Below are 57,671 nucleotides of genomic sequence, written 5' to 3'. Positions count from 1 at the left end.
TCTGGCTGAGATTGTTGCTGTTGTTCTTTAAGCTGAGTCTGGGTTTGACTGTCGCTATGGAGTCCGGTTTGATGTAACTCTACTTGCTTTGTGATCTCTCGCAGTCGTTGATTTAAACTGTCATTTTGCTGCTCACGATGTTTCATCGATTGCTCAAGCTTGGCAATATGTGTTTTGGACAAGTAAAAGGCTTCAACTTGCTCATGCTCGCGGCTGTCCAACTCACTTAATTGCAAGCTTAACTCAGTCAAACTCAATTCAAGCGTCTGTTTCTCTGCTAATAGACTGGCTTGCTGCACTTCCAACTTACCAATCTGAAGGTTAAAACCCTCTATTTGCTGATTAAGCTCATGGTAACGAGATACCACCAGCTCAGATTCGCATTGACGTTCAGATTGCTTTAACTCTCTATATTGCTTCGCCGTTTGAGCTTGCTCAGCGAGCCTCTCTAATTGCTTACCCAGTTCAGAGCGAATATCGCCCAGCCGTGATAGGTTTTCTCGAGTATGTCGGATCCGGTTTTCAGTTTCACGTCGACGCTCTTTATAGCGAGAGATCCCCGCAGCTTCTTCAATGAATACCCTAAGCTCTTGCGGCTTGGACTCAATTAGACGAGAAATCGTTCCCTGCTCGATAATGGCGTAACTTCGAGGGCCAAGCCCGGTCCCCATAAAGAGATCGGTAATATCTTTACGACGACACTTTTGATTATTTAGAAAATAATTAGAGTCGCCATCTCGGCTCACTTGCCTTTTTATCGCTATCTCTTGATAACTGGCATATTCCCCAGCAAGTCGATTATCTTGATTATCAAATAATAGCTCTACACTGGCGACTGATACTGGTCTTCTCGCTGTTGAACCGTTAAAAATAACGTCAACCATAGAGTCGCCACGAAGATGTTTAGCTGAGCTTTCACCCAGCACCCAGCGCACAGCGTCAATAATATTTGATTTTCCACAACCATTTGGACCAATAATGGCGCTCAAAGGGTTTGGTAAGGGAATTTTGGTTGGATCGACGAATGACTTGAATCCGGCAAGTTTTATCTGTTTAAGTCTCATGATGCCGTTTTGGTCACTTCCACGCTAATTTATTTAGCGACTAAGTTTGATGGGGTTATTCCGATGCTAACTTTACCAAAGCTAACAGCATTTTGTAACGTTTTTTATCAGTGATTAACGGCTTTTCACTTGCGGATAAAATCCGACTGACTCACAATCGTGCTAATGCGCAATTTTAGCTAAAAAGAATTCTATGAATAAAACCAATCCAGTAACAAAAAAAAGCGGTGTTAATTACTTCTTAGAAGGCTTTAGTTTAATTAAACGACCCGGACTAAGGCGCTTTGTGTTTATCCCGCTTGCTATCAACTTAGTGATCTTTGCAGGCTTGATCTATTTTGCTTTCGGGCAATTGGAGCAAGTATTCGCTTGGCTAACGGGCCAACTCCCTGAATACTTAACGTGGTTGAATTTTCTTTTATGGCCACTAGCAGTGCTGACATTATTAGTGGTGTTGTCTTTTGTGTTTAGCTCAGTGATGAACTGGCTAGCGGCTCCGTTTAACGGTTTGCTGGCGGAAAAGGTAGAACAGCTCTTAACGGGCAAGCCGCTCAATACTGGGGGGGGAATCGATTTAATCAAAGATTTACCGCGGATTTTTGGTCGAGAATGGATAAAACTTAAATATTATCTGCCGCGCGCCATTGTTTTTTTGCTGCTGTTTTTACTGCCTTTTGTCGGTCAAACAGTCGCGCCCGTTTTATGGTTTCTCTTTAGTGCATGGATGATGGCAATTCAATACTGTGACTATCCTTTTGATAACCATAAAGTGCCTTTCCCTGAGATGAAATTTGCCCTTAATCAAACAAAAGGCACTAGCTTCAGCTTTGGTGCTGCAGTCACTCTGTTTTCGATGATCCCAATCCTCAACTTCGTTGTGATGCCAGTAGCGATTTGTGGTGCGACTTCAATGTGGGTTGATAAATATCGTGAAGCATACAAAAACAGCGCTATCGCACCAGAGTAACTCGCTGTAAATACCCGATTAACGCCGTTAAACCAGGTTGATTCATGGCTTAACGGTTGTTTACTCTAATGTTAGCAACTGCCTACCCTCAGACAATATTTGTAACAAATAGCCTACCTTTTTAACACGCACTTCCTTTACAATTCACCCACCTAAACGCCTAGCTTTCAATAATAAAAACAAATGAATAAAGCCACTATTTTCGCGACGTCACTGCTTGTCGCTATTTCGATCTGCTCCTTGAAGGCAAACGCCGGACAAGAAAGTCAATTCAATATTCAAATTCCATCGCTCACTGGTAACATTGAGGTAGATGGTGAATTTAATGAGCCACAGTGGAAAAATGCGGTGTCGACTCAAATAACAATCGAAACCAGCCCTGGGGAAAACATTACCGCCCCCGTAAAAACGGAGGTTAAGCTCTACTCAACCGATACCAGCCTATTTCTAGCATTTACTGCCTATGACTCCAACCCCTCTCAGATCAGAGCCAATCTGAGTGATCGTGACAATGTTTGGGGTGATGATTTAGTCGGTATAAAGCTCGATACTTTTAATGATGCTCGATTGGCTTATCAGTTCTTTGTTAACGCCTACGGTGTGCAAATCGACTCGATTGAGAATGAACTCACCGGAGATGAAAGTGATGCTTGGGATGGCATTTGGTATTCTGCTGCAACACGAACAGCAACCGGCTATCAAGTTGAAATTGAACTGCCCTTTAGAGTTCTCAATTTTGATAATACTGACCAGAAAAAGTGGGGCATCGAACTGGTTAGATTTTACCCACGAAATGAGCAGCATCGAATATCAAGCCACAAAATTGACCGAAACAACAGTTGTCAGCTGTGTCAATTTGGGGTGATGAGCGGCATGACGAATCTAGAGCAAGGCAACGATTTACAGATCACTCCATCCGTCGTTTTTAATCGAAATAGCCAGCGTCCACATGCATTAAATAGTGATTGGGACAGTGAAAATAACGTTGAACCTAGTCTAGATATTCGCTGGGGGATCACCCCAAGTACCTTATTAAGTGCAACCATAAACCCTGATTTTTCCCAAGTAGAAGCAGATGCTGGTCAGCTCGATATTAACAGCACTTTTGCACTATTTTATCCAGAGAAGCGTGCCTTTTTCCTCGATAATAAAGATTACTTTGATACGCAATTAAACCTGCTGCATACCCGCAATATTGTCTCCCCCGATTATGGACTCAAACTCACGAGTAGAGTCGGTGACCATACCTTTGCCACACTGGCGACCAACGACAGCACCACTAATTTTCTGGTACCAGGCAACTTAAGCTCTGATATCGCCACTATTGATGAAAAAAGTCAGAACTTTGCTGGCCGTTACCGTTATGACGTCGGTAAGGAGCTGTCAATGGGCGCCTTAGTCACTGCCAAAACCAGTGATAGCTATCATAACTATGTCACCAGTGTTGACGTTAAGTACCAGCCCACAGATCAAGATACATTTACCGGACAATATGTAGTTTCTGATACTCAGTATCCACTGGGGTTGTCACAAACCTTATGCAGTAACAGCGACTGTTTACCGGAAACCGATTGTGATTTAAATGACTGCGGTATTAATGAGCGAGTTTTGCGCACAAATAGTGCCGATGCCATTAATGGTGATATGTATTTAGCAAAGTATGAGCATGAAACCCGCAATTGGAACACTGTAGCGCAGTATCAGTCAGTGGCTGAGGACTTTAGAGCTGACTTAGGCTTTATTGAAAAAGTCGATTTTAGTAAATTAGTCATTGGGGGGGGCTACACCTGGTATCCACAAGACAGCAGCTTCAACAAAATTAGACTCAGTGGAGATTGGGACATTAGCCATAATCAAGCGGGTGAGAAACTAGAACAAGAAGCCGAAGGAAAGCTTGAATTTGAGGGGTTATGGCAAAGCTACACTGCGTTTGGGTTAACGAATCGTCAACGTGTGGGGAGACGCCATGATAGCGCCAGTCTAGCGGTCAATAATAACAGCCAGATGTTTGACGAAACAATGGGCTGGTTCTACGCCAATATGAAACCCACTCGCACATTGTTTCTAGAAGTGGACATTGATTACGGTGATAGTATCGATTTTGCTAATGACCAATTGGGGACTAAGTTCCTGCTTAATCCAGGCGTTAGTTGGAATGTAACCGATTCGATAGAACTCGATGTGTCGCATGTCTACCGCACCATGGATGTGGATGACGCACGCTTGTTCACCGCCAATTTAAGTGACCTAAGATTGAGCTGGTATATCGATATTCACAACTTTATTCGACTATCTAGCGTTTACACCCATATTGAAAGAGATCCGAGCCTTTACCTATACAGCTCACCGAATAAGGTGCAGCAAGACTTGGGTAACGAGATCCTTTATGGCTACAAGCTTAACCCACAGAGCGTATTTTATGTAGGCTACTCTGATGGCTTAAAATCTAACGATTCTATTGACTCATTAATGAAAACTGAAGAAACCTATTTCATGAAAATGAGTTACGCCTGGATCCTCTAGAAATTTAAATAATAACATTAAAAATCAGTATATTGAAAATATAAAACAGCCAACAAAAAGGGCTTAAACAAAATCGTTAAGCCCTTAATCATTTTAATCACGTGGTTAATATTACGCTATACACACCAAATTACGTCCACTCGATTTTGCTTCATATAATGCGACATCAGCGCGTTGTAGCATGTCGTCAACGCTCTCACCCACAATAAAACTTGCGACTCCAGTGCTGACAGTAATCGTCAAGTCTCCTTTGCTGGTCGTTACAGGTTTGCTCTCCAGCTGCATTCTAAATCGGTCTAACAATGCAAATGTTTTCTCGACACTAAGTCCTTTAAAACCAATAACGAACTCTTCACCGCCGAATCTAGCTACGGTAAAGTGCTGTGAAAAAGACTGCTTTAATCGCGCCGCGAATTCTATAAGAACTTCATCACCGACATCATGGCCATAGGTATCATTCACTTTTTTGAAAAAGTCGATATCCATTAACCCTAAAGACAGCATCCTTTGATTTCGAACGATTACAGGTAACTTGTCTTCATATAAACTAAAGAAATAACGTCGATTAAATACATTGGTAAGATAATCTAAATTGGCTTGTTCCCAAAGTTTTGCCATCATGTCTAAGGCATCAAGCGTGTTGAGCACCCGACAATGGAACTCTTCATGAACAAAGGGCTTTTGTAAGAAGTCATTCGCGCCATTTTTAATAAATCGAGCCGACAGACTTTCATCACTGTCACTCGACAAACCAATAATCGCCATATCTTCTCGACTGAACTGCTCTCTAACTTTAATGATCAGTCCAAAACCATCTAATCGTGGCATGTTGTAATCGGTAATAAGCAGTTTAATATCGGCGTTACCTTTGAGAATATCGAGCGCGGCTAAGCCGTCATCGGCTTCGATAACCTGAAACAGATGCTGCTCTAATAAACTGCGAATAAACTTACGACTCACTAATGAATCGTCTGCTACCAGTACTTTAACGCTTTGGTTACGCTGTAAACGCTTTACCAACTTGGCCGTATATTCATAGCTAAAGCGGTTCTCTTTTAGCACATAATCGACGATACCCAATTGCAAAAGTCGTGAACGTTCTTGAGGGTTCCAGCTCCCCGTTAATACGATACAAGGGAGTTGCTGCGCAAGCACCAGCTTTACTATCTCTCCGTCTTGCGCGTCTGGAAGATTGAGATCCGTTACCGCGACAAAGTAATCATTTTCTAATAATAGCTTTTTCGCACTCGCCATATCGGGAGCGACATCGACCACACAATCTAATTCTTGGGTTATTAAATGACGCATTACCCTTGATACAACTTGGCTATCTTCAACCACTAAGATCCGCAACTTCACTCTCCTTAAATCCCTTACAGCTTCTCTACGTCCCTTAATCGGCCTTTATAAAAGACTCTTTAATGATTAAGTTTCCATATCGAAAGGGAAAACTACATCTGTAATACCAATTCCATTAAATAGTTGATCATACAAAACATATTGTCTCTTTTCGTATTCAGCTTAACGTTTACTTGCCTGAAACGGTATACATAATACTACTTAGCTGCAACTTTTGTATGAGTGGGTGCATTTAGCGTGTTAACCGTTATTTTGTCCTCTGGATGTTCAAGTGGGATCTTTCTTAAATCAATAACAACGGTGGCAGAAATCTTATCTTGTATCGCTTGTCTGTTAGCGTCCCAAAATATTTGGATGAAACCTAATAAGCCAGTAGTAAAACCAGCGGCATAACCGCCATATCGCCCAAAGGCCGCCCATAAGGTAATTTTGGAACCATCGAGCTGAATAACACTGATCCCCAACAGCTTCTTACCCAGTGTTTGTCCATCAAACCAAGCCGTAAACACCGTGAAGTAAAAAGCAGCCCAACCAAAGCCTAATCCCAGATCATTGAGTGAACCGATTAACCAAGCTAATGGGCTTGATTTGGGGTCTTCAGCGCTGTTCGAATCTGAGTCACTAACATCAGCCTCTGCCTGCCAATCGTCTTGATCAACCTTCGCTGGTGCATCTGTTACGCTGTCTCCGATGAAGGCTTCAGCGGCGATAGACTCATCATTGCTCTTTATCGGCAATTCTTTGATGCCTGTTTCTATTAACTGAGCATTCAATGCATTATTTTCTTGCTCAGATAAAGGCAGATCATTGATAAGTTCTTGTAATATTCGGGTTTGCTCAATTGCCGATAGGTTGGAATGTGATAACGCATCTTTAACAGAAACTAAACGTTGTTGAGCGCATTCATAGTCTTGGCACTGACTAGCAAAAATTATCTCAGGCAAGTAATTGCTTAATTCTGTCAATGTTTGCAACGTTTCAGAACCAGAACCTCCTTGAGGGTTTATCGTTTGGACTTCTCCGCTCTGTTGTATGCTATCGCGGTTTTCCTCTTGGTAATTTACCAGCGCAAATATCATTCCAACCAACATCAAAGCGTAAAGTGCCCACTTTACAGCCTTCCCCATAGTGCGGCTTCTTTTTTGGACCACCACAGTGATAGCGACCATTAATACAAAGACCCAACCCGCATTTTCGGCCAAAGCAGCAACAAGCAAACCGTCGACAATAATTGCTAATATACGTTTTAAAGGGCTAGCTAACGGTTTGTAAAGTACATTTGGGGCTATTTTAAAGGCATAAGGAGTGACTAATGATTTAGGATCTATCGCATTATCGGTGTGTGATTTATTCATCTATACTTTCCAGTCACTAGGGCGGATTGTTTACTCAAAAGCGTATACTACCACCGCGTTAACGTTAGGTTAACAATTGAATCCAATAGAAATACTATTGAATACATATAACAGTAATACCTTTAATAACCAAAAAGCATAACGAAGAACAAACAATCACTTCTATTGCCGCGAAAGACGATTATGCTTTACCCATGCATATTAAGGAGCAAGCAGCCCATGAGCAAAATTTTTGAAGATAATTCATACACAATCGGTAACACCCCACTGGTCCGTTTAAACCGTGTTAGCAATGGTAATGTTCTTGCCAAGATTGAAGCGCGCAACCCAAGTTTTAGCATTAAGTGCCGTATTGGCGCGAATATGATTTGGGACGCAGAGAAAAAAGGCATATTGACCCAAGACAAAGAGCTTATCGAACCCACATCAGGTAACACAGGTATCGCGCTTGCTTACGTTGCAGCAGCAAGAGGTTATAAGCTGACATTAACCATGCCTAACACCATGAGTTTAGAACGCCGTAAATTGCTTAAAGCATTAGGTGCAAATGTTGTGCTGACTGAGGGCGCTAAGGGAATGAAGGGCGCCATCGACAAAGCAGAAGAAATTCGTCAGTCGGCACCTGAAAAATTCGTGCTATTGCAGCAGTTTAATAACCCTGCAAACCCCGAAATTCACGAGAAAACGACCGGCCCTGAAATTTGGAATGATACTGACGGCGAAGTTGATGTCATTGTCGCTGGCGTAGGTACTGGTGGCACAATCACCGGTATTAGCCGCTATATAAAGAACACCCAAGGCAAAGCGATTACCTCAGTCGCGGTTGAGCCGATTGATTCACCGGTCATCGCGCAAACGCTCGCGGGTCAAACGATTCAACCTGGACCACATAAAATTCAAGGTATCGGCGCCGGATTCATTCCTGGTAACTTAGATCTTGACCTTATTGATCGTGTTGAAGCGGTTTCTAATGAAGATTCGATTGAGATGGCGCATCGTCTTATGCAAGAAGAAGGGATTTTAGTTGGGATCTCATCGGGAGCTGCTGTAGTTGCTGCTAACCGCATTGCCGCATTACCAGAATTTGAAGGTAAGAATATTGTGGTTATATTACCATCAGCTGCAGAGCGCTACCTTTCTTCAGCTCTGTTCCAAGGCGAATTTAGTGATGCTGAAAACCTTCAGTAAACAATAAGCCTATAGACTAAAACCCAAGCATCAGAGCTGATCATTTATCGTTCAGCCTACTGCTCTTCTAGATGCTTCAGAATCCGAGTCCTATTTCTAGGTCTCGGGTTTTTTATTCCAGCTTTCAAGCTATTGAGGCTATCAACAACGCAAATCTCATCAAATTAAGACCTAACTAACTGACGCCCTCTTATAATCGAAAAAACAAAAGTATTCAGACTCCAACCACCCCGCTGATAAAAATAGATATTACGATTATAGTTAACAACTTGACCTCTAGCGTAACAATTTAATATATAAGGATAAATTGGCGTTTAATGTTGTTACTATAATCTACATAGACGATAGAGAAAACGAACGATTTGTTGCTCCAAGCACATTAAGTTAATGACAAAAAACCGCTAGAAGTGGCAGTTAACGCGCTAAAGGGACTATCTACCGTATCCGTTGAGTTTTAGCTCATATTATGAGGCTGTAAGTCGGTTTGCCCTTATTTACACCTTAAATCATTCTTAAACATGGCTCGGAGCTGGCTCCTAGAACCTCGACGAACTCGGTCTTTCCTCCGACAATCAGGCGTAACCCTTTGAGAAAAGTGAATATGCTTAATCTATCGGCATTAGCGTACTTGGATCCTTTTTATTATTACATTTGTTAAACTTTAACCCTCGAAAATCTCGTATATTCCATTCCGACATATCTTAATACTTTTTATTCAGACTGCATTTCTAGTTACATTCAATCTAGACAACATCAAATAAACAGCCTTTCCCATTCCCCCTGAATAACTGCCATTCACTTTACTGGACGGCGGCTACTGATTGTTTTTAACAATGCATTTTATCAAACGCTTATATTTCATCAACAAATAGCCATTGCATAATCACTCCATTTTTACGCATAAAAACAAATACAAAGGAATACAATATATTGCATGCAAAATACAATATGTGCTACTAATGTTGCAGCCATGTTCTTTAGTTGTGTTTTTTTGGTCTTTACCATCAAAGTTGACTGAACATTGGACTTATAAAAAATATATTATTGGAGATGGAAGTATGAAATTTAATAAAGTGGCTAAGCTAGTTAGCTTGGTATGTGGTGGTGTTGTAGCCCTGTCTACACCTGTTTATGCTGCAGAAAGTGATGATACTGTAGAACGCATTGAAGTTACTGGTTCACGCCTAAAGCGTGTTGATATGGAAGGCGCAAGCCCTATAACAACCATTACCGCTGAAGATATGGCCGTTGCGGGTTTCTCTACTGTAGGTGATGCACTTAGAGCATCAACGCTGAACTCATTTGGTTCATACGGCGGCACATCAAACAACAGTTGGTCATCTCAAGCGACAATTCAGCTTAAAGGTGCATCTGCTAGCCACACTCTTACTTTGCTTGATGGCAAGCGTATGGCTAAGTCTCCAGTCTTAGGTGGCGGTGCCACTAACATCAATACCATTCCAACTGCAGCCGTTGAACGTATTGAGATTTTATCTGATGGTGCCTCTGCGATTTATGGTACTGATGCTATCGCAGGTGTGATCAACATCATCTTGAAAAAAGATTTTGAAGGTGTCGAAGTTAAGCTTCGCGCAGAAGAACCTTCTGCCGACGGTGGTGGTGATAATCACTCAGCATCATTTACCGGTGGTCTGAGCTCAGAGAAAGGCAACTTGATGTTCACTATTGAGCATTTCAAGAAAACAGGTATTACCTTTGCTGATCGCCCATATACAGCTGCTCATGTAAAAGATGGAGAAGATCCAAGCGACTACAGAAGCTGGATTGGCCTAAGCCAAACAGGCCGTACAATTGACATGGGGCCTAATGGCGGCTGGGAATACCAAACTCCATTTACTAATACAGATTTAAACTGTGCAGATGTGTATGGTGATAACTTCACAGGCCCACTAACAGATAGTAAATATGCAGGTGAAACCTCTTGCGCCTACGATTATACTAAGGCTGCGTATAACGATGTTGATCAAGAGCGTACTTCAACGCTGCTAAATTACTCATACAACATCAGTGATGATATTGAGCTAACAGCGCGTGCCTATTGGGCGTCAAATACCACAACAGACGTGTCTGCTCCTATTCCTGGTTATGTTAGCTTCCCACAAGCAATGCCTGCGTATACAACGGCTGAAGGGCTAGATCTTCGTGCAGTACCTGAAGGCGGTGCAATGTTATACCGTTTTGATACTGCGGGTAATCGTGTTCGTGAAAGTACCGATAATATCTATGATTTCTTAGTGGGTCTTGATGGCACAACAGACAGTTTCGATTGGAACGCGTCCGTGTCATACAACAAGTATGATGTATTTAAGTGGGGAACGGGTTATCAATTGATTGGTGCAACAACCGATCTTGTCGGTGCTTGGGATGATACTAGTAACTCATTTGAAGGTTGGGATCCACGCGATCCAAACTCAGAGATGCCAGGTGGCGCAACAGCCAACTCAGATGCTCGCCTAACAAGTAGCGCATTAGAAGTTGATGGCGGCCTAAGTTTCGAACTGTTCGAACTCTCTGGCGGCGCTACAGGTTTGTATGTTGGCGCATCGTATCGTGAAGAAAAGCTCGACTCACAAGTTGATGCGCTTGATGAAGCAGGATTAATCGCCGGTGGTAGCGGCGGTGCTGGTGGCAGTGGTGAGCGTGATGTTAAAGCTATATTTATGGAAATGGCTTTCCCTATTCTCGACAATTTAGAGCTAAACCTTGCTGCTCGTTATGATGATTACTCTGATTTTGGTGGTACGTTTAACCCACAAGTATCTGTCCGCTATAACGTATTAGAGCCGTTGTTACTTCGTGCTTCATGGGGAACTGGCTTTAGAGCACCGACGCTGGAAGATCTGAATCAATCGACCAGTGTTGGCTATAATGATGTAACTAACTATCTTAAGTGCTATGAAGATGGCTTAGGCATTGATGGTTGTGATATTGAAGACAATGTTCCTGTTTCAATTGAGCGCAATGAAAACTTAGGCCCTGAAGAGTCAGAAAGCTATAACGTCGGTGTGGTGTGGGATATCACTGATAACTTCAATATGTCAGTGGATTACTGGTCACTAGAAACTGATGGTTTGATTAGTTCTTTGAATAATAGTGAGATCACCCGTACTCAAGCTGAATTATGGAAAGCTGCTGATGATGCTGGTCAACCGCGATCAGATGTCAGTGCTATCTACCCTGGTACATCAGTGAGCCAGAATGGTGCTGGTAAGCTAACGGCAATCAGTAATGTTTTACAAAATATTGGTCTTAGTGAGCGTCAAGGTGTTGATACTAAGTTTGCGTCTACCTTTGAAACTGAAATGGGTGATTTTAAACTCGATCTTGCTTGGTCGCATTATGTTAAGTATACCGATTCAAGCCCTGAAGGTGGCGTACAAACTATCTCTCGTAACTGGAGCGGTACTCAAGACTACCCCGATGATCGCGTCAACTTTACCGCTAACTACTTAGTCGGTGATCATAGTTTATTCTATCAAGCAGACTATATTGATCATCAATCAACGACAGATGACAACGAAGATGGCAGCAGCTATCAAATTGATTCTATTGTGTACCATACGGTGAGCTACACATACAATATGCCTTGGAACAACAGTGTGTCGGCTGGTGTTAATAACTTAACCGACGAAGACCCAAGATTTGATGCTAGTGGTGATTATGATCACAATACTTATGACCTTATTGGTCGTTCTTACTGGGTATCATTCACTCAAGCTTTCTAAGTTTGTTTAGCTAAACAGAGATATAAAAAGACATTCATCGAGTTAATGCCGATCATTTATATTTTTCAAGCAGTTAACTGAATTTCTAAATATTGCAAAATCCGAGTCCTATTTTCAGGTCTCGGATTTTTTATGTCCGCTTCCCAATCTGTTGATATTATCAACCAACTCAAACCTGATCAATGTTCCCTCTCACGACGCCCTATAGAATTGATAGAGAGGGGTATACGATCACTAAAATCAGACTTATAAAACAGAAATGGAAAAATACCAGAAAGCTTTTATTTTCAATATTAACGCACTAGAGTGGGGGTTTTATTGCGCTAATGATATGACTAACCGTAGTTTCTACCACACTTTTCAGTACCACTTCATCTACCCTTTTTCTGAGTAAAAATTGATATTCAAGTAACCGAATAATAGCCAAAATTTGATGTGCATCCTCGTAAGCAGTTTTAGAGCCCAAAGCACTAAAAAATGTTTTTATGCTTTGCAGTAACGTTTCATCAAGTAAGGTAATCGACGTAGCAAGTTGTGGATTACGTAATGCTTCTTCATGAAAAGCATTCTCCAAAATACGATCATCAGGATGCGTTAGCTGCTCTCTTATATGCCCACATACAAATTCAGCTAAACCTTCAACGATCAATGCCTGTAATGCCTCTTTAGACAAGTTTTGACTCACTTGAGCCATGTTATTGAGTAACTCATAACATTGCTCTTCTAGTGCCTTGTTCATCCACAAGGTTTTTTCAGCAAAAAAAGTGAGGGCATCACTAATCAAGTCTTTAATGTCTTTAAAGTAATAGGTGGTTGATGCTAAAGGAACCCCTGCTTCTGCTGCTACAGCCCTATGACGCACACCACGAACGCCCTCAGCGACGATTAACCTTAATGTTGCCTCCAATATCTCAATGCGCCTTGACTGGCCATCACTTCGACTGGCTTGTCGACCTACGTAGGTCAAAGGTACAAGCATGATTGCTTCCTTTAAACTAATAAACACACGGTTCTAAAATGGCTAATCCAGTGATTAGCCCTATTAAACTAGCCCTAAACAGCCTGAAGCAAGATCCAGTTCAAACAATGTTCAGACTGTAACATGTAAGATACCTCTCCACTAATTCTGTAGAAGCCTTGCCAGGTTTAACTTATGCCTTTTTATCGTTCCCCTCTTTCAATCAGTGCTTTTGACGCCAAGTTTGAAGCGCAAAAAATTGCTTTCGCTCCAATCAGCTTTCAGGTGGCACGATGCCTACTAAAATTTAACGTATTACAGCTTATTTCTGATTGTGGTGTAAAAGGCTGTAGCGTAAACGCTTTAGCAAGGCAGTCCGAATTGTCTGAGTATGCCGTTGGTGTGTTAGTTGATATGGGACTAAGCATGGGTCTGTTATACCTCAACGATGAGGCATATGTGCTCGATAAGATTGGTCACTTTCTACTGCATGACGATATGGCGAAAACCAACTTAAACTTTACCCATGATGTGTGCTATCAAGGTCTTTTTGAGTTGGAAGCTTCTCTTCTAGAGGGTAAACCTAAAGGGTTAGCCTCGCTGGGCGAATGGCAAACTATCTATCCCGGTTTGAGTCTGTTGCCCGACGAAATAAAAAAGAGTTGGTTTGAGTTTGATCATTACTACTCAGATCACGCATTTGAATCTCTATTACCTCTGATTTTTAAAGCAGAACCAAAGCATATCGTCGATGTCGGTGGCAACACCGGTAAATGGGCATTAGCGTGTACAGGTTTCAATAGCCAAGTAAAAATCACCATCATGGATCTGCCAGGCCAACTAAAAGTGGCAATGGAGAATGCTCACCGTGCTGGTGTTGCTGAGCGCGTAAAAGGCTATGCAACTGATCTGCTCGATGAAGCTAAGCCATTTTGTGAACATGGCGACCTGTATTGGATGAGCCAGTTTTTAGATTGCTTTTCCGAAACTGAAATTCTCAGTATTTTGCAACGGGCAGCATCTGTTATGCATAGAGACAGTGAGCTGTGTATTTTAGAGACTTTCTGGGATCGCCAACCCTTCGAAGCTGGCGCATTTTGTGTTAATGCAACCTCTCTCTATTTTACTGCTATTGCTAACGGTAATAGTCGTATGTACCACAGTAAGACCTTACTAAAACTCATCAGCCAGGCCGGACTTTTTGTCGATGAGGATATTGATAATATCGGCCTAGGACACACTTTGCTGCGTTGTAAACTAAAGCCTTAGTGTTTGTCTTTTTAAGATTAGTTCAATTTTATTGATTATGACATTAAGTTAAGTTCAATATTAATTATTAGAGGGGTATTCTAAAATACGTCCAAAGATATTGGATTTTGGAGACGAATAATGACGGTAACAAATAACAAGCTAAGGCACAGAGTGTCCCGCTTACCGAGCCCAATGGCAGGGCTTGCATTAGCAATAGCGAGCCTCGGTTGGGCTTGGGAAAGCATGTTGCCTAGCCTTGATGGTATTGCACAGCTTATTGGGTCAGCGATCGCTGCAGTTCTTTTACTGATGCTAGTAGCCAAGTTTACCCTGCACCCAAAAGTACTCATCGCAGAATTATCTCATCCTGTCATTGGTAGCGTAGTCCCAACCTTTGCCATGGGACTTATGGTGGTTTCTGCTGCTATCGGACGGTATAGCCATGGCTTTGCTTTAATATTATGGTTTACAGCGATAGTGATTCATCTCATCTTCCTTTCTATGTTTATCTATAATAGAGCGGTCGACTTTAAACTTAGCCATATGGTGCCAAGTTGGTTTGTCCCCTCAGTAGGAATCATTGTCGCTGCAGTCTCTTTTCCACATGGTGAACTACTCCAGGTTCAAAACCATTGGATTGCCAACGCAATTCTTAACTTTGGCATGCTAAGTTACCTCATCATGTTGCCCATTATGCTTTACAGACTTATTTTCTGTGAGCCTATACCTGACGCAGCAAAGCCAACAATTGCCATTATGGCCGCACCAGCAAGTCTGTCTTTAGCAGGTTACCTCACTATATCAGAGCATCCATCAATCATTATCGTTGGCGTATTACTGACTCTAGCATTATTGATGACCAGTATTATTTACCTTGCCTTCTTTAACCTATTAAAGTTGCCTTTCAGCCCAGGTTACGCTGCATTCACATTCCCTCTGGTTATTGGTGCAACGGCTTTATTCAAAACTGTGACATGGATAATTACGACTTACGGTGAAAATAGCATTTCTATTAACTTATTATTAACAGCTAAATTTGAATTAATAGTGGCAACCATCATTGTGACTTACGTAGCTATAAGGTATTTAAGTCACTACAAGTCAAATATATTCAAGGGGAATGCAGCTTAGTGCAGCAAAAGAAAAAGCTATAGTCACATCGAATATGTGACTATAGTTTTTTAAATAAAGCCGAGACATCCCCTATAAACATCACAGCAACGTAACAAAGCAGGCTTTAACACTGCAAATCAAGCGTGACTCAAGTCACGCTTTTCGTTATTTATTAATTATTAAAAAAATATTTCAAACCTTTCATGTTACCCAATCGTTAATTACCACCTCCTCCGACCAGTATAAAAGCCAACATAAATACAACAATCCGGCTACATTAAAGCCCTTTGCCGATTGATAATCCGCCAAACAACTTGACGACTATTACCTTACGCTATCATATGTAAATAAAATGATGCCGAGTTGATAATAATATAATATCAAAGACGCTAATAACAAAGAAAAACACCTGTAACTAGATTGTTGCCACGGTTAATTAATTATGGTTCTATTCCGCTGAGAAATATATTTTTATTTACATTTGAAACACCTTAAAAAGATATTTCTAATTAAAATAAAACAAATAATTATTATAAGTTTCCAGGGAGTAATGATATGCAAGTTAATTCAAGATTGGCCAAAGCAGTTCGCTTTGCGTTAGTAAGTGGTGCAGCAGCAGCGCTTAGCTCGCCAGTTGTTCTTGCGGCCGAAGCTGAAAGTGCAGAAAATGTTGAACGTATCCAAGTTACCGGTTCTCGTATCAAGCGTACTGATATGGAAACTGCGACACCCGTTACAGTGCTAAGTGCTGATGACATGGCAAAGCAAGGCTTTACAAGTATTCAAGACGCACTACAAAGCCTGACATCTACAACGGGTGCAATGACAACCCAATCAGTTCACGGTTTTACTCCTGCAGCATCTTCTATCAGTCTTCGTAATGCTGGTGCTAACCGCACACTAACGCTTATCGATGGCAAACGCCTTAACCAGTACCCAAAACCTGCTGGCGGAACGGATAACTTCGTTGATACCGCGAACCTTCCAATGGAAGCTGTAGCAAGAATTGAAGTACTACAATCTGGTGGTTCTGCCATTTATGGTGCTGATGCTGTTGGTGGTGTAATCAACATCATCCTGAAAAAAGATTTTGACGGTGCCGCGCTTAAGTATCGCCATGGTGATACCACTAATGGTGGCGGAATGAACGATAGAATCGCATTCTCTATCGGTTCATCTTCAGATAAAGGAAATGTGTCAACCTTTATTGAATACACCAACAATGAAGTACTAAGAGCAACTGACCGTGAAAACTTTGGTCTAAATACCGATAAAGTACCTCACAGTGCATTCTCGCAATATAGCTCGTATGGAGCACGCATTGCAGGTTCAAGTAAAGGTGCAGAAGGCGCGCGTCAGCTATCAGCCGAAGAATGTACTGCTGGCGGTTTCTTCTGGGATTCAGCGCGTAGCATTTGTGGCTATGACCGTTCAAAGCAACGTGATCTTGAGCCTGAAAGCTATCGATTCATCAGCACAACTAACTTCAACTATGAGTTAGCCGAAGATATCACTTTCTTAGGTCGTCTAGATGTATCTCAAGCTAAATCATCCACAAACATTGAGCCAATGGCTATCAATGACTACGACATTAAAGTTGCAGGTAATGATGTAACAGTTTCTGGTGCAGGTGGGTTAAGCAAAACATTCACAGACGGTAAATCAACTGCTCTAGGAGGTGATTTTGCTAATGCTACCGATGGCGATTACTACTACGTTCGTCGTTTACATGAGTTTGGCAACCGTACTGGCGAAACGAATACTCGTAACTATTTCTTTAGCGGTGGTCTTGAAGGTCTAATTGCTGACGAGTATAGCTGGGATGCTTCAGTGAACTATGGCCGCACAAACGTTGATGTATTCCGCAGTGGGTATGCAACCATTGCTGGCATGTTCGATTACATTACAAAAGACGGTGAAAATGGTGAACAAGGTAATTCACTGCTAAAGAACATGTCTAATGCAGATGTAGATGCAGCTTCTTATACGCCATTTGAAAATGCTCAATCAACACAAAAGAACATCCAAGCAAACATTACAGGGCTGGCGTTTGAATTGCCTGCAGGTGATGTTATGTTCGCATTTGGTGCTGAATATACAGAACAAGATTACCAAACAGATTCTGATTCAGAATCTAAGAAAGGAAATATCTTAACTACGGGTGGTTCATCAGGTAAAGGTGAGCGTAATTTCTGGGCTACTTATGCAGAAATGAGCATTCCTGTGTTAGAGCAGCTAACCATTGACGTTGCTCTACGTTACGATGATTACAGCGATGTTGGCGGCAACTTATCTCCACAAGTTACTGTTGAATATCGTCCACTTGATGAATTACTTGTTCGTGGTTCTATCAGCAGCGTATTCCGAGCTCCTGATATGCATCGTGTATACGGTGACCCAACTCAAGGCTTCACTCAAGTTATCGACTTCAAGCAGTGTGCTGCTATGGGTGGAACACCTGGTGAGACAAGCTCGAACCCTACTATCAATGAGGTTTGTAATGAACTGCATATCGATAGTACAACTGGTGCAAACAAAGACCTAGAAGCAGAAACAGGTTACACAGCTAACATTGGTGCAGTATGGGGCGGCGATTCGCTAAACGCTTCTGTTGACTTATGGGAGTGGAAACTTGATGACATGGTGAGTGACATCAGTGCTTCAAAAGCTGCACGTGAGTATGATTTATATGAAGATATGATCACTCGTGATGCGGATGGCACTATCACACACATCAACTCAGTTGCACAAAATCTTGCATACCAGAAAGTACGCGGTCTTGATGTTACCGCAGGTTACGGCTGGGATCTTGAAGCGATTGGTGAGTTCAAGCTAAATTTCAATGGTACATATATTCTGGTTTCAGAAGGGCAATTAGATCCGACTGCTGACATTGATGATGATATCTACAATGGTGGTTTACCTCAGTACCGTGCGAACCTAGTACTGGGTTACTTCCTAGAAGACTTTGAAACGACTTTAGGCGCTTATCACACAGCACGTATGCATGGTACCGCTTATAAGTCTTTTGCTGAATCAGGTGACGGAGAAGAGAGCGATTATGAAGTTGCTTCTCTAACTAAGTGGAACTTAACTGCTGGTTATAACTTTACTGACAACATTAAAGTATCTACCGGTCTAATTAATATGTTTGATGCTGGTCCTAACTTTGACCCAACAAACACTTCATGGCCACATTACCCACGTAGCGTTTACAACGCGCGTGGACGTGAATGGTTTGTTGAAGGTGAAATCACGTTCTAAATAATGTAGAAATTAAGCGTTATGATTTAACGCTTATTTAGACATAAAAATGGCATCCTCGGATGCCATTTTTTATACCAGTTTAAACATACACACTGCATTCAATGCATTTATGGACATTTCTGCGTTACTTGCGCTGACGCTTTATCTGGATTTAACTAAACCCTAAGTAGTGAGCTGCGATAACAATCACACTCGATACACAAAACAGTGCGACCATGAAACGCCAAATAAATTTAAGCCACTGTCCCCAATCAACTCGGCACACACCTAATGTTGCCATCAAGGATGCTGACGTTGGCACCAATACATTGGTAAAGCCATCCCCCAATTGAAATGCTAGCACCGCCACTTGCCGCGTAACTCCAACAATATCAGCTAAAGGTGCCATCAATGGCATCGTCAGAGCAGCTTGGCCAGAACCTGAAGTCACAAAAAAGTTAAACACAGATTGAAACACCAACATAAACCACGCCGACATCACACTGGGCAAATGACCGATAAACTCACCTGACACACTCAAAATAGTGTTCAAGACACTTGGATTAGCTGCATTACTGCCGCCTAACAACAGTAAAATGCCTGACGCGCACCCAACGAGCACCGCGGGTTCCAACATTGTCGCTGCGCCTTGTTTAAAGCTAGCCGCAACCTTATTAACGCTCATGTTGTTGAGTTTAAACACCACGCCAATGATCCCTACGATGATCCCCATCGTAAAAAACTGACTGGCGATCTCAGGAATAAACCACGCATTGGCAATAACGCCCCAGATTATCCACGCAATCGTCGCCACAATTGTGAATAGCACCAATATATCGCCTACGTTAAAGCGGCTATCAAGCTTAGACTCGCTCGCATTATCACGAAAGTATTGGTCACTGCTGTAACTGTAAGAAAATGCCGGTTTCGCTTTGACTTTAGCGGCATAACGCATAGTGAAAACCAAGCCCATTAATGTGAACCCGAGCCACATCACCACTCGCATGCTTGAGCCCGACAGCACAGGTACGTCCGCGATACCTTGTGCAATCGCAACGCTAAAAGGGTTCATCCAGGAACTGGCAAAGCCTATTTGGGTCGCCACATACGTCACCATCACGGTTGTAATGCCGTCATAGCCAAGCCTTATCATTAATGGGCAAATAATTATTGCGAACGCTATCGCCTCCTCCCCCATTCCAAAAACGGCGCCGCCTAAAGAAAACAAGATGAATATTACTGGAATGAACAGGGTTTCATTGCCGCGGGTTTTGTCGATCAACTTTAGTATGCCGTTATCAATCGTGCCTGTTGCCATCACAATGCCAAAAGCACCGCCTATGACTAACATAAACATGATGACGCCAATCGCGCTACCCCACTTGGAACCTGAGACTAGACCTTCAAATGCAAAATTAAAAAAACCTGCGCCGCCTCCCCCTTCAAATAAGCTCACAGGGTTAAGTACAGGCTCACCATTGGCATCTTTTTCATAAGAAAATGAGCTGGGGTCGATAACACTACGACTCTTCTCAACGCCATCAATGACGTAACTAACCTCTTGTGTTTCAAACGAACCAACGGGGATGAAATAGGTCATTAATGCCGCGCCCAGTGCGACAAAGAAAATGATGACTAGCGTGTCTGGCATCTGCCAAGTATTGCTCTGCACATCAACACTATTGTTAGCGAGCGCGGGGGCCTGTTCGTTCGAGGAAGGAGCTTGATTCATTTTACAGCCATATTATTGTTATTTGGCTGCAAATATAAACCAATGTGGAGCCTTTATCTATGCATCATCCGCGCGGTAAGCAGCATTTGGTAGCATTATCATGCAACCGATTGCTTTCGCGCAAAATAGCATGTCAGTTGTTGTACCATTAACATGAAAATCAGTGAACATAATAACGCAGGCACAATGGGGTGGATCTGATAAGGCAAAGGCGTTTGATTTTGTAATAGCAGATAACTCAACATGCCACTTACCATTGCCGCCAGCGCACTATTTCCAGTAATAGAAGGCCAATAAAGCCCAGCCACAATCGGCCATAAGAATACCGCTTGCAAGGCGCCAAAGGCCGCCAAGTTAATCCAAACAATCATATCGGGTGGGCTCAATGCCCAGTAACAAGCACTGAGGGTAATTAACAGCATCACAAAGCGAGTCAACCAGACTTGCTTTGTCGCTGATAGGTTTGGCATCACTTTAACCATTCCATCTCGAACAATACTGGTCGCTGATTGCAGTAACATCGAGTCAACCGACGACATCACTGCCGCAATAGGGGCTGCCAGTAATGTGCCCGCGATTAATGGCGGTAACAAACCTGACATGAGTGTCGGCATAATATTGTCTGGCACACTCAAATCAGGAAATAAAGCCCGGCCAAGCACGCCACATAAATGTGGAATTAACGTCATAAAGAAGCAAATGATGGTGCCCCAAATGATCCCGGTTTTTAATGAGGCTTTATCTTTTACCGCCAACAAACGCACAACGGTATGTGGCAAGCCCATGGTGCCAAAACAGATCAACAACCAAAACGACAACATCATTGGCCAAGATAAAAAGTCATCGATACTGTGGGGACTAAACAAGGCTGGGGTTTGCTGAGTGAGTAGCTGCATTTTTTCCGGTAGTTGCGGCTGCGACAATATCACCAGCAACAGGATAAACAGCCCTAACAACATGACAATACCTTGCAAGGCATCGGTTAATACCACCGCCCTAAAGCCCCCTGTTAAGGTATAAGCTAATACCGTACAAACGAAAATAACTAAGCCAAGCTCATAGCTTATTCCCGTAACGCCTGAGAGTAACCTAGCGCCACCAATAAACTGCACCGAAATCATGGCAATAAAACCAACCACTAAGCTGACCATTGCAAAAGTACTTAAATAAGGGTTTTGAAAACGTGCATCCAACCACTCAATGAGGGTCACATGTTGATGTCGCCTCATCGCCAAAAATCGACTGCCCAGCACGCCTAAGGTTAATAGTGCGACAGGCACTTGGATAAGGGCTAACCACACCCATCCAAGTCCATATTTATAAGCAGCACCAGAACCGCCGATAAATGAACTCGCACTGGTATAAGTGGCCACTAAGGTTAATGCGAGTAATGGTCCACTGAGAAATGCGCCGCCGATAAAAAATCGCTTTGCCTTATCAGTATAGAGTCCACTGTCCTCATCAGTTCTACGTGACTGACGAGCACTCCAAAAGCGTGTCACTAACAGGCTCATTACTAAGTAAAGCAAAACCGGTAATAAACTAGTCATTGGTTTTCCCTAGTGTTCTCACCAAAAAAATGATTAGCATCAGTGGCGCCAAAATGCAGGAAAACCAGAACCAAATAGGTAAGCCGTACCAGTAGCCATACTCCGTTAGTAACAAAGGCCCTAGGCACCATAAAACAAAATAACCAAGGGTTAATAACAATGCAGTGGTTGATAACGATCTCATGAAAGCACACAGCCTGAGTTAAATATAAGAAGCGGGATGACGACACTAAAGTCGTGCGATGGCCGATTCTAATCAATATTTACAATCGGCACCAGCCAGAGTAACCAGTTACTTAACTCATATCTTGATAAATGTTTAAACCGTTACTTTACACGCTGTAAAAAACGCCACTATTGGCGACATAAGATAACTTACTGATTTACTGATGAAGCTTTCATACTAACAAGCAAGGCACTGGCTATTCCCCCATCTCAGTGCTCACCTTGAAAAGCAGTCAACACACAAACATTTAATCAGATGGTACTATTTGGGTGCACACTATATTTAGAAGAGTGAGCCGTCTCTAAGTTTTTCAAACCGTTACCCAACTTAGCTTGTGTCCCTAAAGATCCCCCCCTAAAATCAGGCTTTATAGATCATCAATAAAATTGATAGTTTCCATTTGGCAAATTTTCAGTTAGGGAAAACAATATACATAATGAAGTACTCTCTTAAGCAAATCATGGTTTTTGATGCTGTTGCCAGTTTAGAAAGCGTCAGCGCGGCGGCAAGAAAATTGTCTATGACACAGTCAGCAGTGAGTATGTCACTAGGACAGTTAGAAAATTTGCTAGGTCGACCACTCTTCATTCGCCAAGGGAACAGACTCACCCTAAGCCACTGGGGCAACTGGCTTAGGCCAAAAGCCAGACGCTTGCTACAAGATGCGCAACAGATTCAATTAGGCCTTCACGAACAACACCTTATAAGTGGAAGATTTAGGATTTGTTCAAGTCAAACCGCCGCAGAGCATCTGCTTCCTGAACTTATAAGTAAAATTGATACCGATTTTCCAGAACTACGAATTGACTTGATGGTGGAGAACACCGAAAACGTGATCGAAGGCTTACTTAATTATGAATACGACTTTGGCATAATCGAAGGACGAAACGACGACAGTCGTCTTCACCAAGAGCAATGGTTAGATGATCACCTTGTGGTGGTTTCATCACCGCATCACCCTTATGCCAAGTCAAAATCAGCAAGCTTAGCGCAGCTAGAACAAGCCAAATGGGTACTGCGCGAACAAGGTGCCGGAACTCGGCGTATTTTTGAGGGTGCTATTCATGGGATCATTGAAAAGCTGCATGTGTGGAAGGAGTATGAATATGTCTCGGTACTCAAAGCGCTTGTGAAAAATGGCCCTTATTTAAGTAGCCTGCCCTACTTAGATGTAGAAAAAGAGATAGCGAGTGGCGAGTTAGTTGTTTTATTAACACCGCAACTCAATATGCAGCGTCACCTTTCATTTGTTTGGCGCAATGATTCAGGTGAAAACCCACTAAGAGATTGCGTGATCACAGAAGCTAGGCGTCTTAGCCGCCACAAGCTGTCATCAAAAAGCCCCCGTTAACGACGAAAGAGACAAAGAGGTGCAATGGTTCATCGCACCTCTATACCCATTCTACTTGAAGATGCTCGTTTCAGAGGCGGTGTGCGAGTTCAATTCTAGACGCATTAATATAGAAATGGTTATTCCCTTTTAAGTTAGTGCAACAACGAAGTGGGCTTGCACAACGCCTTCAGCGATGGGTTTTAATGGGGTTTACTCTACATTATTGATTTTATCAAGGGAGCGACCATTACTTGCAATCAATGCTTTGATTAAACCCCATTAAACTCCCACTGAATCCTGCATCTTCAGGTAGGACGGGTATATATATCAAACAAACTTAAAACTTGTAAAGATCACACACTTTTTGTGCGATATCTTCTCGGGTGATAACGCCACATAACACGCCCTCATCGACAACAGGGAAGACACTTGGCTTGCTAGCATTCGCCCCGCGTAGCCGCTCTTCATAGCTTTTAAACGTATTGCCTATCAACATAGCACTATCATTGACTGGGAATAGCTTGCTTCTATCGACCACCATTAACTCAATCAAGTCAGCAACAGCATCTAAAGGCGAGACTGTTAATACTTGGGTTTGCATCAAGTCACCGACTTTAAAGCTAATACCACGGACAAATTCTTCAGACCATAAACTACGTAACAGATCCTGCTGTGAGATAAACCCAAGTAGCTGCTTTTTTTCGTTGACTACGGGAGCGCCACGACTAGCGCTGTCTGATAGTTGTTTAAGCCCTTCATACACAGAAAGATCCGCGGTGAGAGTGAATGGCGTAGGGTTCATAAGATCGCTTACATTTAGTCTTTGAATTGTTTTTGGCATTATTTTTACTCCGGGGAATAGATGAGAATGGCTGTTACTCTCAATCAGTGAAGACTCTGCTTCTGCTTGTTTTGCTAATGGGGTTTCGATTTGAGTATCAAAAGTCGCTAACGCAATAACTTCCGCTAAGCAGGCTTGTTTATTTGAAGACGTAGTTCTTTGATTTGCTATTGGATCGGCCTTTTCTATTAACCAATATCCCAAACCAACAAATAGGCCACCGCCGACAATGTTGCCCAAAGTCACTGGTATTAAATTATTGATAATAAAATGATTTATAGTAAGGTCTGCAAATTGACTTTGCGTCACATTGAGTGCTTCGAACCAACTTGGATCAGAAAATTGGGCTATAACGATACCGAGAGGGACCATAAACAGATTTGCAATGCTGTGTTCAAAGCCACTACTCACAAACATGGCGACAGGTAGCATCAAAAGAATTGCTTTAGTTAATGCATCTTTACTGGCGAATGTCATCCACACACCTAGACACACCAACATGTTACACAACATACCCAATACAAATGCTTGCCACCAACCATGGTGTAGCTTGTGTTGCGCGATATTAAGTGCGTTGAGACCCCATTGTCCGTCGTTCAAATTTTGCATGCCTGCGATAACGATCATGCACAACATCAGCATCGCACCCACAAAATTTCCTGCGTAGACTCGTGCCCAACATTTAAGCAAGTCCGTACTTGATACTTTTTTCTGTGCCCAAGCCACGCTGCTCAATACAGTGCTTGTAAACAGCTCTCCACCACAGATCACAACCAACATTAAGCCAAGACTAAAAGCCAGTCCTCCCGCTAGTCGAATGAGCCCCCAGGGCCCGCTGCTGCCTGTTGTGACCGTAATATAGAACACAAAAGCCAATGCGATAAATGCACCAGCAAATATTGCTAAACCAAAGGATTCCCATTTGGCTTTAATCACTTTATCTGTACCGTACCCTTCAGCTTGCTGGTATAAACTTGGCGTTGCAGCATTCACCGGGCTCGTTGTCGTCTCCGTTTGGTGCGTTAAAGGAATGAGCTTTGGTTGACTATGTGCAGTCATGCTTCCCCCTCGCCTTTACGTCACTAAACTTAATATGCGCTACATTCATTAAATTCTCCTGTTAATCCATCGCTTCTCTCGGTCTGAGAACAAAATTAACCTAATAACACGCCCAATAAAATTGGGTAATAATGATGGTCGCTATCATTATTATTGATATGAAAAGTCAACAAAATAGAGTTGTTAAAATTGTAAAAAACAGCAACAACCAACATAAGTCATTGTATGTAATTAGAATTTATTTATTGCTCTGTATTATTTCGGAGGATATAAAAAACAACAACAAAGAAAAAAGGATCATCAATCGCTGATTAAAGGTTAACAAGAGTAATAAGTGACGTGTATAAACAGTGCTATCTATTCAGTTGATTTGAGTCAATTTCAAGCACATGAATAAGCCATTTTACGGTTATCGATAGATCTCGAGAATTCCTCAATCAACACTAAAACGGGCATAGATCACACCAAGCTTTAAATCTGGTGTGACAAACGTCCAATTATTGTGACTATGATTGCTCCGTAGCAAGATAACTTTACTGACGGTTATAATTTAAGCGTTTTTGTCGCGTTTATTGATCTAGACACTAAGGCAAATTACATGCCTATTATTCGATTGTTTAGTGATCACTTTATAAGTTGTTAAGTTGCTCTCAAATTACCCAAACAGCACATTCAATAACTTTGATACTTGATGTTGTACCTTGGTGGCTATGTTAATATTTGCGAGGTAAATTGGTCAGACCAATTTACATTGTGTAATGGATTATCACTGTAACCCCCATTTAGCAGTAACAATGCCTAATATTTGGTCGTTACAGAAGCGTTAACAAAGGCTTGAAGTCGACTACACTTATTGCGACACAAGTTGTTAATTCACAGGGAATACCCAAAAGCAGTTACGAATCCCGATGAATCACCTAAATTCTTCTCGGAGAATGAGAAATTATGCCTGAATCAGTAAAGAATGAAGCAGTAGATGGCTCTGAACAGAGCTACCAAGCACTTCACAGACCAGCATCAGAGTTCAATACCCGCGAAGAGTATTTGGATAATGAGCTAAAAATCATGAAGCCAAAGCGTTGGGGGCTTAATCTCCCAGGTAGAGACTTTAGGTTCGAATGGGAAGACTTAGTCCCTGCCATTGCAGGTACTATAGGTATCACTGTAATGTACTCAGCGGTTATGGCGGCATGGGCCTCAGGTCTGTCAGCTCGTTGGGAACACGTCAACTTGGGAGCTGAATTTGCTATCCAAGTCGTGCGGGTTGAAATGCTTATTCCGGCCCTACTCTTTTGTATTATTAGCTCAGGATTTATTAATCCCCGAGCCAATCTCGGCGGTAATCATGGACCAATGATCCCTTTGATTGGTGCTATCGCGTTAGCAGGAGCTCATCCACTGGCATTAGCCATTTTGCTCGGTGTATTTGGCCTCATTCTTAGTTACTTTAAAGGCGGGTCTAAGTTAGTTAACTTGACCAGCAGTGGCGTGGCAGGTGGCTTGCTCGTTTTCTTAGGTTTTATGGGTGCTAAAAGTCAAATAACCTCATTATTTGATTGGGCTGGCGGACTTGAGGCTAAACATGCTTTAGATTACAGCCTAGGCTATGTCGCTTTCTTTATTTTATTAGCCAACGTCATCCTCTACTCCTACCTCGCTAAAATAGGTAAACGCTGGCTAGCCATTCCACTGTGTTCAATTGCCGCAATAATACTGGCTTTTGCACTTGGCGCTGGGCTAGACCTTCAGTTTGTAACTGAACCAGGCATCCCAAATTTAAACCCTATGTATTGGTGGGGCTCAACTGAATATGGCTGGCAGTTAGGCTTACCTAACCTCCAACATTTCATCGCGTCATTACCGTTTGCCATTCTCGCTGTGGCGATGTGGTCACCAGATTTTCTGGGACACCGAATTTTCCAAGAGCTCAACTATCCAAAGGGTTCTGAGAAAGTATTGATGGATGTTGATGACACAATGACAACCTGTTCTCTACGTCAAATTGTCGGAACTGCAGTCGGTGGCGGTAATATCACCTCATCGTGGGGGACCTATATGATCCCTGCTGCGATTGCTAAGCGTCCTATTCCAGCGGGTGCTATTTTGCTCGGCATTATGTGTATCGCTGTCGCAGTCATTGGTTATCCGATGGATATCACCGTCTGGCGTCCTGTCATGTCGATTGCACTTTTAGTTGGCGTGTTTTTACCATTACTTGAAGCGGGTATGCAGATGGTGAAAAACACTAAAAACAGCCAAGCCGCGGGTATATGTATCTTTGCCGCCTTTGTGGCAAACCCAGTATTAGCATGGGCATTGACCATGTTCTTAGACAACAATGGTCTAATCGGTGATAAAGAACGCGCCAAATCACTGTCGGTAACTGACCGTATCGTTATCCCAGGGTTAGCGTTTATTATCTGTCTGGCTGCGATGCTAGCGGTTGGTATGATCACAGGTATACCGGCACTGCTTTAAATTATAATAAGGAAGAGAGTCCTCCGCTCTCTTCCTCATTTTCTCATCTATAATCCTTATCAACATCTTTGATACTCATCATTAGTTTTATCAACCAGTAGTATCAAAGCAAATATTGATAATACAAATCTACTTGCGAAAATCGGACCAACTCTCGAATACCTGACATCGTAAAAGGATGCAAACATTAAATTGTTCAGAAAATGCTGCCTTGTTAACACTTTTAGTATTTATGAACGATTTCCACTTTGATAAAGGTGCAGCATACTGACTGCCATGCTAATATACGAATGGTTAATTGGTCTTACCAATTTATAAAGTTAACATCCAAAGCATTACGATGTTACTGATGAAGACAACCAAACAGATTTCAGAGGAGTGTGCTCACTTCCGCGCGCTTCTTAGCGATAGAGTTAAAGAGGCGTTTTAAAATAGCTATTGGTGTATTAAGGCAAAGCCGATACCCAATACCCTTTATCCCAAACAAAAGGTAACAGTACGATGACCGAAAAAACTGAACAGTTTGCAAACGCGTGGGAAGGTTTCACGTCAGGCGATTGGAAAACTGAAGTCAATGTGCGTGATTTTATTCAAGCTAACTACACTCCTTACGAGGGCGATGAGTCTTTCTTAGCAGAAGCGACTGCAGCCACGACCGAACTTTGGGATAAAGTGATGGTTGGTGTTAAGCAAGAAAACAGCACTCACGCTCCTGTTGATTTTGATACAGATAAAGTATCAACAATTACCTCTCACGAAGCGGGTTACATCACTAAAGATTTAGAAACCATTGTTGGTTTACAAACAGAAGCACCGCTTAAGCGTGCAATGTTGCCTAACGGTGGTATCCGCATGGTAGAAAGCTCTTGTGCTGCTTATGGCCGTGAGCTGGACTCAAACATCAAGTATGTTTACTCAGAGTTACGTAAAACACACAACCAAGGTGTTTTCGACATTTATACCCCTGAAATCATGGGCTGTCGTAAGTCTGGGATTTTAACTGGTTTACCTGATGCTTACGGTCGTGGCCGTATCATTGGTGACTACCGTCGTATCGCGCTATATGGTATCGACTATTTAATGCAAGATAAGTTTGCTCAATTCGGTTCGCTTCAAGCTGACTTCGAAACTGGCGAGAACTTGTCTTACACTATGCAACTTCGTGAAGAGATTGCAGAGCAGCATAAAGCGCTTGGCCAGATGAAGAAGATGGCTGCAAGCTATGGCTTCGATATCTCTTTGCCAGCCACTAATGCTAAAGAAGCTATTCAGTGGACTTACTTTGGTTACCTTGCAGCTGTTAAGAGCCAAAATGGCGCGGCAATGTCACTTGGTCGTACTTCAAGCTTCCTCGATATCTTTATCGAACGTGATATCGAAGCGGGTGTACTAACAGAGCAAGCAGCACAGGAAATGGTTGACCATTTCGTGATGAAGCTACGTATGGTACGTTTCCTACGTACGCCAGAATACGACGAGCTATTCTCTGGTGACCCAATCTGGGCTACAGAGTCAATCGCGGGTATGGGTCTTGACGGCCGTACACTAGTGACTCGCTCTAGCTTCCGTTTCTTACACACATTGTACAACATGGGCCCTAGCCCAGAGCCAAACATTACGGTTCTATGGTCAGAGGCGTTACCGCTTAACTTCAAGAAGTACTCGGCTAAAGTATCGATTGATACTAGCGCTATCCAATATGAAAACGATGACCTAATGCGTCCAGATTTTGCATCTGACGATTATGCTATCGCATGTTGTGTAAGCCCTATGGTTGTTGGTAAGCACATGCAGTTCTTCGGTGCTCGTGCCAACCTTGCTAAGACAATGCTTTATGCAATCAACGGTGGTGTTGATGAAAAACTTAAGACTCAAATCGGTCCTAAGTACGCGCCTATCACTGATGAAGTTTTAGACTTTGATGATGTTATGGGTCGTTTAGACACCATGATGGACTGGCTTGCAACGCAATATGTATCTGCATTGAACGCTATTCACTTCATGCACGACAAGTACTCTTATGAAGCTGCACTTATGGCCCTTCATGACAGAGATGTTCGTCGTACTATGGCGTGTGGTATTGCGGGTCTATCAATTGCTGCTGATTCACTTTCAGCCATTAAATTCGGTACTGTTAAACCAATTCGTGACGAAAACGGCATTGCTGTCGATTTTGACATCAGTGGTGACTATCCTAAATTTGGTAACAACGATGCACGCGTTGATGATTTAGCAACCGACCTTGTTGAACGCTTTATGGCTAAGATCCGTAGCATGAAGATGTACCGCAATGCGATCCCGACTCAGTCTATCTTAACCATTACCTCTAACGTGGTTTACGGTAAGAAGACAGGTAACACACCTGATGGACGTCCAGCAGGCGCACCTTTTGCTCCAGGCGCAAACCCAATGCACGGTCGTGATGAAAAAGGCGCTATCGCTTCTTTAACATCAGTTGCTAAACTACCATTTGCTCATGCACAAGACGGGATCTCTTACACTTTCTCTATCGTACCTAATGCGTTAGGTAAAGATGAAGATGGTCGTAAAGCCAACCTTGCTGCACTAATGGATGGTTACTTTGCCCATAACGATAGCCGTGAAGGTGGTCAACACCTCAACGTTAACGTGATGAACCGTGAAATGCTTGAAGATGCCGTGGTTAATCCAGATAAGTATCCTCAACTAACCATCCGTGTTTCTGGTTACGCAGTGCGCTTTAACTCGCTAACCCCTGAGCAACAGCAAGACGTTATCACACGTACCTTTACTAAAGGTCTGTAAGCAGATTTAGTGTCGATTAGGCTGGCGTAGCACAATGTTGCACCAGCCTTACAAGGAGCAGAAATGGCAGTAATAGGTCGAATTCATTCCCTAGAGTCCTTTGGTACTGTTGACGGACCCGGCATAAGATTTATCACCTTTATGCAAGGTTGTTTAATGCGTTGCCAATACTGTCATAACCGCGATACTTGGGATCTACACGGCGGTAATGAAATTAAAGTCGATGAGCTAATGAGCCAAATCATTAGCTATCGACCTTTTCTTGAAGCCAGTGGTGGTGGAGTCACGGCGAGTGGCGGTGAAGCTGTATTACAAGCTGAGTTCGTTGCTGAGCTTTTTCAAGCCTGTAAAAAAGAAGGTATTCATACCTGCTTAGACACCAATGGATTCGTGCGTAAATATACGCCAGTCATTGATGAGTTACTCGATAATACCGATCTGGTGTTACTTGATATAAAACAGATGAACGACAAAAAGCACATCGACCTCACAAAAGTGAGTAATCAACGTACGTTGCAGTTTGCCGAGTATTTGCACAAACGTGGTAAAAAAACCTGGATTCGATATGTAGTTGTCGGTGGATTTACAGACGACATTCCATCTGCACAAGCGCTGGCTGAGTTTATTAAGCCAATGAGCAATGTTGAGAAAGTAGAATTACTGCCCTACCACGAGTTAGGTAAACATAAATGGGAAGCGATGGGTGAAGAGTATGAACTCAGCCAGATCTCGCCTCCAAGTTCTGAAACAATGGAACAGATAAAGCAAGTCTTCATCGATATGGGTATTAATGCCATTTACTAAATGTTCTTACGTTCAGCAATAAAAGCAAACAAAAGCTAAAGCTCTTCCCAATAACTTGCATCCAAACACTCGAATGCCGCTTTTAGAATAAGCGCCATATCGAAGTAGCAAGCTTTAGCGCCTAAGGGTCGACAATTAACCCCCATTTGCAGCAGTTTTGTTGATAACTGATTACCCCAGTCAAATAAAGATAACGGCAAGGGATGGCGAGAGCGCCAACCTAACCAAAGCAGACCTTGAATAGGTAAGCTAATAAAGAACAAAGCAATGGTGATTGCCTGAGGTAGGTAATCCCAACCGTGCAGGTATAACTGACTTGCACCCGCCAATATGGCCAAAAACGGCATTAATGGCAAAGCAATTTGAGTGGCGCGCATAACGCGATACTCAGGAAAGTAAAAACTCAGTTGTCTAACCATAGGCCAAGTCTTCATATAACGACGGCCTTCACCTAGGGTTTTGAGAACATAAATGCTCAAAAATGGCTCCTATAAGAATCAATAACAAGCCTAACTCTAGCACAAACACTCAGCTTGCCCCAAGGCTCTATGCCGGGTAAGCAACAGATTTTAGCTCTTTTTACAGGGCACATTTTACGACTTCGGCCTATAGTTGCCATAGAAGTTATTATTAAACAGTGAATCAAACGATTTCATTACTTATTGCGAAAGGTTTAAACATGTCAAATAAACTGGTATTAGTGCTTAACTGTGGTAGTTCATCTCTTAAGTTTGCGGTTATTGATGCGCTAACTGGTGATGACCAAATTTCTGGTCTGGCCGAGTGTTTTGGGCTAGAAGATTCTCGAATCAAATGGAAAGTAAGCGGTGAGAAACACGAAGCTAACCTAGGTGCATTTACCGCACACAGAGAAGCTGTCGAGTATATTGTCAAAAATATTTTGGGTGAATATCCACAAATTGCCGAAAAAATCCAAGTGATTGGTCATCGTATCGTTCACGGGGGGGAAAAATACACTCAATCGGTGATCATTGACGAAACCGTAATAAAAGGTATCGAAGAAAGTGCTGTATTCGCACCTCTTCATAACCCTGCTCACTTAATTGGTATTCGTGCCTCTCTGGCTTCTTTTCCTGAGCTTCCACAGGTGGCAGTATTTGATACGGCTTTTCATCAAACGATGCCAGAACATGCTTACATTTATGCTCTGCCATACAAACTGTATCGTGAACACGGTATACGCCGCTATGGTGCTCATGGCACAAGTCATTTATTCATCAGCCGTGAAGCGGCTAAAGCACTCGGCAAAGAGATCTCTGATACTAATATTATCTGTGCCCACCTCGGTAATGGTGCATCTGTTACTGCGATTAAAGGTGGTAAGAGTGTAGATACTTCTATGGGCCTAACACCTCTAGAAGGTCTGGTCATGGGCACTCGTTGTGGTGATATTGATCCTTCTATCGTATATCATCTGATCAATAAATTGGGTTATACGCCTGACGAAGTGAACAACTTGATGAACAAGCAAAGTGGCCTTTTGGGTATATCTGAGCTGACTAACGATTGCCGCGGCATTGAAGAAGGATATGAGTCAGGCCATAAAGGCGCCACACTTGCGCTTGAGATTTTCTGCTATCGCTTAGCTAAGTATATCGCTTCTTACACCGTGCCTTTAGGGCGTCTTGACGCACTGGTATTTACTGGCGGCATTGGTGAAAACTCTGATCTCATTCGTGAGAAAGTGCTTAGCTTATTGGCTATTTTCAATTTTAAAGTCGACAACGAGCGTAACACCGCTGCCCGTTTTGGTAAGCAAGGTAAAATAACCACAGATGAAGGTCCTGTCGCGATGGTGATCCCAACAAATGAAGAGTGGGTTATCGCACAAGATTCTGTTGCGCTAATTAAATAGTACCGACCTATCTATTTTCATCTTGAGCTGCAAGCTAGATAGCTTCGCAGCTCAAAACAACATTTCTAATGCCATACTTTTGTGGCGTTCTCGAGTTTCAAGAGGTATTTATGTCTCGCAACATTATGCTCATCCCTATAGGGACTGGTGTAGGGTTAACATCTATTAGTTTAGGTATGGTTCGTGCGCTTGAGCGTCACGGTGTTAAGGTTCGCTTTTTTAAGCCGATAGCCCAACAACGTCCAATGGATCGTGGGCCCGAACGTTCAACCACCATCTTAAGCAAGTCACCCACGGTTAATCCACTCGAACCATTCGATATGGCTCATGCTGAAAACCTCATTCGTGCTGATAAAATAGACGTATTAATGGAGCAGATTATCGCTCGTGCAACTGAATGCACAGACGATACTGAGACCATTATTGTCGAAGGCTTAGTGCAAACTCGTAACCACCCTTTCTCAAGTGACGTGAACCATGCGATTGCTAAAGCATTAGATGCTGATGTGATTTTTGTCGCCACTCCTGGTAATGAAAGTGCGACTGCGCTGATGAACCGCCTAGAGATCTCACATAATTCATGGGGTGGGAATAAAAATAAACGTCTCATTGGTGCCATTATCAACAAAATTGGCGCCCCCGTTGATGACGAAGGTCGTGCTCGCCCAGACTTATCTGAAGTCTTTACCAACGATGATATTCAGCGCGCTGATGCAGCAAGCATGTTTCAACTTCCAGGTAAGAGCAAAATTCGAATTTTAGGCAGTGTGCCTTACAACCTTGATCTCGTCGCACCTCGCGCATCAGATCTTGCAAAGCACTTAAGCGCCAAAATCATCAATGCGGGTGAAATGCACACCCGCCGTATGCGTAAAGTGACCTTTTGTGCCCGCAGTATTCCAAATATGGTTACCCATATTAAAACCGATTCGTTGCTCGTCACTTCAGGCGATCGTAGTGATGTTATCGTTTCAGCATGTCTTGCTTCAATGAACGGTGTCAAAGTTGGCGCACTCTTGCTAACGGGCGGATATGAGCCAGAACCGCAAATTATGGAGCTTTGTGAGCAAGCGTTCGAAACAGGCTTACCTGTATTCCTGATTGACACCAATACTTGGCAAACATCGCTTAACATACAGCGTTTCGATCACGAAGTGCCCGTTGATGATGCCGTCCGTATTGAACAGGTTCAAGAATTTGTTGCCGGGCATATAGACCAGAGCTGGGTAGAAAGCGTAACGAAGAACTCACCACGTGAGCACCGTTTATCGCCACCTGCGTTCCGTTACAAGTTAACAGAGCTTGCTCGTGCTGCAGGTAAAACCGTTGTTTTACCTGAAGGTGATGAACCTAGAACAATTGAAGCTGCCAGCATTTGTGCTGAACGTGGTATTGCACGTTGTGTTCTACTGGGTAATCGCGAAGAGATTGAGCGTATTGCCACTCAGCAAGGCGTAACCTTAGGTGAAGGTGTCGAGATCATTGAACCTGAGTCAGCACGTAGCCGCTATGTCGAGCCTATGGTTGAACTTCGACGTAATAAAGGTTTGACTGAGGTCGTTGCTAAAGAGCAATTAGAAGACAACATGGTGCTCGGTACTATGATGTTGGCGCAAGGCGAAGTTGATGGCATTGTATCTGGTGCCGTGAACACTACCGCTAATACCATACGTCCGCCGCTACAGTTAATCAAAACAGCACCGGGTTCAAACTTAGTCTCTTCTATCTTCTTTATGTTGATGCCAGATCAAGTCTTCGTTTATGGTGACTGCGCGATCAATCCTGATCCTAGTGCCGAGCAATTGGCTGATATTGCAATTCAGTCTGCTGAATCAGCAATTGCATTCGGTATTGAGCCTCGCGTTGCGATGATCAGCTACTCAACGGGAAGTTCAGGAACCGGTTCAGATGTTGATAAGGTACGTGAAGCAACACGTATTGCCAAAGAAAAACGTCCAGACTTAGTGATTGATGGACCTTTACAGTATGACGCTGCAGTGATGCCGAATGTTGCTCGTTCTAAAGCACCAAACAGCCCTGTAGCAGGTCAAGCAACCGTATTTGTATTCCCAGACCTCAACACAGGTAATACGACGTATAAAGCGGTTCAACGAAGTGCAGACCTGATATCAATTGGTCCTATGCTGCAAGGTATGCGAAAGCCAGTAAACGATCTATCACGCGGCGCACTCGTCGATGATATTGTTTACACTATTGCTTTAACCGCAATTCAAGCTGCGCAAAACGAAAGCTAATACTACAATACTAAAAAAGCCTGCTGATGCAGGCTTTTTTTTGGTTTGAAATCAACCGAATTAGGATCGATGCGATCGTATTAGCTGTTGTCTGGCGGTGCAAAGCGAGAATTTGGAGACTGAATTGTGAACACAGCAGAAATGCGTCAAAAAATGACCAGTCTGTTTTTGATAGATATATTAAAGACTTAAGTAAACAAAAAATAGTCTTCAACACACTTGTCCACAGATTCTGTGGATAACCTTTATAAGTTATCTATACAGATATGCCTGAGATCTTTATCTAGGTCAAGCTTTGACTGCGATCTAATACCAATTACATGGAAATGTGGTCTATTTAGAAATACTCAAGCTTTCAATGCAAAAGCAGAAGTGAGATCTCGAACGCTGTCCCTAAATTGAAGTTCAAACCATTACTTGCCACACAGAGAATGTTTGATATCGCATTGAACAGTCTATTTTGTTCATTTATAGCCAACGACTGGGGTCTAAATAAACATATCCAATATCTATTGAGGTCTGATAAAGGATGTCGCATGTACAGGGAAGAATGACTGAATATTTTTCAAACCGGAGGTGCCATAGATAAGCGAAGCTAGAATAACAATACCGCGAGTAACATATGAAGCTATTACCTGAATGCCAGAGCCGAGGATAACGATTAGCGTTGAGTTCCCAGCGGGTCTCCAGAGCTTTGAATAGCCACTGAATGAACACATCCTTAATGCAAGGAGTATCGCACTAAAATCTTGCGTTAAGGCTGGAGAATCGCACTAAAATCTTGCGTTAAGGCTGGAGAATCGTGATACTGCTAGAAATACTAATAATAGCTATCTATGTTGAAATACTTTCTTGTTATCATTGCGCTGTTCGCTGTTTCTGCTTGTGACTATACGGATAGCGATTCTATCCTAGCCGATGCATCCGTCCCCTCTATGCGCACACCTGAGCTGTCTTCTCTTGGATTCTTAAATGCTATCTACGTCGAACGTGACGTCGAAAAAGCAAAACTGTTTGTTGATGATCCAATGAAAGAGATCCTTACCCACTATTATATTGCCGCCTCAGTGCAACGGCATGTACTCAATCTATCATTGACTGACGTCAGAATGGAAGTCGATGAAGTCGATATCGATTTCTTTCGTAAAACCACTGAAGATGTCACTGTCATCGTCAAGATCACAGGGCTGCGTGGCGGGGAATTTTGGGTTGATGACAGAACCTTACGTTTGAATAAGCGCAAAGGAAAATGGATTATTACCGAAGTGGTGCCAGAAAAGAGAAACGTTAATGGTTAGGTGTTAGTTCTACAAACAAAAATAGCAACCCACTGGTTGCTATTTCATCTTGATAAAACCTATAACGGATAGGCTTATTCAGTGATTTTTCCTAATCCAAAAATGCTTCTTCGTCCATTTTAACAGGTAAAGACTCTAACATCTCGTCTTGTAGTTGATAATATGCGCCTTCATATTCTTGAACTTCCATAACAACTCCGGATCTTTGATTTAGGTGTAGGGTACAAAAGCATGTCATCAATAGTGTGACATTTTGCCTTTCTTAAAACATGCCAACTATGCCGTGTTTCTGATGCTGATTGTAACAGCATTCAACCATCACTTACAGAAAACTTTCAGTTTGAGCGGTAAGATCTACTTAATTAGCCCTAAAGTCGCCATAAATACGCCAATTCCCGTTACTAAAGGTGAAAGTCTTTCACTTTTTTATTCCTTACAGCACTAAAAACCATTTTTAACGTGAATAAAAAATATACTTAAAGTTCACAACTACTGCTATCAATTAGTACATGGCATCGCAGATGCTATCCAGTCAAGAGGTTGATTATAATGAATGCATTAATTGACTATGAAGCAGGAAAGCTAGTCGAGTTATTTGATCAAGATGATGATTTGTCGATATATATGTTTATGGAAAAAATGAGCATCCCTTTAGATGTACAAGGTACGCTTATCAATGAGATCTCGGTACTCAAGCATAGAGGACGACATAATATCGCCAAGATCATTGAGTCTCATGGGCAATCAGCACTGAGTGATCGACTCAATTATTAGGCTCAGCCATAAAAAAGGCCAAACACATGTTTGGCCTGTTTACTTTATTTTCTTCTATCCTGACAACTAGAAATAAATGGTTATTCTTGTTGTCTATACCGCAATACTTTTAGTGCTTTATCAGGATTAATATCTTCAAAGACAGCAGGGTTAGCCATCTGTTCACAAAACTGCAGACTCGGGCTGTAGCTAGCGACTTGTTCTTTCAAAAAATCAATACTCAGCTCAGGCGCATTTAAACATAATAGAATGTCGCCATCAGGTGCCAACAGATCAGGCAAACGTTTTAACAGGCGTGCATAATCTTTTGTCGCGACAAAACTGCCCTTTTGATTACTGGGTGGATCCGCAATAATAATATCGTAAGGTCCAAGCTTGGTTAACTTTCCCCAGGACTTAAAAATATCATGTCCAAGAAAGCGCGCCCCAGCACCAAAATTATTTAGCATGTGATTTTGCTTACCTATCGATAGTGAGCCTTTGCTCATATCAATGTTAACCACCTCCGTTGCTTTGCCTTGCAGCGCCGCAATAGAAAAACCACAGGTATAAGCAAACAAATTCAGAACTTTTTTGCCTGCGCTATGTTCACGAACCCATTGGCGGCCATTGCACATATCCAAAAATAAACCATGATTTTGGCCACGTAGCAGATGGACTTGAAACTGAGCGCCATTTTCAACAACAATGTGCTTTTCAGGCACCTCACCTTTAAGGATATCGGTGTGCGTTTCACCGCCACTACGGTACTGAAAAACCAGATTTATTGGTTCAACACTTTTTAGCTCACACCAACGTTGCTCAATAGCCTCTGTGAGGACTGAGAGTTCATCCTCATTGAGTGGCTTAAAACTGGTCAGCAGTACCACTGGCGCATACCAATCTAAGCAAAGGTGTTCAGCTCCTTGATAACGCCCACCACGGCCATGAAATAACCGGCTCACATCATTACCAAAGGTAACGTCTTTTATTGCTTCAATAAATAACTGCATCTAACTCACTTCTTACTAGTTTCAATCTTTAAATCGGTTTCGGGATCATCGTTATTTTCAGCAATATCATCACCGATTAATACTGCTAACCAACGTCCGCCTTGACTAGACTCTAAGGCAATTTTTACAATCATGGTCAGCGGGACGGATAACAACATGCCGGCAGAGCCTAACAACCAGCCCCAAAATATTAATGATAAAAAAACGACCAAAGTCGACAGGCCAAGACCGCGTCCCATGTATCGGGGTTCAACTAAGTTGCCCATAACCGCGTTAGTCCCTAAATACAGCAAAGCAACGGCGCCTGCAGCACCTGGGCCGATTTGTATAAAGGCTAGCAATACGGAAGGAATGGCGGCAATAATAGAACCAATATTTGGAATATAGTTGAACAGAAAAGCAATCACGCCCCACAACAATGCGTAATCGACACCAATGATGTATAAGCCCACGCCAACAATGAGTCCAGTTGCTAAACTCACCAAGGTTTTAATCACCATGTATTGATTGACTGAATTCAAAAAACGATCAACTTGCTGTAAACGCATATCGGGATCATCAAGTGCAAAATGCATCTTTTTTGAAAACCCATTAGATTCAAACAACATAAACACAACGGTTAAGATGATTAAGAACAGATTAGCCATGACGCTGCCAACACCAGTCAGCATATTGGTGGTCATTGACAATGCTACACCAGGATCAAAGTAAGCCAGTATTTGTTCTTTAGAGATCTGAATATTGAGCGTGGCCAATTTGTCGACAATCCAAGAAAATTGCTCAATTAACTGATCACGATAAAAAGGTAATTGTGTGGAAAACTCATTGATAGAGGTCCCGACTATAGACGCCAACCACAAACCCATCAGGACAATAAATGCCATTAGCATTAATACCGCGACCCCTCTTGGGACACGATGACGGGTAAGCCAACTAATCATCGGGTTACAGATCACGGCAATAAATACCGATAATACAAACGGAACAACAATCGGACTTGCCGTCTTGATCCCCGCGAGGATCACCACAATAAATGCAAAGATGGCAAACCCTTTAAATGCAACGCCTTGATTCTCAAATCGGGTCATTAAAAAATCCTTGTTGATTAATAATATCGCGGCTTTTGTATTTCAAATGTAAAAAACCATAACGCGACTAAACAGTAACTATAAAAATGTGCCAAGTATCACCAACAACTCAACGCTTTTAGGCGAGTTAATAATACGAGCAACAGTAACAAGATAAATTATTTTCTGAATTATCGCATGCTTTTATAAAAATCACCGCTTTAGTTTAAGGCGCTGGAGTTTAAGAGGTTATGGTTATTCATTACCTGAACAAACGGCATTAATACGCAGCAATAGAACTATTTTTGGCTAAGAAGACAAAACGATAGATCCTATTTGCCTTAACTAACGTAAACTCTATTAAGAGCCCTTAAAAAACAAAAGCCTATGAATATATTGATTACTGGTGCCAGTGGATTTGTTGGTACTCAGCTTGTAAAACGGTTAAGTCATCATCAACTGACGTTGCTGACAAGGCACCCTGAGCATGCCGCTAAGCGTCTAGGGACGCATCATCACTACCTTAGTTCTCTAGATGGATTAGCGAACCTAGACAGTTTTGACGCGCTGATTAATCTCGCAGGCGAACCCATCGCGGGAAAAAGGTGGTCTGACACGCAAAAAAAATCAATATGCCATAGCCGATGGTCAATAACAGCCAAGCTGGCCCAATTGATCCTCGCAAGTAATAACCCACCAAGCACATTCGTTACCGCTTCAGCCGTTGGATACTATGGTAGTCAGGGCTCACGACATATTGATGAAACACTGCAACTGAGCTCAGAAAGTCGTGCAGAGTTTACTCATAAAGTGTGTCACAAGTGGGAACAAGAAGCGCAAAATGCGGCAACTGAAGCCACTCGAGTTTGCATTGTTCGCATTGGCTTAGTACTTGGTTCCCAAGGTGGCGCGTTAGCAAAAATGTTACCTGCTTTTAAACTTGGTCTAGGCGGGCCTATCGCCAATGGCAAACAGGGGATGAGTTGGATACATCAAGATGACTTAATTAGCTTAATTGAATTCTTACTTAACAACCCACAAACCAGTGGGGTATTCAATGGTTGCGCCCCCATGCCTGTCAGTAATAAAGATTTCACCAAGGCATTAGGCGCCGCATTAAACCGCCCTGCCTGTATTCCAGTGCCAGCATTTGGACTGAAACTGGCGCTAGGTGAAATGTCGACCTTGTTAATCGAAGGACAATATGTGGTGCCTAAACGGGCGTTAGCTGCGGGCTTTGAATTTAAATACCCTACAATTGATAGTGCATTAAACGCACTGTTTAAATAACTTTTAGTTTGCTTTGGCTTAATTCAACAGAAAAAGCGGGAAGATAATCAACAATATCCCCGCCATTAATCACTGAGCTTTAATGCCCTTTAAGCAGTTCACTGCATGATTTGTTTAACAGCTGTCGACAGCTCCAAAGCCCGAGTAAAGCAACCACCAAACCACCACACAATGGCGCTATCCCCCACCAAGGCCAATGCATATAAACATTGAGTTCAAACACCTGAGTTTTCAATAAGTACAAGGTAAACTCAGCAACGATAACCGCTAACACTCCCGCAATCGTCCCTAGTAGCGCAAATTCAAGTCCTGTGGCAGCTCTAAGTAACCAACCAGATGCTCCAAATGTCCTTAGTACCGCCAGTTCACGTTGTCGGGTTGCCATTCCCGCTTCAGTCTGGGCTATCATCACCAGTGCGCTTGCAAGTAACACCAATACCAGCACTAAGGTCAGTGATAAAGAAACTTGATCGATGATTTCGCGTAACTGCTTCACCATTGCGCCAACATCGATAATCGACACTGTTGGAAACTGCTTTATCAAAGATAAAATAACGCCACGTTGTGACTCTTCTAAGTGAAAGCTCGACATGGAGGTATAGGCAAACGGCGCCAATGCTTCTTTTGTGAAGATCATAAAGAAGTTTGGCTGCAATGTTTCCCAATGCACAGCTCGAATACTTGCCACTTTCACCGTCAAAGATTGGTTATCAATGGTGTAAGTTAAACTATCACCTAAGGCTAATTCCAAACGTTCAGCAACACCGGATTCAACAGAGACATCAAAAATATCCTGATTAAAGCGACCAGAAAGAATTTCATTATTGTCTGGCATGCTGTCCCGAAAGGTGAGATTCAACTCTCGCGAGATCCCAACCCTTCCCTCACCACCCGCTTCCTTCTGCTCAGAAGAGATCAGTAGCTCATCATTAATCGCGGTTAAGCGTCCTCTGATCACCGGGTAAATAACCGGCGGGACTTTTACATGTGGTTTTAAGAAATCTGCAATAGTGGCTGTTTCTTCTGGCGCTATATTGACCAAAAAGTAATTGGGCGCATTTTCGGGTAACTGTTTTTGCCACTCGTTTAGTAGATCTTGTCTCAATGCAAAAATGGTTAACAATAAAACTAATGCGCTACTGAACCCCACTAGTTGCACTGCATTTTGCCGTGCACGCCTGCGCAGCCCCGCTAATGCTAACTGCAATGGGTTAGTGGTTTTCATGCCGACACTATGACCCAAGCGGATCATAAAGAAGCCTAAAACACTCAGTAAAGTTCCTAACAATAATACTGCGGCAACTACCGTTAACGTTAATGGCAGACTCTGTGAGTACAAGTAACCGAGCAACGCCATTGCACTTAAGCTCAATAAGAGGTGCAACCACATCCCTAATTGCAAACCTTCAAGTTGGCGCTGCAGCACTCTCAATGGCGGAATAGACAATAGTCGCATTAGAGGATATGCCGAAAACATAAAGGCACTGATAAAACCGGTACCGATCCCGAGCAGTAATGGTCTGCTCATCGGCGGATTGTATGCGGCTATCTCTACTGGTAAAAATGCAGTGATCGTGCGATCAAGCCCAACGCCACCGATTAAGCCAAGAACAACACCCACAACAGTCACTAGCAGTAGATGGGTGCCAAATAAAATTCTTATTTGCTTTGCTGAAGCGCCAAATGTCTTCAACATGGCCACCACGTCATAGTGGCGCTGACAATATCGTTGCGCCGCAATACCAATGGCAGCACAAGCAAGCGCGATACCGAGTAAGCTTGCGAGTAATAAAAAGCGCTCAGCACGTTTAACGGCACTGGCAATTGGCGAGTCACCGGACTGAACATCAACCCAGCGCTGACTGGTATTGAGTAGCGGTTTAGCTTGCACCTCAAATGCTTCTAGCTTTGCAGCATCTCCTGCAAATTGGTAAAGGTATGTCACGCGACTACCCGGCTGGATAACTTGTGTTTTAGCCACATCTTCAATCCGCATCAACACCACAGGAGAGGATGCAAAAGGGTTAAATCCTGCATCGGGTAGACGGATAATCTCATTGGATAAGTTAAAATTAGCATTACCAATTTCAATCTGTTGCGGGTACCCAAGTAAACCGCCTAATCGGGTTTCAAACCAAATATCGTCTGCGCTCGGCAGCCCTTGAGCTATCCCAGTGCTGAGCTCAATATTGCCTTTGAGTGGATAGCCTTGTTCAACGGCTCTTACCGTCACCAGTTGGAATTCATCCCCAGCATATACCATGGAGTTAAACTGCATGCTGGTAACACGAGCAAGGCCTATCTTGTCAGCGATAGCTAAAACCGCGGGATCGATCTCTTTGGGTGAGTTAATAATCCTGTCAGCAGCAATGAATTTTGAAGCTTGCCCATTAATCGCGAGCTGCAATCGTTCACTGACAGAAGCTAATCCGGTTACCGATAGCACCGCTAGGGTGATAGCAAGAATGATCAGCAACAGTTGTCCTTGAGACAATTCTCGCTTAAACAGCCTCCATGCCAGTTTTAGCTCCATGAACTTGCCTCTTCATTCACAGCATTCTTTGCCGTTTCTAGTTCAGTATCTTCTGCTCGTTTATCCGTTGGTTTTTCACTTATCTTTTCGCTTAAGTTACCTGAATCCATAATGAACTGTCGCTGACATCGACTTGCCAAAATCATATCGTGAGTCACCAGCACGAGTGTGGTGTCACTCTCACGGTTGAGTTCAAACAACATATCAGCGATTTTATCACTGTTGGCTGAATCCAAGTTCCCCGTTGGCTCATCTGCAAATAATACTTTTGGCTCACAGATAAATGCACGGGCGATTGCCACACGCTGCTGCTCACCGCCAGATAGCTGATTAGGGAAATGATTAAGTCTGTGGCTCAATCCAACACGTTCTAGCATCGCCTGAGACTTTTCTTTGGCATTAGCAATCCCGGCCAACTCTGCAGGTAACATGACGTTTTCCAGCGCGTTTAAGGTATCGACCAACATAAAGGATTGGAAGATAAAGCTCACTTTCTGCTTACGAAGTGCCGCTTTAGATTCTTCATTTAACGTTTCAAGCGCCACGCCATCAAGTAGAATGGATCCTTGGCTGGGAGAATCCAGCGCAGCAAGTAATCCAAGCAACGTTGACTTACCGGAACCCGACGGCCCAAGTATCGCAACACTCTCCCCCTGCTTGACATCCATATTAATGCCGTTGAGGATAGTCAACTCTCCCTCTTGAGTATTAACCGATTTAATTAGGTGGCTTACTGTTATGGCGCTATTTTCAGACATAAAACCCTTCTTTAACCTTAAAAACCGACTATGTGGTTTTGTCATATTATTTATATTCAGCAGTTTTCCACTGAGTGCTGCCCCTATATTAATCCTAGGTGACAGCCTAAGTGCAAGCTATGGTATGCCAGAAAATGAAGGATGGGTGCATCTATTACGAACAAATATGCCTCAACATACCATCATTAACGGCTCTGTAAGTGGTGAAACTTCAGCTGGCGGATTGCGTAGACTCCCCGCCCTGCTTGACTCTGCAAGCCCTGACGTTATTTTAATTGAGCTAGGTGGCAATGACGGACTGCGTGGTTTTCCTCCTAAACAATTGAAAGATAATCTTACAAAAATCATAGAACTTGCAAAGACAAAACAGATAAAAGTGCTGTTAAGCGAGATAATGGTGCCGCCTAACTACGGTCCCCGCTATGCATCACAAATTAGCAATGTCTATAAAGAACTCGCAGCAGAGCACGAAATCACCCTGATGCCATTCTTTATGGAATCCATTGTCATAGACAGTACGTTGATGCAAAGAGATGGGATCCATCCAAATGCAAAAGCACAGCCACAAATTGCTGAATTTATGCTGCCTTGGATCCAACAAGCGCTTTAAAAAAGTGCTAAAAACAAACATAGTTCTTGAAGCTTGCTTGCCAACTTTGTAGATTATTAAGCTATAAGGTCAAAAATTAGTAATCGATTGAATTTCAGGACAAGTAAGCTTCAGGGAGAAGGTAATGATAACAAGATGTAGCTACTGCATATTAATTGCAGGCAGCGTTACTGTCGGCTGTTTTAGTCCCTCGATTTTAGCCGCAGAGACAGTCACTCACTTAACGCCGGCTCGAATCACACCTGAACAAATATTTCCGCCTGAAGACAGTAAATATGATTGGCTACAACTCACCTCATTGGAGTTACTCAAAGGCGAAATCGTTAACCTTTACGACGACAAACTCGAATTCGATAGTGATGAGCTCGACAGCGTATTTATCGATTGGGAAGATGTGAAAGTGCTACAAAGTCGTCATATTATGAGTATCGGCTTTACTGATCTCAGCACTAAAACGGGTCGACTACTCGTCAAAGATGGCAAGTCCTATATCAATGGTGAGGAGTTTGATAGTCACCAAATAATGACGATTATCGCGGGAGAACAAACCGAAGCTAACTATTGGTCGAGTAAAATTACCTTAGGGGCAAACTTTCGAAAAGGTAACACTGACCAGATAGACTACAGTGCGCTCGCCAAGACGAAGCGACGCACGACAGAATCACGATTCAATCTCGACTATATCGGCAACTACTCAGAAACAGATGGTGAAAACCGCATAAATAACCACCGAATTAACAGTAACTTTGACTGGTTCATCTCCAAACAATTTTACCTTAGACCGGTATTCGGTGAAATCTATATTGACCCATTTTTGAACATAGATTATCGAGTGACGCTGGGTTCTGGCCTTGGTTACAACATCATTGATAATGCGAAAACAGAGTGGAGTGTCAGTGGTGGCCCCGCTTATACCTATACTCGATTTGATACTGTCGAAATGAATAAAAATAAAGGTGATGGCAGCGCAGCATTGGTTATTGAAAGCTTATACGATACTGAAATTACAGGAGACATAGATTTTAACGCGCTATATCGCTTGCAGTACGGGAATGAAACTTCTGGTGGTTATACCCACCATGCGATTGCGACGTTAGAGATTGAGCTAACCGATATGTTTGATCTTGACCTGTCATTCGTTTGGGACAGAACCAACAACCCTCAACCCGATTCAAACGGGCTAACACCAGAACCAAATGATTATCAGTTTATTATTGGTTTTGGTATCGATATCTAATCTAAAGATATCATTATCACAGCTTAATAGGGCAGACTTATCATGTAGGGCAACAGCTTTACCCTCTTATCAGGGTAATAGTCCAGATGACGAGTGCAAATGAGTGGGTCGATTCATGGTTTAGATGAGAGCCCCTCTAAACCAAGAAATATCCAACGACATCGTTATCCACGGCAAAGGTTTAACTCAATTCCTTTTCAAAAATCAGCAACCTCACCTTTATAGCGCTGTGATCAATAATACGACCCTGTCAACATTACTGGCTAACGTATTGTTTATACGAAATTTAACAAGATATTGCACGGTAAAGTATTTCAAATAAAAATCAAACTGAATGAAAATGATACACTCGTTTGAATTCCAACCTCTTCGCTATTCTTTTCAATAACTAACAACAACCATCGTGTTTAACAGTCTGCATTAGTTTATTTGATAACAAGATGCTGCAAACTTGTTGTCCTGATTTCACATTGCTTATCTGGTACGTCAGTGCAATCTAGAGCGCGAATAATAAAAATAAATCTGGAGACACTATGCTCAACAAGAAACCTTCTTGGCTAATGCCAACATTAATCGCTACCGCAGTTGCAATAAGCTTGGGGGCTTGTTCTTCTGACGATGACGACACTACAACAAAAATAGAGACGCCACCCGTTGTCACTCCTGAACCAGAAGGGCCTACGTTCCCTGAAGGCGCGATAATGATTGAAGACGGTGAAAACCTCACTCTGCGTATACAAGAAGCATTGATTGATGCTCAAAGTAACGATGTCATCGTCCTGCCTAAAGGCACATTTGAAATTGAATCAACGTTATTATTTGATGGTGATGTCGACGGCGATGGTAGCTATGCTAAAAATATAACCATCATGGGTTACGGTCAGGATGAAACCATTCTTGATTTCTCAAAGGCGAACTCTGGCGATGGTATATTCGTCCAGAATGCGGTCAATATTATCATTCAAGATCTGTCAGTGAATGAAGCTAAAAATAACGGTATTAAACTAAAAAATACAAACGGTATTATCTTGCGTCGCCTCGCAACGGTTTGGGAAGGCGAGCTTGATGAGGATAATGGCGCATACGGTCTCTACCCGGTGGAATGTGAAAACATTCTTATTGAAGACACCTACGTGCGCGGCAGTGCTGACGCGGGTATTTATGTCGGTCAATCGCAATACATCGTAGTTAGACGTAACATTGCAAAAGAAAACGTGGCAGGTATTGAGATAGAAAACTCAAAATATGCTGATGTTTACGACAACGAAGCCATGGGTAATACCGGTGGAATTCTCATTTTCGACCTACCGATCAACAACCATAGATACGGCTCAAGCGTCAGGGTTTTCAATAACAAAGTCTACGATAACAATACTAAAAACTTTGCGAACGCTTCAGCAAACCCTGCAGGGGTTCACATTGTGCCACCCGGCACAGGTATGATTATTCTGTCGACTGATGACGTTGAGATTTTTAACAACGAGATCACGGGTCACGACACCATGGGCGTGGCAATCACCAGTTTCTTTATTGCTGAGCCTGACATGTCAGCCTTTGTCGGTAACTATGGTCAAGCAGGACAACCTATTGAAGATGGGTGGCGCCCAACTCCGCGCAACATTTACCTGCATGACAACGTGATCACCGGTTATGGCCAAAAGCCTAACGGTTACTTAATTGATGACATAATTAAAGCGTACTTATTTACCCATGGCGCCTTCCCTGGCGTACTCTATGACGGTTTAGGTGAAATGCTATCGAGTAACGGCACCGCCGCTTACCTAGGTTTACAAGAATTGCCGTTTGCTGCCGATGGCAGTGACAATATCTGTGCCAGCGACAACGGTGATGTTTCGTTTGGCCGCTTATATGCTAACGATAATACTGACCCAAGTATTGCGAATGTCTTATATGAAAAAACGCAAGACCAGTTATTGAACTGTGCTCAGGTAAGTTTACCCGTTCATACCGTGACCTTTGGTGATCAGATCTTCGGTTGTGGCGTTGATGATGATACCGAGGGCTGTGATGGTGGTAACCTTATTGGTGGCGGCGGTACTATTGGTGAAGGTGAAGGCGGCCTAGTTGGTAATGGAGATCTAAGCCTTTGTAAAGCCGAAGGCACTAACGCTTCTTGGGATGCATTGCTAAAAGCCAACTGCCCTAGCCTCTCTGACTACAACTTGTTTGCCGATGCAAAAAATCCGGCTAACGCACCCAATTCTGGTGGCTTACCTTATGACTTAAATACACCGTTATTTACTGATTACTCAAGTAAATATCGTTACGTATTTGTACCAGAGGGCCAAAAAGCCGATTTTTCTGCTATGGAATCAATGGACTTTCCTGTCGGAACCGTCTTAGTGAAGACATTTGCACTCCCTGCAGATACCAATAAGCGCGGCATAACGAATGAAGATTTAGTTGAAACACGATTATTAATCCATCGTGAAAGTGGCTGGACTGCACTACCTTATGTGTGGAACGCTGAAAAAGCAGATGCTGTACTCGCTAAAGCGGGCGCAATTCAAGCTAAAAAGGTGATCCATAATGGCGAAACGATGGACTTTGATTATGTCGTGCCGAGCATGAATCAGTGTAAACAGTGTCACCAATTTAAGCCTGACGCTGATAGCCCTGCAAAGTTTGTCCCTATCGGGCCAAAGGCACGCCAACTTAACAAAGATTATGCCTACAGTGATGGCAGCATGAATCAGCTGTTAAAGTGGCAAGCAGCAGGCATTTTACAAGGTGTTCCAGAGGTCGCTACGATTGACACTGTGCCAGCCTACAATGATGGTGATGAAGCAAACGTGAGTAGCCTTAGCGATGCCGCACTGATGAAAACAGCCAAAGGTTATTTGGACATCAACTGTGCTCATTGTCATCGCCCTGAAGGTAATGCATCTAATACAGGACTAAAACTCGAGTATTGGAGAGAATATGCCGAAGATGCAGGTTATTCGCATGGTACATGTAAGTCACCAGTTGCGTATGGTGGTGGCTCTCTTGGCTATGACGTTGTTCCAGGAAGCCCTGAAGAATCTATTCTACACTTCCGTATGGACACGAATAACCCTGGTGACAGAATGCCAGAGATTGGCCGCAGCCTCTCACACGCTGAAGGTGTTGCATTAATCAACGAATGGATTAAGCGCCTACCGAGTGCATCTTGCTCAAAATGAGTTAAGTGAATAAAAAGGCCGGGAATATCCCGGCCTTTTTCTAACTACAACACTCCAATACCAAGACTTAACACTCAACAATCCATTACTATGTAGGTGACTTATGCATAATCTAGTTATCCTCAGTTTTATTTTACTTCTTAGCGCCTGTGGCGGTGCAAGTGACTCAACAGCACTCGCAAGTGAAGTCGCACCAATCATCCCCACAGATCCAGCCCCATCGCTGTCAGCATGTGACGCCACAACAAGTGAAGTGAATTGGGATGCTTTAATGACTGAAGATTGTCAGCAGTTATCGCAATATGGGTTATTTATAGACTCCAGTATTCCGACATTCGATCCTATAGCACCGGGGATCGCCTATCAGCTTTCTAGCCAGTTATTTTCTAACTATGCCAGTAAACACCGCTTCATTTTTGTTCCTGAAGGGGAAAAATTAGCCTATCACCCAAACGATACCTTTGAGATGCCAATAGGCACTGTTTTAGTCAAAACGTTCTCGTTACCCTTCGATACACAAGTTATCGGCGCGAGTAATGAAGTACTTATTGAAACTCGGTTACTTATTCATAGAGAAGCAGGCTGGACCACTCTGCCCTATATTTGGCAGAATAATGAGGCCACGCTACAACAAGCAGGCATGGATATTCCTCACAGTTTAAACCATCAAGGCAGCCAAGAAGTCTTCAATTACCATGTACCCAGTCGCGCAGAATGTAAGATATGTCATCAATCTACGTTTGCCAATGACGATCAAACAGTTCGCATTCGCCCTATCGGCATTAAAGCGCATCTGCTCAATCGCAATGTTAATCATCAAGGACAACCTACCAATCAACTACTACTTTGGCAGCGCCTCAATATACTCACTGGAGTACCCGAGCTTAGTGAAATAGGTAAAACGGCTGACATCCTTGACCAAAGCGCTTCACTGACCACTAGGGCGAAAGGATATTTGGATATCAACTGTGCTCATTGTCATAATCCCGACGGCTTTGCCAGTATTTCAGGACTGCGTCTTGGTTTTTATGTCGACCATACCAGTTATCAATATGGTATCTGCAAACAACCCCCTGGCTGGGATGGCGGGGCAAAAGGATTATCTTACGACATCATTCCAAGCGATGGTGAACACTCAATCTTGGTATATCGTCAACAGCTCAATCAGCCCAAGGATAGAATGCCACCGATTGGAAGATCCATTGCCCACACTGAAGCCGTAACGGTAATTAAAGACTGGATTGATGCTATGGCACCAGAACTAGGCAGTTGCCATCAATAAGCCTGTATGAAGTAGTTGAAAGGTTTTATGAGGTTCAAAAACTCAGTTTTAACCTTTATGTAAACGTAAGAAATGACCTGGAGGATGCCCTATCCAATGCTTAAAACTCTGCCTGAAATGGCTTACATCACCAAAGCCCATTAAGTCTGAGATTGCTTCGATAGAATGCTCACTGCTTAGAATTAGATTAATCGCCATTTGGCACCTTACTTGATCAATTAGCTTTTGGTAGTGAGTACCAGCAGCCGAGAGTCGGCGCCTCAATGTACGAGTACTGATCTTTTGCGTTAACGCCATCGCCTCCATACTCGGTAATTCAGGAGCACAATCTCTTAGCAGGTCAAGAATCTCTGTAATATAAGACTGTCCGCTTTCTATAACTGGACTTAATGCTATATCTGTAAATTTAAAGGTTATCGGTAAGCTCAAATATTTATGATCTATCGACCATTCAAAAAACTCTCCATCAAATTGGATATCAGCCCCTGTTCGAGCAGCTAAGAATGGCGTTTTTCGTTTGGGTTCAGCTAAGATAATGTCTTTGGCTTGAACTGTTTCACCCGTCAACTCCTCTGCAAAAGTCATCAGTGAACCAACACTGTGCAGAAACTGACAACTGTATTTATCTGTCTCTAGCTTATTAGTATTAAGCCATCTGACTTTCAAAATACCCTCTTCATTCCTAAGAAATATATCAGAAAAGCTACCCACCAATTCGGGATGGGCAATAACAAAGGCGAGGCATTCACCTAAGGTATTAAATTTAGCTAAATAACCGAGTAAAAATCCCAAATCAGCTAGTTTATAGTCACTAGCAGCCTTAACTCCAACTTCTGCATCCTTACTCACATTACGCAAGTATGTCATTGCATAATCAACTTGCCATACATAGACAAATTGACTGTGGGCTAACTCTGTTTCTCCTACGCCAATATCCTTGCACAATTGCGCTGCAGCTGAGGAGCCAAAGTGTGTTTTTAAGTAATGGAGTAAATTCCTTAATTCATAGGCTGGGTAAGATTGATCGCCAACCATAAGATGAGGTTTATAACTGCAGATTTGGTGCATTTCACTCGACTAAATAATGACTGGTTAGTCATATTGTTAGCGGATCTAAATACGAATTCATAGCTTTAAGATTAAATTAACGAAAAAAAACCTGCATCAGCAGGTTTTTAATCAACTTACTATCAGCATAAACTACTTAAGCGGCTGATTCTTCTCTGCTAATCTATTAAAAATTGCGTTAAATGATAGAGAAGCGCCATGCGCTATTTTATCTGAAAGCTTTTTCTTAAGCTGGTAAGTCACTTTAACCACAGTGCGCTCATTGGCAAGCTTCATAATCACGTCGTCGCTGGTAGCCACTTCATCGATTAAGCCAAGTTCAATGGCTTGCTGACCATACCAATGCTCACCCGTTGCCACTTTGGCAATATCAAGATCAGGACGGTACTTAGAGATAAACTCTTTAAACAGCACATGTGTCTCTTCCAGCTCTTGTTGAAACTTCTCGCGACCTTCATCGGTATTCTCACCAAAGATGGTCAACGTGCGTTTAAAGTTTCCTGCAGTATGCTGCTCGTAATCAATATCATGCTTTTTAAGCAGACGATTAAAGTTAGGCACCTGAGCAACGACCCCAATAGATCCGACGATAGCGAAAGGAGCTGCATATACCTTATTAGCCACACAGGCCATCATATAGCCGCCACTAGCAGCCACTTTATCGACACAAATAGACAATGGAATTTGTGCTTGTCTCAAACGATCAAGCTGGCTTGAAGCAAGGCCATAACCATGAACCATACCACCGCCACTTTCAACATTAACAATAACCTCATCACCTTTGTCGGCGATGGTTATAATCGCGCTAATTTCTTCACGCAATGATGCCACTTCACTCGCATCGATACTGCCTTTAAAATCGATAACATAGACCTTGGGATCTATCTCTGGCTCTTTATTATTTTTTTGCGCTTTTTCTTTGGCTTTGTCGTCAGCTTTTATCTGCTTCTCATAAGCCTTAAATGCCTTTTTAGACAACAACTCTTCTTTAAGATCATGCTTCAACGATTTTAAGTCATCGCTGATGTTAGTGATTTTAAGCTCACCTTTATCGGTCTTGTGCTTAATAGTTGATGCCAATACCACGATCACAACGGCCAGAATCGATACTACAATCGTTACTGCTTTTGCAAAAAACAACCCATACTCGTACAGAAATTCCAAAATATTCTCCAGCCCAATCGATTTTTAATTTCATTAATTACCGCTATTCTAACAGCCTATTTAATAATAAAAAATGCCCATAAAAAAACCCAGCATCAGCTGGGCTTTTATTCGATTAAAAATCAATCTTATTCAGGACAAGTTTGAATCACTGATGAATCCTGTACCAAGATAGTAGCAGTACCTTTACCTGCCGTAAGTGCAAATGCTGCAACTTGCTGCTGCATTTCAACTGTTGCTGCTGCGGCTTTTCCGTCCGTAACACCTTCAATTTCATTTGGACTCACAATTGAACTGTGATGACCTTTACTAAAGCGAACTGCACCAGAACCTGCATTTGTACTAGAAACACATTTCAAGCCAAGGTTCGCGATTAGTGGCTCGGTACCCGATAGAGGGAAGTTGGCCACAGCGTTTGGTAACACTTGATCAGGCTTGTTAGTCGCATCCCCTACCACTTCAATGACATGAACGGGTAATTTGGTTGCTGCTAATGATGCAGCATGGTTAATTGGGTCTGCACTGTCAAATGCTGTTTGCACTGCGAATGCGAATGTTGGAATAAACCCAGCATAAACTTCCTGTACTAATGCCGTGTACTCGTCACTTCCCGGCTCATAACCACCTGTATTAGCAGCGTCAACCAACGCTTGGAAAGTATCGCTAGCCGTTACCGTTTGGAATAGAACTGGACCAAATGTCGGTGAACCTGCAAATGCCCCTGCTAATCCACCAGCTGGAGCCACTAAAGAGCTCGCGTTAATGCCATATACATTCGGCAGTTCAGTGCCACTAGCAGGATCTCTTAAGCCTGTAGATGCATAGTTTGAAAATGTTGTGCCGACAATGCCACCAAGGCTTAACCCTTGTGCACTAATCTTACTGATATCGAAAATCTGCTGACCATTTTGTTGAGCAATCCCTAGATACAAGCCCGTAAGTGCTGCACGAAGTGCTAGGTGATCAACTGTCGCTTGACGGAAGTTATCACGCACAGTCAAAGTACTGGCAATGTTTACGAAGACTAATGGGTTACCATTTTTAAACGCGTCAGGTGTACCAACTACATCACCAAAACTTGGGTCAGTTGCTGATATTTCATAAATTCCGTCACCATTTGCATCAAATGAACGTGCACCATGTAAAGGCATATCAATCGCAATAGTCGCAATACCCGATGCGGCATAAGTGCCCGCATAAGCTAACGCCATCTCTTTACCACCACCTAAGCCATGCATAGCAATCGTTGTTGGCCAGCCATTGGTTGGAGGGGTAAATGGTAAGCCTTGCTGCTGATAAAAACCGGCTAATTTAGCAGCGTTTGGTAATGTTATTTGAACTGAAATGTTCTCATAACCTTTGATTGCAGGGATTGGGTTAAACTTCGTGAGGTGCTTAGTGCTATCTGTTGGCGTAACGCCATCATTCAAGAACCAAGCTTTACCCACTAACAATGCTGGATTTGCAACGCCTGCAGCGGGATCAATACCATAAGCAACTGCTTGCATGCCATAATTCGTCTGGCTCAATGTACCGTTACTCATCGCAAGTAATACAGAAACGGGGCTGTCGCCAAGTGCTTTCCAACTACCGTTAATGGTCGGATTAAAGTCTGCATCTAAGCAACCAGCAGATGAACAATCACCGTAGATTGGTACTTTTAATTCCGCTTTAAATACATCCGCTAAATCTGACACTACATAAGCAAGACCATCTGCTGGTGTTAAGCCTGCAGCCATAGCCACGGTGTAACCCGCTGGGGCTGGCATAGCCGTTAACGCAGGCGCATAAGGATTACCAGGCGTTGGGTCAATCATTAGCAACTTGGTGGTTTCATACACATTGCTAATCGATTGTGTCGTAAATAAACCTGAGTAAGTCACGGTATCTGCATCTGGGCCACCCGCGGCGGCCATGCCTTTCTCGTAGCTATTGACCAATGTTTGCAGCATTAACTGATCAGGTGTTTCTAAAGGTTTGGTTTCGATATCTAGCTTTAGCAGTCCATAGGTCGAAGAAGGTGCTATTGCACGCCCTGCAGAATCTTGAATCAAAGTCGTCGTAGCATAAATATAAGACTGACCATGTTTAAGAGGCTTAAGTGGAACGATTGCGATTGAGTTGCCCGAAGCCGTCGAGACAAAGTCGACTCCGAACTGCAGCTCAGCGCCTACTTTACACGCTGAAACTGAAACTGCTGCTTTACACTCAGGATCTGAAGATAGTGCACCACCAACGGTGGCTTCAAACATCCTAACCGCACCTGGTTGTGCTACCGAAGCGCCATCAATAGTCAGGACATTGCCCTCACTATCTGTAGATGGTGCAACCTTAATACTAATTGGAGATGATGTAGACCAACCATCAAGTGCACCAAGAGCTATTTGTGGATCAGTATAGTCACCACTGTCCTCGCCAGGGATCTCTAAAGTGCCATCAAGCGTGCCACTAAAGAGTAAGTCGTTAGGCAAAGGGACCTCTTTATTCGCGGGATCGAAAACGAGAACAGACTGAGGGACCAGTGGTTCCGTTTTATCTACTAATTCGTTGTAACTGTCTTCACTACAGCCAGTGAGACCTAATGCAGATGCGATTGCGACACCCAAAAAGAGCTTTTTCATCTTTTTTCCCCAAATCTTGTTGTAATAATTTTGTTTTCACTTGGAAATTGGTCACAATAGCCAGCAAAGTATGACCAATAGGGCTTATTGTTAGCCCTTAACTCAACTCAAGTTAACGCAAAAGTATTGACTTAGCTACATTTTTGTCACAAACGGTTAGCGAATAGCAGAGTAAAAATTAATCGTTTGTTTTAAACGGCTGTTTATCATATCAGCGACTCTAGAAGTGACGGGCGTTTGAGCTCAGAGGAAGTATTAACTCATGTTGGAATATCAAGCTGCAAAAGATTTACTCAATGGTAAAGTTATATTAGTAACAGGTGCTGGTGACGGCATAGGAAAAACAGCAGCACTGACTTACGCGCAGCACGGCGCCACTGTCATTCTATTGGGTAAAACGGTAAAAAAACTAGAAGCCGTATATGACCTAATTGAACAAGCAGGCTATCCAAAACCGGCCATTGTTCCGCTCGATTTAAAGGGAGCCACCGAGCAAAACTATGTCGACATGGCTGAAACTATCGAAGAGCAATTTGGTTGTTTAGACGGGTTATTACACAATGCCAGCATGTTAGGTGTGCTAGGCCCGTTTGAACACATCACCATGAGTTCAGTGGAAGAAGTGTTCAAAGTGAATGTGATTGCTGAGATTATGTTAACAAAAGCCCTACTGCCAGTCATGCGTAAATCAGCAAGCGCATCGCTTATCTTCACCTCGAGCAGTGTTGGTCGCCAAGCTCGCTCATTTTGGGGAGAGTATGCAATGTCGAAATTTGCAACCGAGGGCATGATGCAAGCAATCGCTCATGAATACGAAGGCAGTAACATTCGTAGCAACAGTATTAACCCAGGTGCCACTCGCACCGGTATGCGGGCAAATGCTTACCCTGCTGAAAACCCACAATCACTTAAGAAGCCAGAAGAGATAATGCCTACTTACCTGTATTTGATGGGTAAAGAATCAGCCGACATTAACGGTCAACAACTTAATGCACAGTAATCGCTAAATCAAAAATATGATCAAAAAAGGCCGCTAAATAGCGGCCTTTTTAATCCCAATCACAGTCTTATACCAATTCCACTAAAGATGTACTCAATTCAGAGCTTTCTCAGGGCTTTCAATTCTAGGCGCATTGTCGAAGAAATGGTTATCCCCTTTTGAGACAATGCAACGTAGCAGTGAAGGTCCTGAGACGCTCACGTTGTGCGGGTTTAAAATCACTTAATACAGCGCATGTGGCTTTCGATATAGAATAACTATAAGCGACAAGCCACTTGCTTGTCTAAAGTGATTTAAATTCCCGCTGAATGAGCAACTCTTTAATGGAACTGGTATTATTTAAGTACGACTGCGGGTAGGTTTATTCGGTGTAGCCGTCACTTTGTGCTTTCGCACTGCACGACGAATCTTAGCACCACGTACTTTAGCACGCGCAACACTGTGTTTATCTGTACCGAGCAAGCTACGAGTTTCATCTTGCATACCCGCAGTTTTACGCAAGTAGTTAACGTCTTCCATCGCTAACTCAATCCAACCGCCACGCGGCAGTGATTTAGGTAACTCAATCATGCCATAGCGAATTCGAATAAGTCTGCTGACCTGAACCTCTTGAGATTCCCATAAGCGACGCACTTCGCGGTTACGGCCTTCAGCTAAACTGACATGCCACCACTTGTTCATTCCTTCGCCGCCAGCGGCTTTGACTTTGTCAAAGCTCGCAGGACCATCTTCCAAAGTGACACCCATGCGTAAACGCTGGATACAAGCATCGTTAACTTCACCAAATGTGCGCACCGCGTATTCACGCTCAACTTCATTTGATGGGTGCATAAGGCGGTTAGCTAATTCACCGTCAGAGGTAAATAGTAATAAACCAGAGGTGTTAATATCCAAACGTCCAACCGCAACCCAGCGTGAGTCGCGAGTTTTTGGTAAGCGGTCGAAAACAGTAGGGCGACCTTCTGGGTCTTTACGGCTACATATTTCACCTTCGGGTTTGTGATAAGCAATCACGCGGCAAATCACATCTTCTTCAGATCTGATTGAAATGGCACGGCCATCAATACGCACTTTAGCATCAGAT

At 42.9% G+C, this 57,671-nt stretch carries 37 protein-coding genes (2 of these 37 cut by a window edge); 21 read left to right on the top strand and 16 right to left on the bottom strand.

Translation table 11 applies throughout. The annotated features are described in order from the left end of the window. Positions 1-1,064 carry the beginning of a chromosome segregation protein SMC gene (locus CXF83_RS11020; protein ID WP_101092147.1) on the bottom strand. 2,350 nt of this gene lie to the left of the window's left edge, so the window shows 1,064 of its 3,414 coding nt (coding positions 1-1,064); its start codon is at positions 1,062-1,064; its stop codon lies beyond the left edge, outside the window. 193 nt (positions 1,065-1,257) lie between these two features. Between CXF83_RS11020 and cysZ the strand changes: the two genes are divergently transcribed. Next, on the top strand, positions 1,258-2,031 hold the full coding sequence (gene cysZ, locus CXF83_RS11015; protein ID WP_101092146.1) for a sulfate transporter CysZ: 774 nt from the start codon (positions 1,258-1,260) through the stop codon (positions 2,029-2,031). A 183-nt stretch (positions 2,032-2,214) separates the two neighbouring features. Further along, positions 2,215-4,554 carry a carbohydrate binding family 9 domain-containing protein gene (locus CXF83_RS11010; RefSeq protein WP_101092145.1) on the top strand — a complete coding sequence of 780 codons (2,340 nt, stop codon included), beginning with the start codon at positions 2,215-2,217 and terminating at the stop codon, positions 4,552-4,554. A gap of 111 nt (positions 4,555-4,665) precedes the next feature. On the opposite strand, the gene CXF83_RS11005 is transcribed toward CXF83_RS11010, so the two are convergent. Both CXF83_RS11005 and CXF83_RS11000 read right to left on the bottom strand, forming a co-directional pair. After that, positions 4,666-5,907, bottom strand: coding sequence for a GGDEF domain-containing response regulator (locus CXF83_RS11005; RefSeq protein WP_101092144.1), 1,242 nt, complete (start codon positions 5,905-5,907; stop codon positions 4,666-4,668). A 203-nt stretch (positions 5,908-6,110) separates the two neighbouring features. Beyond that, on the bottom strand, positions 6,111-7,268 hold the full coding sequence (locus CXF83_RS11000) for an RDD family protein (protein WP_101092143.1): 1,158 nt from the start codon (positions 7,266-7,268) through the stop codon (positions 6,111-6,113). Between the two features lie 219 nt (positions 7,269-7,487). On the opposite strand from CXF83_RS11000, the gene cysK reads away from it, so the two are divergent. Both cysK and CXF83_RS10990 read left to right on the top strand, forming a co-directional pair. Further along, on the top strand, positions 7,488-8,456 hold the full coding sequence (gene cysK, locus CXF83_RS10995) for a cysteine synthase A (RefSeq protein ID WP_101092142.1): 969 nt from the start codon (positions 7,488-7,490) through the stop codon (positions 8,454-8,456). A gap of 1,058 nt (positions 8,457-9,514) precedes the next feature. Beyond that, positions 9,515-12,202: a TonB-dependent receptor domain-containing protein gene (locus tag CXF83_RS10990; protein ID WP_101092174.1), complete on the top strand. Its 2,688-nt coding sequence runs from the start codon at positions 9,515-9,517 to the stop codon at positions 12,200-12,202. A 301-nt stretch (positions 12,203-12,503) separates the two neighbouring features. Here the strand turns inward: CXF83_RS10990 and CXF83_RS10985 are convergent, their stop codons facing one another. Continuing rightward, positions 12,504-13,181, bottom strand: coding sequence for a TetR/AcrR family transcriptional regulator (locus tag CXF83_RS10985; protein ID WP_101092141.1), 678 nt, complete (start codon positions 13,179-13,181; stop codon positions 12,504-12,506). A 174-nt stretch (positions 13,182-13,355) separates the two neighbouring features. On the opposite strand from CXF83_RS10985, the gene CXF83_RS10980 reads away from it, so the two are divergent. From CXF83_RS10980 to CXF83_RS10970, 3 genes are all read left to right on the top strand, one after another. Continuing rightward, the gene (locus tag CXF83_RS10980; protein ID WP_101092140.1) at positions 13,356-14,429 is read left to right on the top strand and encodes a methyltransferase; all 1,074 of its coding nucleotides are present in this window, start codon (positions 13,356-13,358) and stop codon (positions 14,427-14,429) included. Positions 14,430-14,549: 120 nt separating this feature from the next. Then, on the top strand, positions 14,550-15,542 hold the full coding sequence (locus CXF83_RS10975) for a TDT family transporter (protein WP_101092139.1): 993 nt from the start codon (positions 14,550-14,552) through the stop codon (positions 15,540-15,542). Between the two features lie 537 nt (positions 15,543-16,079). Then, positions 16,080-18,788: a TonB-dependent receptor plug domain-containing protein gene (locus tag CXF83_RS10970; RefSeq protein ID WP_101092138.1), complete on the top strand. Its 2,709-nt coding sequence runs from the start codon at positions 16,080-16,082 to the stop codon at positions 18,786-18,788. A 154-nt stretch (positions 18,789-18,942) separates the two neighbouring features. On the opposite strand, the gene yfcC is transcribed toward CXF83_RS10970, so the two are convergent. Together yfcC and panF are read right to left on the bottom strand one after the other, a co-directional pair. Next, positions 18,943-20,421 (bottom strand): putative basic amino acid antiporter YfcC, encoded by a 1,479-nt coding sequence (gene yfcC / locus CXF83_RS10965; protein ID WP_232775187.1) that lies wholly within the window; start codon positions 20,419-20,421, stop codon positions 18,943-18,945. 179 nt (positions 20,422-20,600) lie between these two features. Next, on the bottom strand, positions 20,601-22,052 hold the full coding sequence (panF, locus tag CXF83_RS10960) for a sodium/pantothenate symporter (RefSeq protein WP_101092136.1): 1,452 nt from the start codon (positions 22,050-22,052) through the stop codon (positions 20,601-20,603). A gap of 662 nt (positions 22,053-22,714) precedes the next feature. Here panF and CXF83_RS10950 point away from each other — a divergent pair. Then, entirely contained in the window at positions 22,715-23,629 is a 915-nt protein-coding gene (locus CXF83_RS10950) for a LysR substrate-binding domain-containing protein (protein ID WP_101092134.1), read from the top strand. 319 nt (positions 23,630-23,948) lie between these two features. Here the strand turns inward: CXF83_RS10950 and focA are convergent, their stop codons facing one another. After that, positions 23,949-25,511: a formate transporter FocA gene (focA, locus tag CXF83_RS10945; protein WP_101092133.1), complete on the bottom strand. Its 1,563-nt coding sequence runs from the start codon at positions 25,509-25,511 to the stop codon at positions 23,949-23,951. Between the two features lie 945 nt (positions 25,512-26,456). On the opposite strand from focA, the gene CXF83_RS10935 reads away from it, so the two are divergent. The 3 genes from CXF83_RS10935 to pflA all read left to right on the top strand — a co-directional run bounded on the left by CXF83_RS10935 (position 26,457) and on the right by pflA (position 31,577). After that, a complete protein-coding gene (locus CXF83_RS10935; RefSeq protein WP_101092131.1) occupies positions 26,457-27,989 on the top strand; it encodes a DUF3360 family protein in 1,533 nt (510 codons plus the stop codon). Between the two features lie 501 nt (positions 27,990-28,490). Further along, positions 28,491-30,773: a formate C-acetyltransferase gene (pflB, locus tag CXF83_RS10930; protein WP_101092130.1), complete on the top strand. Its 2,283-nt coding sequence runs from the start codon at positions 28,491-28,493 to the stop codon at positions 30,771-30,773. Between the two features lie 63 nt (positions 30,774-30,836). Next, positions 30,837-31,577: a pyruvate formate lyase 1-activating protein gene (gene pflA / locus CXF83_RS10925; RefSeq protein ID WP_101092129.1), complete on the top strand. Its 741-nt coding sequence runs from the start codon at positions 30,837-30,839 to the stop codon at positions 31,575-31,577. A gap of 35 nt (positions 31,578-31,612) precedes the next feature. Here pflA and yfbV read toward each other — a convergent pair whose 3' ends face one another. Further along, a complete protein-coding gene (gene yfbV / locus CXF83_RS10920) occupies positions 31,613-32,056 on the bottom strand; it encodes a terminus macrodomain insulation protein YfbV (RefSeq protein WP_101092128.1) in 444 nt (147 codons plus the stop codon). Between the two features lie 200 nt (positions 32,057-32,256). On the opposite strand from yfbV, the gene ackA reads away from it, so the two are divergent. From ackA to CXF83_RS10900, 4 genes are all read left to right on the top strand, one after another. After that, positions 32,257-33,453, top strand: coding sequence for an acetate kinase (gene ackA, locus CXF83_RS10915; RefSeq protein ID WP_101092127.1), 1,197 nt, complete (start codon positions 32,257-32,259; stop codon positions 33,451-33,453). Between the two features lie 110 nt (positions 33,454-33,563). Further along, complete coding sequence (pta, locus tag CXF83_RS10910) at positions 33,564-35,708, top strand: phosphate acetyltransferase (RefSeq protein ID WP_101092126.1); 2,145 nt, start codon at positions 33,564-33,566, stop codon at positions 35,706-35,708. A gap of 836 nt (positions 35,709-36,544) precedes the next feature. Continuing rightward, positions 36,545-37,006 carry a hypothetical protein gene (locus CXF83_RS10905; RefSeq protein ID WP_180961070.1) on the top strand — a complete coding sequence of 154 codons (462 nt, stop codon included), beginning with the start codon at positions 36,545-36,547 and terminating at the stop codon, positions 37,004-37,006. Positions 37,007-37,555: 549 nt separating this feature from the next. Then, positions 37,556-37,780: a hypothetical protein gene (locus CXF83_RS10900; protein WP_101092125.1), complete on the top strand. Its 225-nt coding sequence runs from the start codon at positions 37,556-37,558 to the stop codon at positions 37,778-37,780. Positions 37,781-37,860: 80 nt separating this feature from the next. On the opposite strand, the gene CXF83_RS10895 is transcribed toward CXF83_RS10900, so the two are convergent. Both CXF83_RS10895 and CXF83_RS10890 read right to left on the bottom strand, forming a co-directional pair. Further along, the gene (locus CXF83_RS10895) at positions 37,861-38,772 is read right to left on the bottom strand and encodes a class I SAM-dependent methyltransferase (RefSeq protein WP_101092124.1); all 912 of its coding nucleotides are present in this window, start codon (positions 38,770-38,772) and stop codon (positions 37,861-37,863) included. 5 nt (positions 38,773-38,777) lie between these two features. Next, positions 38,778-39,860 carry an AI-2E family transporter gene (locus CXF83_RS10890; protein WP_101092123.1) on the bottom strand — a complete coding sequence of 361 codons (1,083 nt, stop codon included), beginning with the start codon at positions 39,858-39,860 and terminating at the stop codon, positions 38,778-38,780. 366 nt (positions 39,861-40,226) lie between these two features. Between CXF83_RS10890 and CXF83_RS10885 the strand changes: the two genes are divergently transcribed. Next, positions 40,227-41,129, top strand: coding sequence for a TIGR01777 family oxidoreductase (locus CXF83_RS10885; RefSeq protein ID WP_101092122.1), 903 nt, complete (start codon positions 40,227-40,229; stop codon positions 41,127-41,129). Between the two features lie 79 nt (positions 41,130-41,208). On the opposite strand, the gene CXF83_RS10880 is transcribed toward CXF83_RS10885, so the two are convergent. Continuing rightward, complete coding sequence (locus tag CXF83_RS10880; protein ID WP_101092121.1) at positions 41,209-43,662, bottom strand: ABC transporter permease; 2,454 nt, start codon at positions 43,660-43,662, stop codon at positions 41,209-41,211. Next, positions 43,653-44,420, bottom strand: a complete 768-nt coding sequence (locus CXF83_RS10875) for an ABC transporter ATP-binding protein (RefSeq protein ID WP_101092120.1) — start codon at positions 44,418-44,420, stop codon at positions 43,653-43,655. The genes CXF83_RS10880 and CXF83_RS10875 overlap by 10 nt, the downstream gene beginning before the upstream one ends. Between CXF83_RS10875 and CXF83_RS10870 the strand changes: the two genes are divergently transcribed. The 4 genes from CXF83_RS10870 to CXF83_RS10855 all read left to right on the top strand — a co-directional run bounded on the left by CXF83_RS10870 (position 44,401) and on the right by CXF83_RS10855 (position 50,734). Then, positions 44,401-45,030 (top strand): arylesterase, encoded by a 630-nt coding sequence (locus CXF83_RS10870; protein ID WP_101092119.1) that lies wholly within the window; start codon positions 44,401-44,403, stop codon positions 45,028-45,030. The genes CXF83_RS10875 and CXF83_RS10870 overlap by 20 nt on opposite strands. 124 nt (positions 45,031-45,154) lie before the next feature. Beyond that, positions 45,155-46,267: a DUF481 domain-containing protein gene (locus CXF83_RS10865; protein ID WP_101092118.1), complete on the top strand. Its 1,113-nt coding sequence runs from the start codon at positions 45,155-45,157 to the stop codon at positions 46,265-46,267. A gap of 533 nt (positions 46,268-46,800) precedes the next feature. Next, complete coding sequence (locus CXF83_RS10860) at positions 46,801-49,452, top strand: parallel beta-helix domain-containing protein (protein ID WP_101092117.1); 2,652 nt, start codon at positions 46,801-46,803, stop codon at positions 49,450-49,452. Between the two features lie 103 nt (positions 49,453-49,555). Next, positions 49,556-50,734 carry an SO2930 family diheme c-type cytochrome gene (locus CXF83_RS10855; protein ID WP_101092116.1) on the top strand — a complete coding sequence of 393 codons (1,179 nt, stop codon included), beginning with the start codon at positions 49,556-49,558 and terminating at the stop codon, positions 50,732-50,734. Between the two features lie 48 nt (positions 50,735-50,782). Here the strand turns inward: CXF83_RS10855 and CXF83_RS10850 are convergent, their stop codons facing one another. The 3 genes from CXF83_RS10850 to CXF83_RS10840 all read right to left on the bottom strand — a co-directional run bounded on the left by CXF83_RS10850 (position 50,783) and on the right by CXF83_RS10840 (position 55,587). Continuing rightward, a complete protein-coding gene (locus CXF83_RS10850; RefSeq protein ID WP_101092115.1) occupies positions 50,783-51,802 on the bottom strand; it encodes a helix-turn-helix domain-containing protein in 1,020 nt (339 codons plus the stop codon). Between the two features lie 132 nt (positions 51,803-51,934). Continuing rightward, entirely contained in the window at positions 51,935-52,966 is a 1,032-nt protein-coding gene (gene sohB / locus CXF83_RS10845; RefSeq protein WP_180961068.1) for a protease SohB, read from the bottom strand. 128 nt (positions 52,967-53,094) lie between these two features. Continuing rightward, positions 53,095-55,587 carry a VolA/Pla-1 family phospholipase gene (locus tag CXF83_RS10840; RefSeq protein ID WP_101092113.1) on the bottom strand — a complete coding sequence of 831 codons (2,493 nt, stop codon included), beginning with the start codon at positions 55,585-55,587 and terminating at the stop codon, positions 53,095-53,097. 262 nt (positions 55,588-55,849) lie between these two features. Between CXF83_RS10840 and CXF83_RS10835 the strand changes: the two genes are divergently transcribed. After that, positions 55,850-56,587, top strand: a complete 738-nt coding sequence (locus CXF83_RS10835; protein WP_101092112.1) for a YciK family oxidoreductase — start codon at positions 55,850-55,852, stop codon at positions 56,585-56,587. Positions 56,588-56,926: 339 nt separating this feature from the next. Here the strand turns inward: CXF83_RS10835 and rluB are convergent, their stop codons facing one another. Continuing rightward, on the bottom strand, positions 56,927-57,671 hold the 3' portion of the coding sequence (rluB, locus tag CXF83_RS10830; protein ID WP_101092111.1) for a 23S rRNA pseudouridine(2605) synthase RluB. 128 nt of this gene lie beyond the right edge of the window; only the last 745 of its 873 coding nucleotides appear in the window; the start codon falls outside the window, past its right edge; its stop codon occupies positions 56,927-56,929.

Origin of the sequence: Shewanella sp. Choline-02u-19 (assembly GCF_002836205.1) — a bacterium.
Classification (GTDB): Bacteria; Pseudomonadota; Gammaproteobacteria; order Enterobacterales; family Shewanellaceae; genus Shewanella.
This window is presented reverse-complemented; position numbering and strand designations above follow the sequence as displayed.

What these genes read in the sequence shown, in the direction of transcription:
- cysZ (WP_101092146.1), top strand. Translation starts at nt 1,258, where the DNA reads ATGAATAAAACCAATCCAGTAACAAAAAAAAGCGGTGTTAATTACTTC.
- CXF83_RS11010 (WP_101092145.1), top strand. Translation starts at nt 2,215, where the DNA reads ATGAATAAAGCCACTATTTTCGCGACGTCACTGCTTGTCGCTATTTCG.
- CXF83_RS11000 (WP_101092143.1), bottom strand. Translation starts at nt 7,268, where the DNA reads ATGAATAAATCACACACCGATAATGCGATAGATCCTAAATCATTAGTC.
- cysK (WP_101092142.1), top strand. Translation starts at nt 7,488, where the DNA reads ATGAGCAAAATTTTTGAAGATAATTCATACACAATCGGTAACACCCCA.
- CXF83_RS10990 (WP_101092174.1), top strand. Translation starts at nt 9,515, where the DNA reads ATGAAATTTAATAAAGTGGCTAAGCTAGTTAGCTTGGTATGTGGTGGT.
- CXF83_RS10985 (WP_101092141.1), bottom strand. Translation starts at nt 13,181, where the DNA reads ATGCTTGTACCTTTGACCTACGTAGGTCGACAAGCCAGTCGAAGTGAT.
- CXF83_RS10980 (WP_101092140.1), top strand. Translation starts at nt 13,356, where the DNA reads ATGCCTTTTTATCGTTCCCCTCTTTCAATCAGTGCTTTTGACGCCAAG.
- CXF83_RS10975 (WP_101092139.1), top strand. Translation starts at nt 14,550, where the DNA reads ATGACGGTAACAAATAACAAGCTAAGGCACAGAGTGTCCCGCTTACCG.
- CXF83_RS10970 (WP_101092138.1), top strand. Translation starts at nt 16,080, where the DNA reads ATGCAAGTTAATTCAAGATTGGCCAAAGCAGTTCGCTTTGCGTTAGTA.
- yfcC (WP_232775187.1), bottom strand. Translation starts at nt 20,421, where the DNA reads ATGCCAGACACGCTAGTCATCATTTTCTTTGTCGCACTGGGCGCGGCA.
- panF (WP_101092136.1), bottom strand. Translation starts at nt 22,052, where the DNA reads ATGACTAGTTTATTACCGGTTTTGCTTTACTTAGTAATGAGCCTGTTA.
- CXF83_RS10950 (WP_101092134.1), top strand. Translation starts at nt 22,715, where the DNA reads ATGAAGTACTCTCTTAAGCAAATCATGGTTTTTGATGCTGTTGCCAGT.
- focA (WP_101092133.1), bottom strand. Translation starts at nt 25,511, where the DNA reads ATGACTGCACATAGTCAACCAAAGCTCATTCCTTTAACGCACCAAACG.
- CXF83_RS10935 (WP_101092131.1), top strand. Translation starts at nt 26,457, where the DNA reads ATGCCTGAATCAGTAAAGAATGAAGCAGTAGATGGCTCTGAACAGAGC.
- pflB (WP_101092130.1), top strand. Translation starts at nt 28,491, where the DNA reads ATGACCGAAAAAACTGAACAGTTTGCAAACGCGTGGGAAGGTTTCACG.
- pflA (WP_101092129.1), top strand. Translation starts at nt 30,837, where the DNA reads ATGGCAGTAATAGGTCGAATTCATTCCCTAGAGTCCTTTGGTACTGTT.
- ackA (WP_101092127.1), top strand. Translation starts at nt 32,257, where the DNA reads ATGTCAAATAAACTGGTATTAGTGCTTAACTGTGGTAGTTCATCTCTT.
- pta (WP_101092126.1), top strand. Translation starts at nt 33,564, where the DNA reads ATGTCTCGCAACATTATGCTCATCCCTATAGGGACTGGTGTAGGGTTA.
- CXF83_RS10905 (WP_180961070.1), top strand. Translation starts at nt 36,545, where the DNA reads ATGTTGAAATACTTTCTTGTTATCATTGCGCTGTTCGCTGTTTCTGCT.
- CXF83_RS10900 (WP_101092125.1), top strand. Translation starts at nt 37,556, where the DNA reads ATGAATGCATTAATTGACTATGAAGCAGGAAAGCTAGTCGAGTTATTT.
- CXF83_RS10895 (WP_101092124.1), bottom strand. Translation starts at nt 38,772, where the DNA reads ATGCAGTTATTTATTGAAGCAATAAAAGACGTTACCTTTGGTAATGAT.
- CXF83_RS10890 (WP_101092123.1), bottom strand. Translation starts at nt 39,860, where the DNA reads ATGACCCGATTTGAGAATCAAGGCGTTGCATTTAAAGGGTTTGCCATC.
- CXF83_RS10885 (WP_101092122.1), top strand. Translation starts at nt 40,227, where the DNA reads ATGAATATATTGATTACTGGTGCCAGTGGATTTGTTGGTACTCAGCTT.
- CXF83_RS10880 (WP_101092121.1), bottom strand. Translation starts at nt 43,662, where the DNA reads ATGGAGCTAAAACTGGCATGGAGGCTGTTTAAGCGAGAATTGTCTCAA.
- CXF83_RS10870 (WP_101092119.1), top strand. Translation starts at nt 44,401, where the DNA reads ATGGCGCTATTTTCAGACATAAAACCCTTCTTTAACCTTAAAAACCGA.
- CXF83_RS10875 (WP_101092120.1), bottom strand. Translation starts at nt 44,420, where the DNA reads ATGTCTGAAAATAGCGCCATAACAGTAAGCCACCTAATTAAATCGGTT.
- CXF83_RS10865 (WP_101092118.1), top strand. Translation starts at nt 45,155, where the DNA reads ATGATAACAAGATGTAGCTACTGCATATTAATTGCAGGCAGCGTTACT.
- CXF83_RS10860 (WP_101092117.1), top strand. Translation starts at nt 46,801, where the DNA reads ATGCTCAACAAGAAACCTTCTTGGCTAATGCCAACATTAATCGCTACC.
- CXF83_RS10855 (WP_101092116.1), top strand. Translation starts at nt 49,556, where the DNA reads ATGCATAATCTAGTTATCCTCAGTTTTATTTTACTTCTTAGCGCCTGT.
- CXF83_RS10850 (WP_101092115.1), bottom strand. Translation starts at nt 51,802, where the DNA reads ATGCACCAAATCTGCAGTTATAAACCTCATCTTATGGTTGGCGATCAA.
- CXF83_RS10840 (WP_101092113.1), bottom strand. Translation starts at nt 55,587, where the DNA reads ATGAAAAAGCTCTTTTTGGGTGTCGCAATCGCATCTGCATTAGGTCTC.
- CXF83_RS10835 (WP_101092112.1), top strand. Translation starts at nt 55,850, where the DNA reads ATGTTGGAATATCAAGCTGCAAAAGATTTACTCAATGGTAAAGTTATA.